The following is a 55862-nucleotide window of genomic DNA, read 5'->3' on the forward strand; positions in this document are numbered from 1 at the left end:
CCAATCCTCCAAGGATGGGATTGCGCAATTCTCGGCGCATCGCCCGACTGAGATCGTGATCAGAGGCCATTGAACCTCCTTCGCTGTTCTTCGCGCGCTCTAACAGCGCTGGATGACCGGGTGCAGAGAGCCACCTATAGTGAGGTAGCGTGCGCCGAGGCACTGGCCAGAGTTGTTCGCTTGAACAGCGGCGACGTGGAATACGGCGTCGTAAGCGCCGCACACCGCTCCGAGGGGGCGAATGCGGCCGTCATTGATCCGCACAGTAATCCTGCCGCTGCTGCGGTAGATTGCGACGCGGTTTTCGTCTCGGTTCTGTTGAGCATGATTGTACAGAATGCGATGTCACAGGCGAGGCTGGGGTCGGCGACCACGGGATAGGATGCGCCCGTGTGATGCACTCTCTGCACCAGCGTGCCGCCGTCGATCGAGAAACTGGTCCTGACAGGAGCGCCGGTGGAATCTGAGGCCCAGGCCGGATTTATGAAGTTGACGGTCCGTCCGTGTGAATCCTTCACCGCAACCGAGTGGTCGATGAACTCAAGGATGGCGGGTTCTCCATCCACGGTCACGTCGAATCTGTAATCAGATGGTGCTGCCTGGTCCTTGATGAGAGCAAAGCCCGCATTGAGAACATGGCCTGCCCCTGTGAACGCGTAATCGTAGGAGTCGCTCATGTTGTAGACGAGCGCGCCTGAAGGCCCGACGCTCGCCGATCGGACAGCGGTTCCTGGAGTGATGCCGACGCTGTGGTTCCTGTATTCGACCGTGAGGCCGGACTTCGTCGAGAGGGAGCCGCTCGGCTCCAGGTGCTCTGATTCGGAGCTTAGTCGAGCGGCGCGTTCACTGGAGGCGGCGATAGGCGTGAGCAAGCCGAAAGATTGCATTGTCGATTCTGCTGTTCGGGTCGCTGTGACGACTCCCGGATTGGCCGTCGCAGGTGTCGCGACCAATGAAGTGAAAGCAAGTACGGTGCCCATGAGCAGCGCTCGAACCGATCTTCTGGTGCCTGGCAAGAACATCTCCTTCTCTCAACGTCATCTTTGACACCAGTCACAATTGCAGGGTTATCGGAGGTCATCAATGATCGGGCGGGTTCCAGAAGTCCGATGGCGCGTTCGGAGGACCATTCGCCGAATGGTGTCCTTGGCGGGTCGCGCACGTCGAGTCCCGCGCGGCGGAGGACGCCCGGCTCAGTGCCGGTGGTCGTCCACCCAGCGCGGGAAGGGGTCCGCGTACTCCGCCCAGGCGGCGGGGCCGGCCAGCAGCTCCTCGGGGGTGAGCAGGCAGCTCTGCAGGACGGCGGTCAGCCTCCCGGTGTCCAGGCCCGTCCCGAAGAAGGCGAGCTCCTGGCCGAGAGGCGCGTCCTCGTCCCAGCTGAGCAGGCTGGTCGGGTCCAGCGTCAGCACGTCGCCGGCGACCGACCACGAGCCGACCCGGTCGGCGCGCGTCGCCAGGCGCACCAGGCCGCGGGAGCGGAGGATGCGGCCCACCTTCTCCGCCACCAGCTCCCCGTGGACCGCCGTGCTCAGGCGGCCGGGGTGGAAGGGCAGCGGATCGCGGAACACGAACTCCTCGACGGTCGTGCCCGAGGCGCGGCGCCGCGAGGTCCCGTTGAGGGCGCACTGCCAGCCCATCGAGGAGGCGATCGCGTGCGCGCGCCGGGGGTGGAGCCTCCGTGGCGCCGCCGGGAGCTCACCGGCGGGGAGGAGATCGGCGGTGGGGGCGAGTGCTCGCAGGAGGTCGCGGACGAGTGCGGTCCGCTCGGGGTCGCTCTCGGAGAGGGGCTCGGCGAGGGCGATGAGGCTCGAGAACTCCAGGCGGGCGGCGAGGCGCTCCGCCGAGTCGAAGGAGGGGCCCGCGCCGCCGCAGAGCACGCGCAGGATCTCCTCCGTCGACGTCACGGCGACCACGTCGAGGATCGCGATGCGGGTGTCGGCGGGATGCCGCTGCGCGCAGAGGTGCTCGAGCACGAGTCCGATCTCGAGCGGGTCGGCCTGGCCATCGAGGGCGACGACCGTGTGACCGCGGTGGCCGTCGTCGGCGTCGGCCGCGAGGCGCCGGTGGAGCTCCTCGGCGAGAGCGGGACCGTCGGCGCTGGGCGGATCGACCTTGAAGGCGATCCGGGACTCGGGCCTGCCGGCGAGGAGCGCGGCGGTCCGCCCGGCGTCCCGGGGGTCGGTCGCGCTGACGAGGGTGACGGCGAGGACGGGGGGTGCGGGGTGGTGGGGCTCCATGGACCGCTACTCTATCGATAACAGTTCTCATTAACGACAGGAGCATCCGTGAAGGTCCGCAACTCCCTCAGGTCGATGAAGGCGCAGCCCGGCTCGCAGGTGGTCCGCCGCCGGGGCCGCGTCTTCGTGATCAACAAGCTGAACCCGCGCTTCAAGGCCCGTCAGGGCTGAGCGCCGACGGGAGGGTGCGAGCCCTCCCGTCGCGCACGGCCTCAGTGCTCGTCGTAGTGGCCGGCGTGAGCGGCGTGCTTGTGGCCGTCGTGGACGAAGTCCACGTGGTCGTCGTGCTGCACGGTCTCGTGGCCGCAGGCGTCGCCGTGCTCGTGGTCGGCGGTCGAGTGCTCGGCCTCCGACTCGTGCTCGTCGTAGTGGTCGCCGTGCAGGGCGTGGTGGTGCGTGCCGTGGACGTAGTCGACGTGGTCCTCGTGCTGCACGGCCGGGTGGCCGCAGCCCTCGCCGTGCTCGTGCTCGGTGACGGGGTGCTCGGCGTGGAGATCGGTGGTGCTCATGGTGCTGCCTTTCCGGATGCGGGGGCCGCGGACGCGACGGGCTCCAGTCGACCAGATCCATAAACGCATTGCAATGGATGCGCCTAATCGAGAGCGATCATCGTTCCCGACAGGGACGGAGGTCACCCCTCCAGGGCGTGCCGGACAGCGTCGTCGACGATGTGCGTGACGTGGGTGTCGGCGACGGAGTAGTGCGCCTCGCGGCCCACGCGCTCGACCGCGACCAGCCCGGCGGTGCGGAGCATCCGCAGGTGCTGCGAGACCAGCGGCTGCGAGAGCCCGGTCACCTCGGCCAGCCGCCCGACCGTCGACGTCTCCTCGGCGAGGGCCCGGAGCAGGCGCAGCCGGGAGGAGGAGGACAGCACCTTGAAGAGCTCGGCGGCGGGTTCGAGGTCCTCGGTCATCTGCTCATGTAAGCAGAGGTGCATGCGCCGTGTCCGCGCGGCGCCCCGCGCGCCTCCGGCTACCCTCGGTGCGATGGACGAGGACAGGTACGGGCAGGACGTGCTCGCCGGCGACTGGCGCGCCCGCGGCAGGGTCGAGGTGGCGGTGGTCGAGGCCGAGCGCGATCTGGTGGTCGAGGAGGTCGCCTCCGGCTTCGTGGGCGCCGTGCTCGGCGTGGAGCTGCGGATGGTGCGGCTGGAGGACCGGTTCGGCAAGGTCCGCGTGTTCCCGCTGGGGCCCGGGTTCCTCCTCGAGGGGAAGCCCGTGTCGCTGAAGGCGCCCGGGCTGAAGCGCGACGCCGGCCTCGGTCGCGCGCGCTCCGCCTCCGGCTCCTTCCACGTCGCCGACGCGAAGGCGCGGGTCGCCCTGCCCAGCCGCATCTACGTCGAGGGCCGGCACGACGCCGAGCTGGTCGAGAAGGTCTGGGGCCACGACCTGCGGGTCGAGGGCGTCGTCGTCGAGTACATCGAGGGCGTCGACAACCTCGACGAGCTGGTGCGAGAGTTCCGGCCCGGTCCGGGGCGCCGCATCGGCGTGCTCGTCGACCACCTGGTGCGCGGCTCGAAGGAGTCGCGGATCGCCGAGCAAGTCGCCTCCGGTCCGCACGGCGCCCACGTCCTCGTCGTCGGCCACCCCTACATCGACGTCTGGCAGGCCGTGAAGCCCGGCCGGATCGGCCTGGAGCGCTGGCCCGAGATCCCTCGCGGAACCGAGTGGAAGCACGGGATCTGCGAGGCGCTCGGCTGGCCGCACGAGGAGCAGGCCGACATCGCGCGCGCCTGGCAGCGCATCCTCGGCCGGGTGCGGACCTTCCAGGACCTGGAGCCGGCGCTGCTGGGTCGGGTCGAGCAGCTCATCGACTTCGTGACGGAGCCCGCATGACCCGGCACGCGGGGCTCGGCCTCGCCCTCGACGCCGTGCTCGTCCTGGTCTTCGTGCTGATCGGCCGCGGGAGCCACGACGAGGGGTCGGCGCTGATCGGCCTGCTCACCACGCTCTGGCCGTTCCTGGCGGCGCTCCTGCTCGGCTGGGTCGTCACGCGCTCGTGGCGCTCCCCGGACCGGATCGTGCCCGCCGGGCTCGTCGTCTGGGCGGTGACCGTCGCGGGCGGGATGCTCCTGCGGATCGCCTCCGGGCAGGGCGTGCAGTGGAGCTTCGTGATCGTGACGGCCGTCGTGCTGGCCGTGTTCCTCCTCGGCCGCCGCGCTCTGACGCGGCTGATCGCCCGCCGGCGCTAGGCGGACCGCCGGCTCAGCCCACCCGCACCCCGAAGTGCTCCGCGAACAGCGGCAGCAGCAGGCTGAGCTGCAGCTCGGAGAGGGTGGCGCCGCGGAGGCCGTCCAGCCCGGTGAGCACGTGCAGCTCGGCGCCGCGCAGATCGAGGTGCTCGATCCGGGCCCGGGAGAGATCGAGGGAGCGGACGTCGCAGTCGACCAGGCGCAGCCGCGTGCCGGTCGCACCCGCCAGGTCGAGCTCGTCGATCGTGCAGCGCTCGAGCAGCACGTCGCGCACCGCGGCGCCGCGGAGGTTCAGGTAGCCGAGCTTGCAGTCGGCCACGCGCACCTGCTCCCAGGTGCTCTCGTAGAGCTCGGCCGAGCCCAGCCGCGAGGCGAGCAGCTCGACGGATCGGAGCCGGCTCCGCGGCGCCGAGAGCCCGGGGACGTCCAGCCGCTCGAGCCGCGACTCCGCGATCGACGCGGCCCGCAGCTGGGCGCCGTCCAGGACCACTCCCTCCAGCGCGCACTCGCTGAAGGAGGCCGCGGTGAGATCGGCGCCGGTGAGGTCGGTGCCGGCGAAGCGCAGTCCTTCGGCGTGCTCCCGGGCGCCCGTGTCCCCGGCGTACCCCTCGGCGAGGCCGTCGAGGAGGAGGGGGTCGAGCCGGGGAGGAGCGGTCGCGTCGCGCACGCGGCGAGCCTAGTGCTGGCACCATGGCGGCATGCCCCGCCTGCTCGCCGTGTGCCGCGTCGCCCGCCTCCTGCCCGACTCCGGCACGGTCGGCGTGACCGCGATCGACAAGCGGCCGGTCGAGGGTCCCGTCGGAGTGCGCGACCTGGGCCTCTACGGCGACGTGCAGGCCGATCGCGCGCACCACGGCGGCCTCGACAAGGCGCTCTACGCCTACTCCGACGAGGACGCGCTCTGGTGGGCGGAGCGCCTGGGGCGGCCGGTGGCCGCGGGGATGCTCGGCGAGAACCTGCGGATCGCGGGCCTCGACGTGAGCGGAGCCGTGATCGGCGAGCGCTGGCGGATCGGCGAGGCGGTCGAGGTCGAGGTGACGATGCCGCGGACGCCGTGCGCGACGTTCCAACGGGCCCTCGGAGAGCCCCAGTGGGTGAAGCGCTTCGCCGACGAGGGGCGCACCGGCGCGTACCTGCGGGTGCTGCACCGCGGATCGGTGGAGGCGGGCGACGCCGTCGAGGTCCTGAGCCGGCCCGGGCACGGCGTCCCGGTCGACCGCTGGTACCGCGAGCACAGCCTGGCGGACGCGCAGGCGCTCCTCGAGGCGGAGGAGGCGGGCGCGCTCCGGCCGGCTCCGGCGCTGCGGGCGTCGATCGAGCGGGCGCTCGCCTGACCCGGTCTACTCCCCGCGCGCCTCGCGCTTGAGGCGGCGCTTGACCGCTCGCTCCGTGAGCACCGTCAGGTAGTCCTGCACGGGCCGGTCCTGCAGGTCCGCGAGCTCCTCGCGCACGAGCGGCGCGACCTGCTCCTCGGAGTGGTCGGGGAACTTCTTGCGCACGTTCGCGGTCACGTCGCGCACCACCTGGTCGAGATCGAAGTCGGTCGTCATGCGGAGATCCTGGCCCCTCCAGGTGAACAGGAGGGGCGCGGAGCCCACGGCCCCGCGCCCCTCCTCCGTGCCGATGGTCAGCTCGCGGCGACGGCGATCTCGTTCGGCGTGACGTCGAGCTCGCCCGTGGCGACGACCTCTCCCGTGGTGAGGTCGACGGCGTGGATGCTGTCGGCGGCCGGGTCGGTCACGTAGGCGATGTCCCCGGCGACCGTGATCGCGGGGTGCGGGTCCTGCCACTCGACCGGGCTCTCCCAGGCGTCGACGACGGGGTAGGAGGCGGTCAGCTCGCCGGTCTCGGGGTCGAGGACGTGGATCGCGCCGTCCGAGGCGATCATGTACGCCAGGTCGTCGGGGCCGCGGGCGACGCCGCGGAAGGTGTACTCGACGCCCTCGGGCAGGTCGACGACGTCGAGGGACTTCGCCTCGGTGTCGATCAGCGCCACGCGGTGCAGGAGGTAGCCCTCGGCGTCGCGGTCGTCCTTGTAGTCGCCGACGATGATCGGGCTGGTCTCGCTGACCCAGGCGTTGCCCATGCGGCCGTACGGCTGGTCCGGAGCCTCGAGCTTCGTGATCTCGCCGCCGTCGTAGACCAGGGCGCCGTTCTCGCAGCCGAAGACGACGACCTCGTTCTCGGCCGTGCCCTCTCCGTGGACACCGGGGCACTGGTCGTTCGTGGCCGTCACGGCGCCGGAGGCGTCGCGCACCTCGATGCCGTTGCGCCCGTCGGCATCACCGACCGTGGTGAGGAAGGTGCCGTCCTCGAGGACGATCGAGACGCCGTGGTGCGCCTCGACTCCCGGGATGGTCTCGGTCTCGGGCATCCCGTCCGAGGACGCCAGGTCGGCGGTCTCGAGGACGGTCGTGTCGCTCGTGCCGTCGGCGTAGAGGACGGTCTTCCCGGCGTGCCGGACGACGTGGCCCGGGGTGTCCGCGGGGAAGACGATGTCCGTCAGCTCCGGCTCGCCGCCGGTGCCGGCGGCGGTGTCGAGGAGCTGGAACCCCTCGCTCATGGTGACCATGACGTGGCGGTCGTCGCCGGCGGGGTTGAGGCGGGTGAACTCCTCGGAGTCCATGTCCGCGACGGTCTCGAGGGTCTCGCCGTCGAGGACGAGGATGCCGCCCTCGTAGGCGACGGCGACGCGGGCGCCGGCGGCCGCCGCGGCCTCGGTGGCCGGCGCGGTGGACGCGGAGGACTCGGCGGCCGGGGTCGAGCTCGACGAGCAGGCGGCGAGGACCGTGATCGAGCAGGCGGCGATCAGGCCGAGGCCCGCCCGCCGGACGTGGGGATTCTGCATGGGTGCTTCTTCTTCCTGGTGGTGGATCGGAGGGCTCACGGGGAGAGCCCGGTGGCGATGCGCTGCGTGTTGACGCGCATCATGGCGAGGTAGTCGGGAGCGCCGCCCTCGGGCCCCGTCAGGGACTCCGTGAACAGCTCGACCACCTCCACGCGGATGTCGGCCTCGCTCGCCAGCGCCTGGACCAGGCGGTCGGGAGACGAGGACTCCGCGAAGATCGTGGGGACGCCGGTCTGCTCGACCGCGTCGACGAGATCGGCGAGGTCGGAGGCGGACGGCGCCGCGAGGGTCGTGCCTCCCGGGATGACGGCGCCGACGACGTCGAAGTCGAAGCGGTCGGCGAGGTACCCGAAGACGTGGTGGTTGGTGACGAGGGCGCGGCGCTCGGCGGGGATCGCGGCGAACGCCGCGGCCATCTCGGAGTCGAGCCGCTCGAGCTCGGCGCGGTAGCCGGCCGTCCGGTCCCGGACGGCGGCCGGATCGACGCCGTCGAGCGCGGCGAGCGCGGGCCCGAGGGAGTCGACGACGTCGATCATCCGGCCGGGGTCCGTCCAGAAGTGCGAGTCCGGGCTCCCCTCCGCGTCGCCCTCGCTGTAGTCGAGGACGTCGACGGCGTCGCCGGCGACGAACGCGGGGACGTCCTCAGCGGAGGCCTCGTCGAGGTGCTGCTGCAGGCCCTCCTCGAGTCCGAGCCCGTTCGAGACGACGAGGTCGGCGGAGCGCAGGCGCGCCGCCTCCTGCGCCGAGATCTCGAACGAGTGCGGGTCGGCGTCGGGCTTCATCAGCGTGACGACCTGCGCCTCGTCGCCGACGAGCTCGCCCACGACGTCGCCGAGGATGTTGGTGGAGACGATGACGAGGGGCCTCTCGTCCTCCTCCGCCAACGTGCAGCCCGACAGGAGCAGGACCGCCGCGGCGGACGCGAGGGCCCAGCGGCGCCTCATCGGCCCGTCTCCGCCGTGAAGGCCGGCTCGGTGGCGGTCTCGAAGGTGCGGGCGAGGCGCGCGCCGTCCGCGTAGTCGATCTCGTGCAGCTTCCGCTCGGCGGGCGCGCTGAGGTAGGCCCGCTGCTGGTCGGCGATCAGGACGGGCCGCGAGCCGTCCGCGGTCGTGTCCGCGACGAGGGGCGCGGTCTCGGCGAGGACCGCACCGTCGGAGCCGTCGAGAACCAGCACGCGGCCGTCGGCGGCGAGGGCGAGGACGGTCTCGTCCGCGTCGTCCACCGCGGTGACCTGCGCCAGCGGGGCGGGAGAGGGGAGGAGGCTCCAGGAGCGCTCCCGGGTGTCGAGGAGCCAGATGCCCGCGTCCCCGGCGAGGCCGGCGACCGTGGGGCGGCCCTCGCGGTTGTCGAAGGAGGCGGCGGGTGGCGCGGTGGTGCCGGCGGGGTAGGGGATCCGCTCGACGACGAGCTCCTCGTCCTCGATCGACGCCAGGAGTGCGCCGTCGGAGCAGCCGATGACGGCGCCGACGCGGGTGGTGATCGTCCCGGCGGGGTCGGGGCAGGCCTCGCGGAGGCCCGTCGGCTCGCCGTCCGAGTCGTAGCCGGCGACGGCCGCTCCGGATCCGGACCCCTCGGTCACCAGTGCGGACGAGCCGACGGGCACGACCATCCCGGGTCCGGGCTCGACGGCCTTCCGGAACCGCTCGACGATCGCGCCCTTCGACAGCGCCTCGGTGTCGAGGAGGACCGCCTCGCCGGAGTCGGGGAAGAAGAGTCCGGTTCCGCCGGTGGTCGAGAGGTTCGTCGTGGCGACGACGGCCGTCCCGGAGCCCTCGACCGTGCCGATCAGGCGGGTGTCCGCGCGGTAGTAGTGGAAGTGGTCCACGTGGTCCCAGGTCCACACGCCGCTGTCGACGATCTCGACGCCCGCATCGGTCTGGGCGAAGAGGTAGCGGCCGTCGGTCGTCATCGCGCTCGGTGCGCCGATGGTGCCGAGGCCGGTGACCGTCTCGTCGAGGAGGTCGAGGTGCGACACGGCGCCCGACGGGTCGATCGACGTCAGCCCCAGGCGCGGCTCGGCGAGCTCGGCGGCGTTCGCGACGGCGCCGTGGCCGGAGCCCGTGTCGTCCGCGGCCGGCGCGGAGGCATCGGTCGAGCAGGCGGCCAGGCCCAGCGCGAGAGCGCCCAGGAGGACGGTGGAGGCGGTGGTTCGGGAGTGCACGGAGTCCTTTCGAGGGTGAGCGGGGGAGGAGCGGTGCCGGCAGGGCCTCATGCGGCGACCGGCTGAGGGCCCGACCGGGACGCGAGGGCCGACGCGGCCGAGCGGACCGCCCAGGACACCGCGGCGACCGCGATGGCCGTGCCGGCGACCGAGGCGCCCGCGGCCGTGGCCGCGTGCCAGGAGACGAGCAGGCCGACGAGCACGGAGGCCGCGCCGAGGATCGACGCGAGCAGCATCCGGGTCGGGATGCGGGTGGTCCAGTGCCCGGCGGCCACCGCGGGAGCCAGAAGGAGCCCGACGACGAGGAGCGAGCCGACCGCCTGGTAGGAGGCGACGACGGCGAGGGTCACCAGGCCGACCAGCGCGGCCTGAGCCGAGCGCGGACCGAGGCCGAGCACCGCGGCGATGCGCGGATCCAGCGCCAGGGCGACGAGCGGGCGGTGGAAGGCCGCTGCGACGAGGAGGCCGACTCCGGCGGCGGCGGCGAGCAGCCCGATGTCGACGGGAGTGATCGCGAGGATGTCGCCGAAGAGGATCGAGGTCGCGTCCGTGGCGAAGCTGCCCGAGTGCGAGATCACGATGACCCCCAGCGCCAGCATGGCGACGAAGAGCAGGCCGATGCTGGTGTCGTAGGACAGTCGTCCGCGCCGCTGCAGGGCCGCGATGCCGAGGCTCATCAGCACCGCGCTGGCTGCGCCGCCCACGAGGACGGGCGCGCCGAGCACCGTCGCGAGGGCGACGCCGGGGAGCATCCCGTGGGCGAGCGCCTCGCCGAGGAAGGCCATCCCGCGGAGGACCACCCAGGTGCCGACGACGCCGCAGAGGACCGCGACGAGGACGCCGCCGAGGAGGGCGCGCTGGAGGAAGTCGAGAGCGAACGGCTCGAGGATTCCGGCGAGGAGGCTGGGCATGGTGCCCGACCGTACACGATAATGAGAACAGTTATCACTCCTGTACGCTCGTCGGGATGGACGTCTCACCCCTGCCCGAGCCCCCGGTCCGCCTCCGAGGCGCTCACGTCGACTTCGGCTCCCGCCGCGCTCTCGCGGGGGTCGATCTCGACGTCGCCGCGCGCTCGCTCACCGTGATCGCCGGGCCGAACGGCGCCGGCAAGTCGACGCTCCTGGAGGTGATCGCGGGAGTGCGTCCACTGACGTCCGGGTCGCGGGACGTCACCGGAGCGATCGCCTTCGTGCCGCAGCGGGCGTCGATCCCGGACCGCCTCCCGGTGACGGTGCGCGACGTGGTCGCGGTGGGCACCTGGGGCCGGCTCGGCCGCCTCCGCCGCAGCGACGCGCGCGCGGCGGACGCGATCGCCACCGCGCTCGAGCGGATGGAGATCGCCGCGCTCGCCCGGGAGCCCTTCGCGGTGCTCTCCGGCGGTCAGCGGCAGCGGGCGCTCCTCGCCCAGGGGCTCGCCCGCGGGGCCGGCCTGCTGCTCCTGGACGAGCCCACCACCGGCCTCGACTCGGCGAGCGCGGAGCGGATCCGGTCGGTCCTGCGTGCGGAGGCGGACCGCGGCGCGACCGTGGTCTGCGTCTCGCACGACCCCTCCGTGCTGGCCGATGCCGACCGCGTCGTCGGACTCGTCGACGGGGCCCTCGCTCCGGCGGACCGATCCGTCACCCGCGGCCCGTGAGGCGGGGGCGCACGGGCCGTCCGTGACGGATCGCACCTGAGCGACGGGCCGCGGGCTGGGAGGATGGGGGGATGACCTCGACGCTGCTCGACCGGATGCCGACGCCCGACGCGGACGGGCGCGTCGACGACGACGCGGTCTACCTGGCCTTCACCGAGTGGGCGGAGTCGAGCGGCCTCCCGCTCTACCCGGCGCAGGACGAGTCCATGCTCGAGATCGCCTCCGGCTCCAACCTGATCCTCTCGACGCCCACCGGCACCGGGAAGTCGCTCGTCGCGATCGGCGCGCACGCCGCGGCGCTCGCCTCCGGACGCCGCAGCTTCTACACGGCGCCGATCAAGGCGCTCGTCTCCGAGAAGTTCTTCGCGCTGGTCGACGTCTTCGGCGCCTCCAACGTCGGGATGGTCACCGGCGACTCCTCGGTGAACGCCGAAGCGCCGATCATCTGCTGCACGGCCGAGATCCTCGCGAACCTCGCGCTCCGGCACGGCGAGGACACCCCGGTCGACCAGGTCGTGATGGACGAGTTCCACTTCTACGCGGACCCGGCGCGCGGCTGGGCGTGGCAGGTGCCGCTGCTCACCCTCCCGCACGTGCAGTTCGTGCTGATGTCGGCCACCCTCGGCGACGTGACGGCGCTCGCCGCCGACCTCAGCCGCCGTACGGGCCGGGAGACCGCCCGGGTCACCGGCGTGGAGCGCCCGGTGCCGCTGCACTACTTCTACGAGATCGCGCCGATCCACGACTCCATCGAGGAGCTGCTCTCGACGAACCAGTCGCCGGTCTACGTCGTGCACTTCTCGCAGGCGGCCGCTCTCGAGCGTGCGCAGGCGCTCACCAGCGCGAACATCGCCACCCGCGAGCACCGCGACCGCATCGCCGAGGTGATCGGCGGCTTCCGCTTCACCACCGCGTTCGGCAAGACCCTCTCCCGGCTGCTCCGGCTGGGGATCGGCGTGCACCACGCGGGCATGCTGCCGAAGTACCGCCGCCTGGTCGAGCAGCTCGCCCAGCAGGGCATGCTGCGCGTGATCTGCGGCACGGACACCCTCGGCGTCGGCATCAACGTCCCCATCCGCACCGTGCTGCTCACCGCGCTGACCAAGTACGACGGCACCCGGACCCGCCAGCTCTCGGCCCGCGAGTTCCACCAGATCGCCGGCCGCGCCGGCCGCGCCGGGTACGACACCGCCGGGACCGTGGTCGTGCAGGCCCCCGAGCACGAGTCCGAGAACCGGAAGGCTCTCGACAAGATGGGCGACGACCCGAAGAAGCGGAGGAAGTGGGTCGCCAAGCGCGCGCCGCAGGGCTTCGTCAGCTGGGGGGAGCCGAGCTTCCGCAAGCTCGTCGACGCGGAGCCCGAGACGCTGACCTCGCACATGACGATCACCTCGGCGATGCTGCTGAACGTGATCGCCCGCGGCGGCGACGCCTACGCGAACGTGCACGCCCTGATCTTCGACAACCACGAGCCGTGGAAGCGGCAGCTGCAGCTGGCCCGCCGGGCGCTCGGCATCTACCGGACGCTGCGGGAGGCGGGAGTGGTCGAGCAGAGCGTCGGCGCCGACGGCGTGACCCGCATCCGCCTGACCGTCGACCTGCAGCCGAACTTCGCGCTCAACCAGCCGCTCTCGCCGTTCGCGCTGGCCGTGTTCGACGTTCTCGACCCGGAGTCGCCGAGCTTCGCGCTCGACGTGATCTCGGTGCTCGAGGCGACCCTCGACGACCCGCGCCCGATCCTGGGGGCCCAGCAGTTCCAGGCCCGCGGCGAGGCCGTCGCCGCGATGAAGGCCGAGGGGATCGAGTACGAGGAGCGGATGGAGCTGCTCGAGTCCGTCACGCACCCCAAGCCGCTCGAGGAGCTCCTCGAGGCGACCTTCGAGACCTACACCGCCGCGCAGCCGTGGGTGAAGGACTTCGAGCTCTCGCCGAAGTCGGTCGTGCGCGACATGTACGAGCGGGCGATGTCCTTCGGCGAGTACACCGCGTTCTACAAGCTCTCCCGCTCGGAGGGACTGGTGCTGCGCTACCTGTCCGACGCGTTCCGCGCGGCCCGGCAGACCATCCCCGACGAGCTGAAGAACGAGGAGCTGCACGACCTGATCGAGTGGCTGGGCGAGCTCGTGCGCCAGGTCGACTCCTCGCTGGTCGACGAGTGGGAGGAGCTGGTCAATCCGGCGCTCCACGCGGCGGACCAGGCGATCGTGCCGCCCGCTCCGCGCCGCCTCACCGCGAACCACCGCGCCTTCCGCGTGCTGGTGCGCAACGAGATGTTCCGCCGGGTGACCCTCGCCGCCCTCGACGACCACGAGGCGCTCGGCGAGCTCGACGCCGCCGCCGGCTTCGACGCCGACGCGTGGGGCGCCGCGCTGGACGACTACTACGACGAGCACGACAGCATCGGCATCGGGCCCGACGCCCGGGGGCCGAAGATGCTGCTCGTCACGGAGGAGCCGACGCAGTGGCTCGTGCGGCAGATCCTCGACGATCCGGCCGGCGACCACGACTGGGGGATCTCGGCGACCGTCGACCTCGCCGAGTCGGACGAGCAGGGTGCGGCCGTCGTCCGCGTCACCTCGGTCGGCCGCCTGGACTGATCAGCGGCCGCGCTTCTCCCGGCGCTGCATCTCGGCGGCGATGTCCGCCTCGGTGATCTCCTTGCGGGCGGGACCCCAGATCGACGCGGCCTGGCCGACGACGCCGATCCCGATCCCGATCATCGGCCAGATCGGCCAGAAGTAGCCGTCGGCCCCTGTGCCGACCCAGACGGCGGTCGTGATCGCCGAGACGCTCGCCCATCCGCCGACCGATCCCAGGAAGTCGCGGCGCCGCTTGACCTCGCGCACGGCGAGCGCGCGCTCGGCGTCCTCGACGCGGGCGGTCTCCACCTCCTCGCCGGAGGCGGCCGCCGGGACGACCTCCGCGGACCGGTCTCGCCGGGCGGACGGATCCGGAGTTCCCCACTCGTTCGTCATGCGGCCAGCCTACGCACGGGCCGTCGGCAGCGGTACGCGGGCTTCAGGCGGCGGTACGCGGGCTCAGGGGGCGGCCGCCTGCTCCGGCTGGCAGTGCGGGCACCACCAGGTGCGGCGCTGCTCGGGGTCGTCGCGGACCTCGTCGCGGACGAGCACCGTCGTGCCGCAGCGCAGGCACGGGCGCCCGGCGCGCCCCGCGACCCAGTGCCGCTCGCCGCGGCGGGTGTCACCGGTGGTTGTCTGGAACATCCCCGGGATCGTGACGGAGGCGCGGAGGCCTCTCGCCGCGGTCGCCACGAGGGCGCGGACGTCGAGGGAGCCGATCGGCCGCCAGGGCCAGACCCCGCGGAGGAAGCAGACCTCGTTGGCCCAGAGGTTGCCGAGACCCGCGAGGCAGCGCTGGTCGAGGAGTGCGGCGACGACGGGCCGGTCCGGGAGGCGGGAGAGGCGCCGGACGGCCTCGTCGGCGTCCCAGTCCGCGCGGAGCGGGTCGGGCCCGAGGTGCCCGACGGCGCGCGGCTCGTCGCGGGTGGCGAGGAGCTCGACGACCGGGAGGTCGATGCCCCACACGGTCGAGCCGTCGTCGAGGCGGAGGCGGACACGGACGTCCTTCTGCACCGAGCGGGGGACCGCTCGGCCTGGAGCGGTCACGCTCCAGGAGCCCTGCATCCGCAGGTGGGTGTGCAGGGTCGTTCCGCCGGAGAAGCGGGTGAGGAGGTGCTTGCCGTGGGTGTCGTGCTCGAGGATCCTCAGCCCGGCGAGGGAGTCGCCGGCCGCGTCCCCGGAGCGCAGCTCGCCCTCGAGGACGGTGCGGCCGTCCGCCGCCCGCCTGAGGCGGGCGGCGAGACGGTGCACACTGTCTCCCTCGGGCATCCCCGAACTCTAGGAGCCGGAGCTCGCCGAGATCAGGGGTCGCGCGGGATCAGGCGCCGCGGTACGCCTGCTTGTAGACGCGCTCGGTGCCGTCGGGCGCGGTGACCTCGATGGTCGCCGTGCCGGCCTTGATGGGCTTGAAGACGGTCACGGTCTTCACCGTGAACGACTGGCCGGGCTTGACCGTCTTCTTCGTCTTGCTGCCGTACGCCGTCGTGATCTCGATCGAGACCGTCTCGTCGCCGTTGTTCACCGCCGACACCGTCAGCGTCCGCACGACGGCGAGGCGCCTTGTGGAGGCGGTGGTCGCGACGTCGATGACCGTGACGGGCTCGGGCTCCGGGTCCGTCTGGGTCTCGGGCAGGTCGAGGCCGACGACGACCGGGTCGTGGTCGCTGGAGCGGTACGCCGAGGTGTCGTAGAAGATCGTCGCGTTGTAGTCGTAGCGGCTGTACTCCAGTGCCACGGACTCGCCGCTGTTGATGTTCCAGGTGTCGACCCCGGTGACCGTCCTGTCGGCCGCGGGCGAGGCGAAGACGTGGTCCAGCGAGCCGACCGCGCCGTCGAACGAGTACGAGTACTTGCCGTCCTTCGCACCCTGGTCGATGTAGCCGGCGTCGGTGATCACCTTCACCGGGTCCTCCTTCGAGTAGGCGTTGAAGTCGCCCAGCAGGTAGACGAGCTCGGTGGCCTTCTCGGTGCGGAGGCGGTCGGCGAAGGCGACGAGGGCGGTCGCCTGCTTCACGCGCGAGGCGTTCGAGGCGCCCTGGCCGTCGCCCTGGTCGGCGTCGGCGCCGGATCCGGAGCCCTTCGACTTGAAGTGGTTCACGATCGCGACGAACTCGCTGGCGCTGTCGCCGAGGAGGCGGAACTCCTGGGCGAGGGGCTTGCGGGCGTTCGAGAAGTTCACCGTGTCGTTGAGCACGACGGACTCGCCGACCGGCTCGATGACGGCCTTCTTGTAGATGAAGGCGGTGCGGATGACGTCCTCGTCCGCGAGCGCGGGGAGCGCTGCGGGGGAGGGTACGTAGGCCCAGACCTCGGAGCCGGCCGCCGTGTTCAGCGCGGCGGTCAGGGTGGCGAGGGCCTCGTCGCGCGGCTTGCCGAACTTGGCCGAGTTCTCGATCTCCTCGAGCGAGACGACGCCCGCGCCGAGGGTGTTGATCGCGGTCACGATCTTGGCCTGCTGGCGCTCGAGGTCATCGGCGTTCGCCGCTCCGCGGGCGTCGCAGCCGCTGTTGACCGTGACGGGGTCGCCGTCGCGGTCGGTGTAGAAGGTGCAGCCGGTGATCGAGTCGCCGGTGGTGGAGAAGTAGTTGAGCACGTTGAAGGACGCGATCGAGAGGTCGCCGCCGACGGCCTCGGGCTTCGCGGTCCGGGTGTTCGCGAAGGTCGCGGGCTGCACGTCGCCGGCGTTCTCGACGGTCAGCTGCGTGGTGGGCTGGAAGGCCCAGCCGCCGTTGCGGTAGTCGAGGACGACGGGGCGGGTGAAGGTCGCCGGAGCACCCACGCGGATCGGCGCGGTGGTGGTGAGGTAGGGCAGCGGGATCGCCTTGTTCGCGGCGGCGCCGAGGAAGTTGATCGAGGCGCCGTCGTCGAGGGTGATCGCGCGGGCGGCGTTGTCGGCGACGACGGCCGCGAGCTCCGGCGAGCCGGGGCGGGCGACCTCGGTCGGCGTGAGCAGCGGGGACGTGCCGGCGGCGAGGCCGACCGAGCCGAAGCTGTTCAGGTCGAAGGTGTCGGTGACCGTGTAGGCGCCCTGCGGAGCGATCAGCATGCTCTCGAGCACCTCGCGTTCGGCGGCGGTGCGGGGGAGCGCGACAGCGGCCGGGACCGGCGCTGCGGCGGCGCCGTCGAGCTTCACGACGGTCGCGGCCGAGGTCGGGGTGAGCTCGGTCAGGCCGTTGTACTCGCTCACCTCGCCGGTGATGCGCAGGTGGTCGCCGATCGCGACCGACCCGACGGAGGCGGAGGGGAAGACGAAGACGGCGTCGGAGGCCGTGCGCGAGCTCTCGCCGCCGGTGCCGGGGGTCTGGATGACGTAGCCGTTGTAGCCGCCGGACGGGTAGCGCGCGGTGACGACGCCGGAGGTGGTGACGGTGCTGCCGACGAGCGGCGACGCGTCGCCGGTGCCCTGGATCTCCGCGATGGAGACGGCCGGGATCTCGGCCGGAGGGGTCGTCGGGGGAGTGGTCGGCGGGGTCGTCGTCGGCGGCGTCGTGGGCTCGGGCTCGGATCCTCCGCCCGCGGCCTGCGGGGTCGGTGCGCCGAGCGCGAAGTCGGCCGAGTTGACGTCGGTGTCGCCGGTGGCGGTGTCCGCGCGGGCGATCGTCTGAGTGAGGGAGGGCACCGTGGCGACGGACGACTCGAAGGTGTTCGAGGTGCCGTAGCCGACGAGGTCGATCACCGCGTCCGGCTGGGCGGCGGCGCCGGTGGGCGGCGCCACGAGCGCCGAGGTCCCGTCGACGAGGAAGAGGGTGCCGCCCGCGGCGGCCATGTTGAGGCCGTTCGCGCTCTGGTCGGGCGTCGGCAGGGCCGCGCCGTTGGTGCCGTTGCTGGCGCCGGCGAGCAGGAAGTGGCCGCCGGCGGGCACCGAGCCGGTGAGCGGCACGGTCGTGGTGGGGTTCGCGGTGCCGGTCGCCGAGCGGTACTGGATCGAGAGGCCGCCGAGGGCGATCTCGGCGGCGGTGGGGTTGTAGAGCTCCACGTAGCGGTTGCTGAACGCGGCACCGGCGGAGCCTCCGCGGGCGAAGACCTCGCTGATGACGAGCTCGTCGCCCGAGGGCACGGCCGCGGCGGAGGTCGCGACCAGCGGAGCGGCCGCCAGGGCCAGTCCGGTCAGGGCCGCCAGGCCGAGCCCGCGCCTCCGGCGGCGGTCGGGCGGGGTGGGAGAGTCGGGCATGGTGGTCCTCTCGATCGCCGCTCGGAAGAGCGGTCGCAGCGTCGTCGCCGCGCGGCGCGGCCAGCGCACCCCCGGAAGGGGCACGCATGGTCACGCTATGCAGTGCGGGTGCCCGGCCTGTGAACCGGACGTTTCATGAACGTAAACTCATCCACCGACATCGGGGCGCGCGGGTGCCGCTCGCGGCGCGTTCGCGGCTTCGCGGGCCACACTCGTCGGATGATCTCCTTCGAGCTGGCCCGTGCCCTGCGCACGGCGGGCGTGCGCTGGACGCCCCGCACCGGTGACCGCTTCCGCATCGAGCGGGAGGGCTTCGACGGCGACGTCTTCACCGTCAGCGACATGACCATCGAGGCGCACGAGTACCCGAGCGGGACCGTCCTCGGCTTCAACGGCACCACGGAATGGGCGCTCGACTCCGTCTCCCTGGAGGACTCGCTCTGGCTGCCGCGGGAGGACCAGCTGCGCGAGCTCCTCCGCGGGACCTTCCGCTCCCTCCGTCGCCTCGCCGAGCCGGAGACGCGGTTCGCCGTCGAGGTCGAGCTCGGCGGCCGGGCGCGGACCTTCGAGGACGCGGCGGCCGAGAACGCCTACGCGGAGGCGCTGCTCGCGCTGGTCAGCTCGGTCGCGGTCGACCTCGACGACGTGGACGAGCTGGACGCGGCCGACGAGCCCGACCGGGCGGCCGAGCGGGCCTGAGGCTCCGTCCGACCCCGACCCGCCGCATCCGGCGGGGCTAGGACGCCGCCTTCTCCGCCGCCGCGGTCTTCTTCGGGGTCCGCTTCTTCGCAGGCGCGTCGGCGCCCTTCTCCGTGTCGGCCTTCTTCGCCGCGGGCTTCTTCTTCGCGGCGGTCGTCGCCGGAGCCTTCGCCGCCTTCTTCGGGGCGGGCTTCGTCGCGGCCTTCTTCTCGGCGGGAGCCTCCTCCGCCAGCGCGTCCTTCGCCCCGCGGCTGCGCTCGACCGAGCGCTTGAGCGCCTCCATCAGGTCGAGCACCTCGCCGCCGCCGCCCTCCTCCTCCGGCGCCTCGCCGAAGGTCGCGGCGGTGTCGAGGGCGTCGCCCTGCTCGATCTTGGCGTCGATCAGCGTGCGCAGCTCCTCCTGGTACGCGTCGTGGAACTTCGCGGCGTCGAAGTCCTCGGAGTAGGAGTCGACCAGGTGCGCCGACATCTCGAGCTCGCGCGCCGCGATCCGAGTGGTGCCCTCCAGCGACGGGAACTCGACCTCCCGCACCTCGTCCGCCCAGAGCAGGGTCTGCAGCATCAGGAGCTTGCCGCGCACGCGCAGCGCGGCGAGGCGGGTCTTCTGCCGCAGCGCGAACTCGACGATCGCGGTGCGGTCCGTCTGCTCGAGGGTGCGGCGCAGCAGGACGTAGGCCTTGGGGGAGGAGGAGTCGGGCTCCAGGATGTAGGCGCGGTCGAACATGATCGGGTCGACCTGCTCGCTGGGCACGAACTGCACGACGTCGATCTCACGGTCGCGCTCCTCCGGCAGCGCCTTGAGCTCGTCCTTGGACAGGACCACGGTGCGCTCGCCGTCGTCGTAGGCCTTGTCGATGTGGTCGAAGGTGACGACCTCGCCGCAGATCTCGCACTTGCGCTGATACCGGATCCGTCCGCCGTCCTTGTCGTGGACCTGGTGCAGCGGGATGTCGTGGTCCTCGGTCGCGCTGTAGATCTTCACCGGCACGTTGACCAGGCCGAAGGTGATCGCGCCCTTCCAGATGGCTCGCATGCGCCCAGTGAACACCGTGTCCCCCGGCCGCCGGAAGCCCTGTCGGGCGTGAGGGAGCCCCCGACCGTCGAAGGGACCCGCCGCAGCGGGCGGTCTCGACGGTCCGGGGTCCCCTCAGGGCGGAACGACGGAGCCGCCCGGTCGTCGCGCGGAGCGACGCCCGGACGGCTCCGGGGCGGTGGCTGCTAGCCGCGCTCGGCGCTCCGGCGGCGCAGCGCGGCGAGCAGGAGCCCGCCGACGCCGCCCGCGATCAGCAGTCCGCCGAGGCCCAGCGGCAGGCCGATGTCGGCTCCCGTCGAGGCCAGGGGCGGGCGGCCGCCGGGGTGCGGCGCCACGGCGGTCGGCGTGCTGCTCGGGGTGGGAGCGGCCGTCGGCGCGGTGGTGGGCGCGGTCGTTGGGGCGACGGTCGGCTGCGCGGTCGGAGCGACGGTCGGCTCGGCGGTCGGGGCCACGGTGGGCTCCGGCGTCGGGGTCGGCGTGGTCGGGTCCTTCTCGGCGTCGATCGCGGAGGTGTCCGCGGCGAACGAGGCGGTCACGAAGGCGATGGCCTTCGACGTGATGCCGAGCGCCTCCTGGTTGATGTTGTCGATGTCGTCGGCGGCGGAGTGGTAGTTCGGGTCGTGCGTGATGCCGGCGGTGCCGCCGAACAGCGCGACCTCCTCCTCCGTCTTGACGTCGTCGGCGCCGGTGAAGACGCCCGAGGACGGGATGCCGACCGAGATGAAGCCGTCGTAGTCGCTGCGGCCGTCGAACGCGGTGTCGATCCAGGGCTGGTCGATCGAGTCGAAGTAATCGGTGAACGCCTTCTCGGTCGCGATCGAGCCGGCGGGCACGTCCACGGGGGCCTCGTAGGTGGACTGGTCCGCGTCGTAGACGGAGATCACGTAGTTCGGCGAGGCGACCATGTCGAAGTTCATGTAGGTCGCGATCTTCGAGGCGTCCTCCTCCGTCAGGGAGTCGACGTAGGTGTAGGAGCCGACCAGGCCCACCTCCTCGGCGCCCCACCAGGCGAAGCGGACCGCGTTGGTCGTGTCGCCCGCGGCGGCCAGCTGCACGGCCGTCTCGAGCAGCGTCGCGGATCCGGAGCCGTTGTCGTTGATGCCGGGGCCGGCGGGCACGCTGTCGAGGTGCGCGCCGAGCATGACCACGTTGTCGTGGTCGCCGCCCGGGGTCTCCGTGACGATGTTGAAGGTCTCCACCTCGGTCGTCGTCTGGTCGATGAGGACCGAGACGCTCGCGGGGAATGACGCCAGCAGCGCCTGACCCTCGGCCTGCGTGACGCCGACGCCGGGGACGGCGGCCTCGTCCTGTCCGCCGAACGTCCCGTTGAGGGCGTCGCTCGGCGCGTTGTCGTAGATGATGATCGCGGCGGCGCCGGCGGCACCGGCGGCGACCGACTTCTCGAGGAAGCTGCAGGAGCCGCGGCTGACGAGCGCGACCTTCCCGGTGGCGTCGAGGCCGGTCCAGGCATCCGTGGTGCAGCCGAGCGGATCGACGGGGGCGATGAGCTCGCCTGTCACGCCGCCCTCGGGCGTCGACGGAGTGAACTCCATCGGGGTGCCGACGGCGCCGGTCCCGGTGGTCAGCGTGAACGCGTCGATCGTCTGCGTCGCGGTGGTGAACTCCTGGCGCTGCGTCGTGTAGCCGGCGTCCGCGAGGACCTTCTCGACGTACGCGCCGCTCAGCTCGTAGCCCGGGGTGCCGATCGCGCGGGTGCCGCCGTTGGCGTCCGCGATCGCCTGGAGCGCCTCCAGGTGGGTCATGATGCCGTCGACCGTGACGGTGTCGGCGAAGTCGACCGGCTCGACGGCGCTCGCCGTCGGCGCGAAGGCGAAGCCGGCGACGAGGGCGCCCGCTCCGATCATCGCGCTCGAGCCGATCAGCGAGCGGCGTCGGCGGCCGCTCGGGGTGTTCGTGGTGGTTCGCGCCACTGGGGCTCCCTCTCCTCGAGAACGGGCCGCCGCGTCGGCGGCCCCGACGCGCACCTCCCGAAGACTGGGAGGGGATCGCGTCCTCTGCGAGGTTATTCACAGGAAACGGTGCGGCCCAGTCCCCCCTGCCAGATTTCATCCGGACGAAACACGGACCGGGCCGGCGGGTCGGTCAGGCTGTCGCCGGGCTCTCGGCCCACTCGCGGAGCATCGCGAGCGTCTCCTCCGGACGGTCGCGGTGGGGGCTGTGACCTGCGCCGGCCACGACCGCGTACCGGATGCGCGGATTAGCGCGCAGCACCAGGGCGGCGAGGGAGGGAGGGAGCAGCGTCTCGACCTGCGGATCGCCGGCCAGCACGAGGACCGGCGGGCGGAGGCCCGGCAGGTCCGCCAGCAGGTCCCACGGGTCGTTGTCGTCGATCGTCGCGGCGACCGCGGCCGGATCGGCGGCCCGCACCGCGGCGAGCTTCTCGGCCCGGTCCCGCTCGTCCCAGAGCGGCTGCGCGACCGCGAGCTCCTCGGCCGAGACCGAGAGACCGGCGAGCTCGCCCGCGCGGACGGCGGCCCGCTGCTCCGGGGCGAGCCGGAGCACCGGGTCCAGCAGCGCCAGGCGCCCCGCCCAGCCGGAGTCGCGGGCGGCGGCGCGCACCGCGACCGCTCCGCCGAGCGAGTGCCCGACGACGAGGTCGAACGGTCCCCGCGCGAGGGCGTCGTCGGCGTAGGCGTCGTGGCGGGAGGAGCCGCCGCGCGGCCCGTCGCCGTGTCCGCGCAGGTCGGGAGCGGAGACGCTCCAGCCCGCCGCGGTCAGCTCGCGGCTCAGCCGCCACCAGGTGCGGCCCGAGCCACCCAGGCCGTGCAGGAGCAGGACCCTGCCCGCCGTCATCGCCGGAGCCTCAGTCGAAGCGCGGGTCGCGGCCGGTGCGCTCACCGGTAGCGAGCCCGGCGATCGCGGCGAGGTCCTCGTCGTCGAGGGCGAAGCCGAAGACGTCCAGGTTCTCGCGGATCCGCTCCGGCGTCACCGACTTCGGGATCACGACGACGCCGAGCTGCACGTGCCAGCGCAGCACCGCCTGCGCCGGCGAGACGCCGTGCTTCGCGGCGATGCGGGCCAGGGCCGGCTCGTCGAGGAGGCGCCCGCGGGCCAGCGGCGACCAGGCCTCGGTGACGATCCCGTGGGCGGCGTCGAAGGCGCGCAGCTCCTCCTGGGGCAGCCGCGGGTGCAGCTCGACCTGGTTGATCGCGGGCACCACTCCCGTCTCGTCGAGCAGGCGCTGCACGTGCTCCTCGGCGAAGTTCGAGACGCCGATCGAGCGGGCCCGCCCCTCGCTCTGCAGGCGCTCGAGGGCACGGTAGGTGTCGACGTAGCGGTCGCGCGAGGGGATCGGCCAGTGCACGAGGTAGAGGTCGACGTAGTCGGTGCCGAGCAGCTCGAGGCTCCGGTCGAAGGCGGCGAGGGTCTCGTCGAAGCCGTGGTCGTCGTTCCAGACCTTGGTCGTCACGAAGACCTGCTCGCGGGGGAGGCCGCTCGCGCGGATCCCCTCGCCGACTCCGCGCTCGTTGCCGTAGAGGGTGGCGGTGTCGACGTGCCGGTAGCCGGCCTCCAGGGCGACGGCGACCGTGCGGGCCGCCTCCTCGTCGCCGATCTTGTAGACGCCGAGCCCGAGCTGGGGGATCGCGCGGCCGTCGTTGAGGGGGATCAGGGGGACGCTCATGCCTCCCATGCTGGCATGCGCCTCAGACGCTCCAGTCGAGCTCGCCGTGCGGTCCCACGTGCACGTCGTCCTCGATCAGCGCCGCGAGACCGGCCACCCCGAAGAGGAGGCGCCGCTCGGCGCGCTCCGCGTCGCTGCGCTCGTCGATGCCGCGCACGGCGAAGTGCACGTCGTGGCCCGCCTGCAGGCCCTCGACGCCGAGCCGGCCGCGGAGCGCACGCACGGGGCGCCGGCCGATGCCGAGACCCCGCCAGAGGGAGCCCGTCTCGAGGACCACCGCCGTCTCGGAGGCGACGACCCCGTGCTGCTCGCGGTGCGCGGTGAGCTGCCACCCGTAGCCGAGGTGGTGCAGGCGGGTCGAGTGCGGGCCGCGCCAGGCGTGGGAGGACTCCTCGCGGCGGAAGTAGACGGGACTCGGGCGGAAGGACCCCTGCCAGAGCGCGGCGGCGAGCTCGGTGCACCACTCCGGGGTCTCCGGATCGGACCAGGGGTCGAGGAGGTCGGTCCGGGCGGCGGCGCGCCGGTGCTCGCGCACCAGCTCCTCCGCGTCCTCCCGCAGTCCCATGCCGCCCCCTCGCCGTCGTGGGCCTTCACCCTAGGGTGCCCGACAGGCGCCGGACAACCGGGGTGGCGGCCTAGGAGGGCAGCGTGACCGGCTCGGTGTCGGGAAGCGGGCTGGCGTCGCGCCCGCGGAGATCCGGGTGGTACCGGCGGCCGAGCAGGGGCACCAGGAAGCCGACCAGGGCGAAGGCCGCGGCGACGACGATGGCGGCGGTCGGCCCGGCCTGGTCGATCTGCACGCCGGCGATCGCGGAGCCCAGCGCCGCGCCGATCAGCTGACCAGTGCCGACCCAGCCGTAGGCCTCCGCCGTGTCCGAGAAGCGCACGCTCGAGGCGGTGATCGCGAACAGCGCCGCGAGAGCGGGGGCGATGCCGATGCCGGCGAGGAACAGCGTGACGCACAGCCACCAGAAGTCGGTCGAGACCGCCGCCAGGCCCATGCCGACCGTGACGATCAGCATCCGCCGCGCGGTCGCCCACCGGCTGATCGGGATGTGGCCGAGGGCGAGGCCGCCGACCAGGGACCCCGCCGCGAACACGGCGAGCACGACGCCCGACTCGACTCCGCCCTCGCCGAACACCGCGACCACGCCCGCCTCGACCGCCGAGCAGGCGCCGATCAGGAGGAAGCCGACGACCGTGGCCAGCAGCACCGGGGGCTTCGTGAGCACCACGCCGAGGCGGCGCTTCGAGCGCGGGATGCGGACGCGGCCCACCTCGGGCGAGGCGATGAACCAGATCCCGCCGCCGATCAGGAACGCGGCGGCGGTCAGGATGCCCGCGACCGTCGACACCTGGATCGACACGAGCGTCGCCAGCACCGGGCCGAGCACCCAGATGATCTCCTGCGCGGAGGCGTCGAGCGAGAAGAGCGGGGTCAGCTGCGAGCTGGTGACCATCTTGGGGTAGATGGTCCGCACGGCCGGCTGCACCGGCGGCATGCTCAGGCCGGCGATGAACCCGATCACGACGAACTGCCACACCTCGAGCGGGAGCACGGCCATCGCGATGATCGCGCCCGCGCAGACCACGAGGGTGATCGTCAGCACGCGGCGCATCCCGAGCCGCCCCATCAGGCGGCTGGTCAGCGGCCCGGCGATGGCCTGCCCGATCGACATCGAGCCGAGCACCAGGCCGGCGGCGGCGTAGGAGTGGTGCACCCGCTCCACGTGCAGGAGGAACGCCAGCGAGAGCATCCCGAACGGGAAGCGCGCGGTCAGCTGCGCGAGGATGATGCGCCCCACCCCGGGGGTCTTCAGGAGATCGGTGTAGCTGCCCACCGGACGACACTAGCGCTCCGGAGGGGACTGCGGTTCGTCGAGGGAGACCGCTGCCCGAGGGCCCCTCGACGGGTCGCGGTTCCCTCGGCGGAGGGGCGCGTCAGCCGGCCAGCACCTTGCGGATCCGCTGCAGCGACACGCTCTCGGCGGTGCCGAGCGACTGCGCGAAGAAGCTCACCCGCAGCTCCTCGATCATCCAGCGGGCGCGCGCGATCCGCTCCGGGGCGTGCGCGGGCAGCGGCACGACGCCGCCTGCCGAGCGGTAGAGCTCCTGGGCCGCCTGCACCTCGTTCAGCCAGACGCGGTCGCGCCCGACGTTCTCGGCGATCTTTCCGAAGCGCTCGGTGATCCCGCCGAGGTAGCGCGGGAGGTGCCGCAGCCGCTCCACTCCGGTCGCCGAGACGAAGCCCGGGTAGACCAGGCCGGAGAGCTGCTCCCGCGCATCCGTGAGGGCGGGCAGGAGCGCCATGCTCGTCGAGGCCTTGAGCGCCTTCTCGACGCCCCGGGCGGTGGTGAGGATCGTCGTGACCGTCTTCACGGTCTCGAACATCGCGTCCATGACGCTCGCGGAGACCCGGTCGCGCACGGCGTCGAACTCGGCGCGGAGGAAGAGCATCCCGTCGGGCTTCATCCGCCAGAGGACCGCGTCGACGCAGGCGAGCAGGCAGTCGGTGAAGAGCGCGGTCGTGTTCTGGTACGGGCTCTGCGCGAGCACGAGCTTCTCGTTCGAGGTGAGGTGCTGCTGCACGTAGGCGACGGGGCTCGGCGTCGCGAGCAGGAGGAGGCGGCGGACGCCTCGCGGGTGCTCGCGCGCCTGGTCCTCGGCCGTGGCGAGCAGGCGGATCGAGACCGAGTCGCCGTCGTCGATCAGGGCGGGGTAGGCGCGGATGGTGTTCCCGCCCTGCCGGGTGTCGGTGACGCGGGGCAGCTCCGGCATGTCCCAGGTCTTCAGGTCCCGGCGCTCGAGCGCGTCGGGGACCCGGGCCTCGACCACGCGGGCGACCTCGTCGCGGACCCGGCCGCGCAGGCGCTCGGCCAGCGGGGCGAGCTCCTTGCCGGCGGCGATCGTGCGCCCCCGCTCGTCGGCGACGGCGAAGGTGACCCGCAGGTGCGAGGGGATGCGCTCGAGGTCGAAGTCCTCGGGCTGCACCACCACGCCGGCCTCGCGGCGGATCGCTCCGGCCAGGGTCGCCGCGAACGACTCCGTCGGCGGGTTCGGCACGTCGTGCGGCAGGGCCGCGGTGAGCTTGCGCGCCCAGTCGTTCGCGGGCACCACGTTCCGGCGCAGGTGCTTGGGCAGCGCCTTGATCATCGCGGTGACCAGCTCGGCCCGGAGTCCCGGCACCAGCCAGTCGAAGCCGAGGGGCGTCACGCGGGGCAGGAGGGCGAGCGGCACGTGCACCGTCACTCCGTCCTCCTCCGTCCCCGGCTCGAACCGGTACGAGAGGCGGAAGCGCTGGTCGGCCTGGCGCCACTGCGTGGGGAACGCGGTCTCGTCGATCTGCTCCGCGTCCTCGGGGAGGAGCGTCTCCTGCGTCATCGTCAGCAGGTCGGGCTCGTCGTGCTGGGTCGTCCGCCACCAGGAGTCGAACGAGCGCACCGAGGTGATCTCGCGGGGGAGTCGGCGGTCGTAGAAGTCGAACACGGCCTCGTCGTCGACGAGCAGGTCGCGGCGGCGCGTGCGCTCCTCCAGCCGCTCGAGCTCGGCCCGCAGGGCCCGGTTCTTGCGGTCGAAGGCGTGGCGCGACTCCCACTCGCCCTCGACGAGGGCGTGCCGGATGAACAGCTCGCGGGCGTACGAGGCGTCGATCCGCGAGAACTGGACGCGGCGGCGGGCGATGATCGGCACGCCGTAGAGCGTGACCTTCTCGTAGGCGACGGCCGCGCCCTGCGACTTCTCCCAGTGCGGCTCGCTGAACTGCCGCTTCACGAGGTCGCCCGCGATCGCCTCGGCCCAGGCCGGATCGATCGCGGCGTTCGAGCGGGCGAAGAGGCGGCTGGTCTCGACCAGCTCGGCGCTCATCACCGCGTCGGGGAGCTTCTTGGCCAGGGCGCTGCCGGGGAAGATCGAGAACTTCGCGTTGCGGGCGCCGATGTACTGCACGTTCTGGCGCTCGCGGCTCTTCGCCGCGCGCTGCGCCTGCTGCGAGGTGGTGTCCTTGATGCCCAGGTGCGAGAGCAGGCCGGCCAGGAGGCTCCGGTGGATCCCGTCGGGGTCGACCTTCGGCTCGCCCAGCTCGAGCTTGAGGGGGCGCGCGAGCTGGCGCAGCTGGCGGAACACGTCCTGCCACTCGCGCACGCGCAGGTAGTTGAGGTACTCGGCCTTGCACAGGCGCCGGAAGGCGCTCGAGGAGAGCTCCTCCTGCTTCTCCTCCACGTAGTTCCAGAGGTTCAGCAGGGTGAGGAAGTCGCTGGTGGGGTCGACGAAGCGCGCGTGCTGCTGGTCGGCCTGCGCGCGGCGCTCGAGCGGGCGCTCGCGGACGTCCTGGATCGTGAGGCCCGCGACGATCGCCATCACCTCGCGGCTGACGCCGTGGCGGCGCGACTCGATCACCATCCGGCCGAAGCGCGGATCGATGGGGAGCCGCGCGAGGTCGCGCCCGATGCGCGTGAGCTGCGGTGCGGCCTCCGCCCCCTTGCGCGGGATGCCGCTCGAGTGCGCGCTCGGCGGCGTGCCGCGCACCGGAGCGGCATCCCGTGGAGCAGCGGAGGCGGCGGAGGGGGAGCCGGGGACGCGGAGGGCGCCGAGCTCCGTGAGCAGGTCGAGGCCGTCCTTGATGCCGCGGGAGTCGGGCGGAGTGAGGAACGGGAACGACGCGATGTCGCCCAGTCCGAGCGAGATCATCTGCAGGATCACCGCGGCCAGGCCCGTGCGCAGGATCTCGGGATCGGTGTACTCGGGGCGGCGGAGGTAGTCCTCCTCGGAGTAGAGGCGGATCGCGATGCCCGCGCTCGTGCGGCCCGAGCGGCCGGAGCGCTGATTCGCGGAGGCCTGCGACACCGCCTCGATCGGCAGCCGCTGCACCTTCGAGCGGGCGCTGTAGCGCGAGATGCGGGCCGTGCCGCCGTCGATCACGTAGCGGATCCCGGGGACGGTGAGGCTCGTCTCCGCCACGTTGGTCGCGAGCACGACGCGGCGGCGGACGCCGGGGGTGCGCCCCTTCTCGAAGACGCGGTGCTGATCGGCCGCCGACAGGCGCCCGTAGAGGGGGAGCACCTCGGTGCCCGGCAGGTTCCGACCGCGGATGGCGTCCTCGGCGTCGCGGATCTCGTTCTCGCCCGAGAGGAACACCAGGACGTCGCCCGGATCCTCGCGCGCCAGCTCGGCCAGGGCGTCGGCTATGCCGGTCATCAGGTCGCGGCTGCCGCTCGTCGCGTCGGGGACGTCGGTGTCGTCGTCCTCCTCCGGCTCCTCGGCGACCAGCGGGCGGTAGCGGATCTCGACCGGGTAGGTGCGGCCGGAGACCTCGATGATCGGCGCGGGCTCGCCGGCGGTGTCGGCGAAGTGGGCCGCGAAGCTCTGCGGGTCGATCGTCGCCGAGGTGATGATCACCTTCAGGTCGGGGCGCTGCGGCAGCAGGCGGTGCAGGTAGCCCAGGAGGAAGTCGATGTTGAGGCTGCGCTCGTGAGCCTCGTCGATGATGATCGTGTCGTACCGGCTGAGCATCCGGTCGTGGTTCATCTCGTTGAGCAGGATGCCGTCGGTCATCAGCTTGATCCGCGTCGAGGCGGACGCCTTGTCGGTGAACCGGACCTGGTAGCCGACCAGCCCGCCGACCTCGTCGTCGAGCTCCTCCGCGATGCGCTCGGCGATGGTGCGCGCGGCGATGCGCCGGGGCTGCGTGTGCGCGATGCTCTCGCGGCCGAGCTCCAGGCAGATCTTCGGCAGCTGGGTCGTCTTGCCCGATCCGGTCGCGCCGGCGACGATGACCACCTGGTGGTCGCGGATCGCGGCGGCGATGTCCTCGCGCCGCGCCGACACGGGGAGTTCGGGCGGGTAGCGGATGCTGAGCACGTCTGACATGAGCCCTCCATCCTACGCCGCGTGCGACAATGCCCTGTCTCGTGAAACATCGCGGGCCACCCTGCCCGGTCGGGCGCTCCGGCGCCGGTCGACCGCGGCGCACGATCCCGTGGAGCACCCCGATGAATCCGCAGTCCCTGCTGGTCGTGCTGAACATCGTGCTGCTGCTCTTCGCGATCCGGGGCGTGCTGTCCAACCCGAGGCTCTCGAAGGTCGCGAAGGTCTCCTGGGTGGCGTTCATCGTGATCGCGCCGTTCATCGGCAGCCTCGCCTACCTGGCGGTGGGCCGTCGCGGCGGGAGCGGCGGAGGCGGCACGGTCGTGCGCGGCACGGAGCGGCCGTCGGGCTGGTTCTTCGAGCGCTGAGCGGGCGGGCGTCCCGGCGGCGGGGGAGACCCGCGGACGTCGGCGCCCCGCGGACCTCCTGACCCTCCGTCCCGCGGCAACCCCCTGACCGCAGGCTCCGCCCGCGTCTAGCGTGGAGCGCATGGCCGATCGTCTGCGCTCCAGTGTCAGCCCCTACCTCCGCTCGCACGCGGACAATCCGGTCGACTGGTTCCCCTGGGGCGAGGAGGCGTTCGCCGAGGCGGTGCGCCGCGACGTCCCGGTGATGGTGTCGATCGGCTACTCCACCTGCCACTGGTGCCACGTGATGGCGCGGGAGTCGTTCTCGGATCCGGTGCTCGCCGCTCGGCTGAACGCGGACTTCGTCGCGGTGAAGGTCGACCGCGAGGAGCATCCGGACGTCGACACGGCCTACCTGACGGCCGCGAGCGCGTTCACCCGGCAGCTCGGCTGGCCGCTGACGGCCTTCGCCACCCCCGCCGGCGAGACCTTCTTCGCCGGCACCTACTTCCCGCCGCGCGCCGTCGGCGGCGTGCCCGCCTTCTCCGACGTCCTCGACGCGGTCTCGGAGGCGTGGCGGCTGCGGCGCGACGAGGTGCAGGCGACGGCGGGCGGCCTGGCCGCGGCTCTGCGCGAGGCGACCGCGGCGCTGCCCGCCGATTCCGCGCTGCCCGGCGACGCCGAGCTCGACGGCGCCGTCCGCGCACTCGCGGACGAGGAGGACCGGGTGCACGGCGGCTTCGGCGGCGCCCCGAAGTTCCCGGTCGCCCCCGTGCTCGGGTTCCTGGCTTCGCGGCCCTCGGGAGCGGCGCTCGCCGAGCGCACGCTGCTCGCGCTGGCCGCGTCCCCGCTCCGCGACCGCGACGGGGGCTTCTTCCGCTACGCGACGCAGGCCGACTGGAGCGATCCGCACTACGAGCGGATGCTGTACGACAACGCGCAGCTGCTCGACGTCGCTGCCGTCCTGCTCGGGCACGACGGCGCCCGGGTGGAGGAGCTGACCGGGATCGCGGAGGGCGTCGCCGCGTTCCTCCTGACCACTCTCGAGCGGCCGGGCGGCGGCTTCGCATCGGCGCAGGACTCGGAGAGCATCGTCGACGGTCAGCGCTCGGAGGGCGGCTACTACCTCGCCGAGGACCGGTCCCGCCTCGCGCCTCCCGCTCTCGATGAGAAGGTCGTCACCGGCTGGAACGGCCTGGCGATCCGCGCGCTCGCCCGCGCCGGACGCGTGCTCGGACGGGAGGAGTGGATCGACGCCGCCCGGCGCGCGGCGGACGCGGTGCTGCAGCGGCACCTCGTCGACGGCCGCGTCGCGGTGCGCGCCTCCCTCGACGGTGCCGTCTCCGCGGCCCGCCCGGCGCTGGAGGACCTCGGGATGCTGGCCGGCGGGCTCCTCGAGCTCGCCCTGGCGGAGGGACGTCCGCGCTACGCGGTCGCGGCGCGCACCCTGATCGACGGCGCGCTCGACGCGGCCGACGGCCCGCTGCCGTTCGCGCTGCCCGGGGGAGGGGACCCGGCGCTGACCGCGCGGGGACTCCTGCTCGCGGCCGATCCCTCCGAGGGCGCCTACCCCTCCGGCCTGTCGGCGACGGCGGACGCGGCGCACGAGCTGTACCTGCTCACCGGATCGCAGCGCTACCGGGAGGCGGCCGAGGCGGTCGTCGCCTCGATCGCTCCGGGCGCGGTCCGCCGGCCGATGGGCTTCGGCGCCGTGCTCGGGCTCGCTTCGCGGCTGGCTCGCCCGGTGCGGCAGCTGGTCGTCGTGGGCCCCGGCGCGGCGGAGGCGGTGCAGGGCGCGCGGTCCGCCGGGATCGGCGTGCTGGTCGGCGTGTCCGACGAGGGCGCCCGGGACTGGGCGGACGCGGGCTTCGAGCTGTTCGAGGGGCGGATCTCGCGGGAGGGGCTGCCGACCGCCTACTCCTGCGAGGCCTTCGTCTGCGCCCTGCCGACGACCCGCCTCCCGGAGGAGCTGCTCACGCGGCCGTGACCACCAGCGGCGCCGCGGGGTCGGCGGCCCACTCGTTGAGCGAGCCGTCGTAGACGACCGCCGTGTGGACTCCGAGCACCGCCAGTGCGAGTGCATCGGCCGTCGCGGCGATCCCGCCCCCGCAGTAGAGGACGATCCGCTCGGCCTGGAGAGCGTCTCCGAACAGCGACCGCAGCCGCTCCGGCGGCAGGAGCGTGTTGTCGGCGCGGTCGACGAGCCGCCCGGCGGGGACGCTCCGCGAGCCCGGCAGGTGTCCGAGGCGGGGGCGGCGCCCCTCCTCCCCGGTGAACTCCTTCGGCGGGACCGCGCAGACCAGCGCCCCGGGAGCCTCGCCGCGCACGACCCTCTCGACGCCGGCCTTGTCGATCCAGAGCGGCCGCTCCTCGCGCACGCTGATGCCTCCGCCCACGGCGGGCTCGACGTGCCCCGTCTCGATCGGGCGCTCCTCCCGCCGCCAGGCCGGGAGCCCGCCGTCGAGCACCGCGACGGCGTCGTGCCCGGCCGAGCGCAGCAGCCACCACACGCGCGAGGCCCACTGGCCGACCGCGGAGTCGTACACGACGACCACCGAGTCGTCGTCGATGCCGAGCGCGGCGGTCGCGGCGGCGAAGCGCTCCGGGTCGAGCCGGGTGAAGGGCAGGGGAGCCGCCGGATCCGACAGCTGCTCGAGCAGGTCGCCGAACACGGCGCCGGGGACATGCCCCTCGAGGAGGTACTGCTCGTCGCCGCTCAGGTAGCCGGGCCGCCCGTCGAAGCCGGGCACGAGCAGCACGCTGGCGTCGACGACGACGAGGTGCTCGCGGCCGAGCTGGTCGGCGAGCCACTGGGTCGAGACGATCGGCCGGGCGAGGTACGGGGCGGAGGAGGTGCTCACCCGCCCCACGGTAGGCGCGACCGCCGACAGGCGCGCCCCCGTGCGTCACGCACGGTCACGGACGCCGCCGGGCGCTCAGCACTCGATGACGTTGACCGCGAGGCCGCCCTCGCTCGTCTCCTTGTACTTCGACGACATGTCGATGCCGGTCTGGCGCATCGTCTCGATGACCGCGTCGAGCGACACGCGGTGGTCGCCGTCGCCGTGCAGCGCGAGGCGGGCCGCGCTCACGGCGGTGGAGGAGGCGATCGCGTTCCGCTCGATGCAGGGGATCTGCACGAGGCCGCCGACCGGGTCGCAGGTCAGTCCGAGGTGGTGCTCCATCGCGATCTCGGCCGCGTTCTCGACCTGGCGCGGAGTGCCGCCGAGCACCGCGCAGAGCGCTCCGGCGGCCATCGCGCAGGCCGAGCCGACCTCGCCCTGGCAGCCCGCCTCCGCACCGGAGATCGAGGCGTTCGTCTTGCAGAGCGAGCCGATCGCGGTGGCGGTGAGTAGGAAGCGGCGCAGCCCCGCGCGATCGGCCCCCGGGACGAAGCGGAGGTAGTAGTGCCCGACGGCGGGGATGATGCCCGCCGCTCCGTTCGTCGGAGCCGTCACGACGCGCCCGCCTGCGGCGTTCTCCTCGTTCACCGCGAGGGCGAAGGCGTGGAGCCACTCCACCGAGGTCGCGCGGGCGCGGTCGAGCGGATCCTCCTCGAAGGCCTCGAGGCGCTCGCGCAGCACCGAGGCGCGGCGGCGGACGCCCAGGCCGCCCGGCAGCACGCCGTCGGTCGCCAGGCCGTGCTCGACGCAGGCGGCCATGGCGTCCCAGATCGCGTCGAGGCGGGCGTCGATGTCGACCCCGGGGTGCAGAGCGCGCTCGTTCGCGGCGGCGATCTCGGCGATGCCGGAGCGGGTCCGGTCGCAGGTCGCCAGCAGGTCGAGCCCGGAGACGAAGGGGTAGGGGTGCGGGGCCAGCGCAGCCAGCTCGGCGCGCTCGCCCGCGCGCCGGATGAAGCCGCCGCCGATCGAGTAGTAGGTCTCCTCCCACACCGGCAGCGGGTCGTCTCCGACCCAGACGCTGAAGGTGAGGGCGTTCGGGTGCTCCGGCAGCCTCGTGCGCGGCTCGAAGACGACGTCGTCGCGCGTCATCGCGAGGCGCTGCTCGCCGGCCAGGAGGATCGTCCCCTCCGCGTCGAGGCGCTGCCAGGCCCCGCGCACCAGCGCCGGGTCGCACGTCTCGGGGTCCAGGCCGGCGAGACCGGCGACCACCGCGTCGGGGGTGCCGTGGCCGATCCCGGTGGAGCCGAGCGAGCCGTAGAGGGTGCAGCCCACCCGGCTCACACGGCCGAGGAGCCCGGCGTCGCGGATCTGCTCGGCGAGGGCGAGGGCGGCGCGCATCGGCCCGACGGTGTGCGAGCTGGACGGGCCGATCCCCACGCTGAACAGGTCGAGGACGGAGACGTAGGCGCTCATCCACCGAGACTACGCCGGGGCCGGCGGAGTGCGCCGCCCGAGCCGCGCCCGCGACGAAGAGTCACGGAGATCCGGCGTCGACGAGGGTCTGCGGCGGGTCAGCGCAGCGTCTTGCGCGCCGAGATCTGGCCGGTGTCGAAGCCGAGCAGGTGCAGGCCGCCGTGGAAGCGGGCGTGCTCGACCTTGATGCAGCGGTCCATCACGACGGTCAGGCCCTTCGACTCGCCGTACTCGGCCGCCTCCTGGTTCCAGATCCCCAGCTGCACCCAGACCGTGGGCGCGCCGACGGCGAGGACGTCGTCGATCACGGCGGGGATGTCGCTCGCCTTGCGGAACACGTCGACGATGTCGGGCACGACCGGGAGCTCGGCGAGACTGCGGTAGACCGGCTGCCCCAGGATCTCGGTGGCGTTCGGGTTCACGAAGTAGAGCTCGTAGTCGCTCGACTGCTGCAGGTAGGTGGCGACGAAGTAGGAGGAGCGGGCCGGGTTCGGCGAGGCGCCGACGATCGCCACGGTCTTCGCGCGGCGGAGGATGTCGAGTCGCCTGCGGGCGTCGGGGCCCACCCAGGTGCGCTGCGAGCGGAGCATCTTCGCCAGCGGCGAGTTCGCCGGGACCGAGCAGCTCAGCCCGTTGGACAGCTGGACGACCGTGTCGGCGGTGTCGGTGGTGCTCATGCTCAGACCTCCACGGCCGGGGTGTGCAGGGTGGTGGTCGTGTCCTCGGGGAGCTCGGTCGGAGCGTCGGGGGTGCCGTGCTCCTCGACCGCGCGGGCGAGCGCCTGGTCGAGATCGTAGATGATGTCGTCCGCGTCCTCGATGCCGACGGAGAGGCGGACGAGTCCGGGGAGGACGCCCGCGTGGAGGAGCTGGTCCTCGGTGAGCTGGGCGTGGGTGGTTGAGGCGGGGTGGATCACCAGCGTCTTCGCGTCGCCGATGTTGGCGAGGTGGCTGGCGAGGTCGACCGATTCGATGAAGGTCTGGCCGACGGCGCGGCCGCCCTTGACCACGAAGCTGAAGACCGAGCCCGGTCCCTTCGGCAGGTACTTCTGCGCGCGGTCGTGGTGCGGGTGCGCGGGGAGCCCGGCCCAGTAGACGGCCTCGATCCGGGGGTCGGCGTCGAGCCATTCGGCGACGCGACGCGCGTTGTCGACGTGCGCCTGGATCCGGTACGGCAGCGTCTCGACGCCCTGGGCGAGCAGGAACGCGGAGTGCGGAGCGAGGACCGGCCCGATGTCGCGCAGCTGCTCCGCGCGCAGGCGCGTGAGGAAGCCGTACTCCCCGAAGTTGCCGTCCCACGACAGGTCTCCGTAGGAGGCGACCGGGTCGTGCAGCAGCGGGAACTTCTCGGGGGAGTAGTGGAAGCGCCCCGACTCGACGACGACGCCGCCGAGCGTGGTGCCGTGCCCTCCGAGGAACTTCGTGGCCGAGTGGATGACGATGTCGGCGCCCCACTCGATCGGGCGGACGAGGTACGGCGTGGCGACCGTGGAGTCGATGATCAGCGGGATGCCGGCGGCGTGCGCGACCGCGGCGAGGCCCTCGATGTCGGCGATCTCGCCGGAGGGGTTCGCGATCGTCTCGGCGTAGAGCACCTTGGTCTTCTCGGTGATCGCCGCCGCGTAGTCGGCCGGGTCGCTCGAGCGGACGAAGGTGGTGTCCACTCCGAAGCGGCGGAGCGTGACGTCGAGCTGGGTGATCGATCCGCCGTAGAGGTTGGCGGAGGACACCACGTGGTCGCCCGCGCCGACGAGCGCCGCGAAGGTGATGAACTGCGCCGAGAGCCCGGAGGCCGTGGCGACGGCGCCGAGGCCGCCCTCGAGGCTCGCGACGCGCTCCTCGAAGGAGGCGACCGTGGGGTTCGACAGGCGCGAGTAGACGTTGCCGTACTTCTGCAGCGCGAAGCGGGCCGCGGCGTCGGAGGTGTCGTCGAAGACGAAGGCGCTGGTCTGGTAGATCGGCAGAGCGCGGGCGCCCGTCACCGCGTCGGGGATGTTGCCCGCGTGGATCGCACGCGTCTTGAAGCCGTACTCACGATCTGCCATGCGATCGACGCTAGCGGGAGCCGCCGACACCGCCGCGCCGGAGCGACGCATCGCGTAACAGAGCGGCCCCGCAGTGCAGAGCGACCGTGCGCGACAGAGCGGTCGAGCGGATCGGAGCGCCGATCAGAGCGCCAGCTGCACCGCGGCCAGTCCCATCGCCGCGATCGCCGCCCACGACACCAGGGCGACGAGCAGAGCACGCCACCCCGTCGTCACGAGCGCGCGCACCCGGACGGCACTGCCGAGCGCGAAGAGCGCCGCGGCGAGGAGCCAGGTCTGCGCGGTGTCGGCGGCGGCGAGCAGTCCCTCCGGCAGGGGGAGGAGCGTGCGCAGCAGCACCGCGGCGAGGAACCCGACCACGAACAGCGGCACGATCGCCGGGCGCGTCCCGCCGGTCCCGCCGCCGCGCCTCGTGACCGCCGCCGCCACCGCGACCATCGGCGCCAGCATGACCACGCGGGTCAGCTTCACCACGACCGCCACGGCCAGCGCCGACGCACCCGCCACCTGGGCCGTCGCCACCACCTGGCCCACGTCGTGGACCGAGGCGCCGACCCAGTGCCCGAACTGCACGTCGGAGAGCCCGAGCGGCTGCTGCAGGGCGGGGAGCACCGCGATCGCGAGCGTGCCGCAGAGCGTCACCAGCGCGACCGGCGTCGCCTGCTCCTGCTCCTTCGCCCGGGTCGCTCCGGCCATCGCGCCGATCGCCGAGGCCCCGCAGATCGAGAAGCCCGCCGCGAGCAGCAGCGGCTCCTGCCCGGGCAGCCGGAGCGCCCGGCCCAGCGCCCAGGTCAGGCCGAAGGTGACCAGGACGATCCCGACGACGACCAGGATCGCGCCCCAGCCCAGCGCAGCGATGTCGATCAGCGAGAGCTTCAGCCCGAGCAGGACGATGCCGGCGCGCATCAGCGAGCGGGACGAGAACTTCAGGCCCGGCGCCAGCGCCCCACTCAGCAGGGGGCGCGCCGCGGGCAGCTGCGCCACGAGGATCCCGAGCGCGACCGCCGCGGTCAGCATCGGCACTGCCGGCACCGTCGCGTGCAGCAGGGCCGCGATCACCGCCGCGACGGCGCAGGCCGCGACTCCCGGGCCCAGCCGCCGGATCAGACCCACGAGGGCAGCCACATGTGGGCCTGCCAGAAGGGGAAGGACGTCTGCGCGCCGATCCAGAGCGGCAGGAAGTAGGCCGTCAGCGCCGCCGCCGCCACCGCGAAGACGAGCACCACGAGGACGCCCCGGGTGCGCCGCCTCCGCTCGTCGCCCGGACTCCCGATCACGATCCCGGCCGTCAGCGCCAGCGCCAGCATCATGTAGGGCTCGAAGACGACGCAGTAGAACTGGAACACCGTGCGGTCGAGGTAGAGCAGCCACGGCAGGTAGCCCGCGACGATCCCCATCAGCACGAAGCCGGCGCGCCACTCCCGGTACCGCGCGAGCCGGTAGAGGAGGTACACCAGCGCCAGGACCCCGGCGTACCAGATGAGCGGATTGGCGACCGAGGTGATCGCCTCGTCGCAGCGTGCGGCGGTGCAGCCGTCGACGCCCGTCGCCTGGTCGACGAAGTACATGCTGGTCGGCCGGAGCATGAGGAGCCAGGTGAGCGGGTTCGCCTCGTAGGGGTGCGAGGCCCGCAGGTTGATCGAGTAGTCGTACATCTGCACGTGGTAGTGCCAGAGGCTCTGCGCCCAGTCCGGCACCCACGCCAGAGCCCCGGTCCAGGCGTTGCCGGGGGCCTCCGACGCCCACTGCCGGGCCCATCCGCCGGAGGTGCGCAGCCAGCCCGTCCAGGTGACGAGGTAGGCGATCAGGGCGATCGGCACGACCAGGAGGAAGGTGACCGGACCCTGCTTGAGGATCGCGCCGCTGCCCCAGAACGGCACGCCCGCGCGGCGCCGCATCAGCGCGTCGACGACCACCGCGTACACGCCGTACGCCGCGAGGAAGTAGACGCCCGTCCACTTCACGCCCGCGGCCAGGCCGAAGAGCACGCCGGCCGCGAGCAGCCAGGGCCGCCACCACAGGACCGGCCCCCAGCTCGGCAGCGCTCCCGCCGCCACCTTCCGCGCCAGCTGCAGTTCGGCCCAGCGCCGGTCCAGCAGCACCGCCGCGACCCCGCAGAGCGCGACGAACATCAGGATCCCGTCCAGGAGCGACACCCGCGACATCACGATCGCGTGGCCGTCGAGCGCGAGCATCAGCCCCGCGAAGGAGGAGAGGAGGGTGGAGCGGAACAGGAGGCGGCCGATCACGATCACCAGCGCGACGGCGAGGATCCCCACGACGGCGGTCGCGACGCGCCAGCCGACGCTGTCGTCCGCGCCGAACACGCCCATCCCGAGCCCGATGATCCACTTGCCCAGCGGCGGATGCACCACGAAGGACGGCGCCCCCGTGAAGGTGTCCACGTCGCCGGCCGCGAAGCCGGGGTCCGGGTTCTCGGGCCAGGCGCCCTCGAACCCGAGGTTCCAGAGGGTCCAGGCGTCCTTCACGTAGAAGGTCTCGTCGAACACGAGCGAGCGCGGGTGGCCGAGGTTCCACAGCCGCAGCACCGCGGCCAGTGCGACCACCAGCAGCGGCAGTCCGAGCTCGTACAGCCGGCGGCGCGCGGGGGAGGCGACGAGCCGGGTGTGCAGGTCGTCGAACCAGGAGCCCCGCGGCACGTCCGGGAGCGGGGTGCGCTCCCGCGGTGCGGACGCCTCGGCGGGCTCCACCGGGACCGAGCGCGCCGATCCCGCCGCGTCCAGGAGCAGGTCGTCGAAGTCGCGCTGCGGTCGGTCCGTCACCCGGCCATGCTAACGGGGCGCCTCCTCCCGGGACGGCGGCGATCCGCGGCGGGAGGCCCCGGACCCGGCCTGGGAGACTGGCGGCATGATCATCCTCGCCGGCACTCCCATCGGAAACCTCGGCGACGCCTCCCGCCGGCTCGTGGAGGCGCTGGGCTCCGCCCGCCACGTCGCCGCCGAGGACACGCGCGTGACCATCCAGCTGATGCGCGCCCTGGGCGTCGAGAACCGGCCCGCCCTCTACGCCCTGCACGACCACAACGAGCGCGAGCGCGCCGCCGAGCTGGTGGAGCTGGCCCGCGAGGAGGACCTGCTCGTGCTGAGCGATGCTGGCATGCCCACGGTCTCGGACCCGGGCTACCACCTGGTCGAGGCGGCGGTGGCGGCGGGAGTCGCGGTCACCGCGCTGCCCGGTCCCTCGGCGGTGCTCATGGCGCTCGCCGTGTCCGGGCTCCCGACGGACCGCTTCAGCTTCGAGGGGTTCCTGCCCCGCCGGCACGGCGAGCGGGTCTCGACCTTCCGGGCGCTCGTCGACGAGCGGCGCACCATGGTCTTCTTCGAGTCCCCGCACCGGATCGGCGACGCGCTCGCCGACCTGGTCGAGGCGATGGGCCCGGAGCGGCGCGTCGTCGTCTGCCGCGAGCTCACCAAGATGTTCGAGGAGGTCCGGCGCGGCACGGCGGCCGAGCTGGCCGAGTGGGCGGCCGACGGCCTGCGCGGCGAGATCTGCCTGGTCGTCGAGGGAGCCCCCGCGAGGGAGGCGTCGCTCGAGGACGCGCTGGCCGACGTGCTGGCCCGCGTCGAGGCCGGATCGCGGCTCAAGGAGGCGTCGGCCGAGGTCGCCGAGATCACGGGGCTCTCGCGCCGCGCTCTCTACGAGGCGGCGCTCGCCTCCCGCCGCGGCTGAGAGCTCCCTCCCAGACGGCGCCCGCGGCCGGTCGTCCACGGCCTCCGTCACACGCCGGGAGCGGTGCCCCGCGGTGAATAGGATGGTCGCCATGTCCGACGGCGCCTCCTTCTACCTCACGACCCCGATCTTCTACGTGAACGACGTCCCGCACATCGGGCACGCGTACACCGAGGTCGCCGCCGACGTGCTCACCCGCTGGCACCGCCAGGCGGGCGACGACACCTGGCTGCTGACCGGCACCGACGAGCACGGCCAGAAGATCCTCCGCACCGCCACCGCCAACGGCACGACCCCCCAGGAGTGGGCCGACCGCCTCGTGAGGACCGCCTGGCAGCCGCTGCTCGAGACCATCGACATCGCCAACGACGACTTCATCCGCACCACGGACGCGCGGCACGAGGTCAACGTCCAGAAGTTCCTGCAGAAGCTGTACGACGAGGACGCGATCTACACCGGCGAGTACGAGGGCTACTACTGCGTGGGCTGCGAGGAGTACAAGCAGCTGTCCGACCTCGAGGAGGGCACCGGCGACTACGCCGGCCAGTACGTCTGCAAGATCCACTCGAAGCCGGTCGAGCTGCTGAAGGAGAAGAACTACTTCTTCAAGATGAGCGAGTACACCGAGCGGCTGCTCGCGCTCTACGAGGAGCGTCCCGACTTCGTCCAGCCCGAGTCGGCGCGCAACGAGGTCGTCAGCTTCGTCCGCCAGGGCCTGGCCGATCTGTCGATCTCCCGCTCCAGCTTCGACTGGGGCGTGAAGGTCCCGTGGGACGACTCGCACGTGGTCTACGTCTGGTTCGACGCGCTGCTCAACTACATCACCGCGGTCGGCTACGGCCAGGACGAGGCGGAGTTCGAGCGCCGCTGGCCCGCGACCCACATCGTCGGCAAGGACATCCTGCGCTTCCACGCGGTGATCTGGCCCGCCATGCTCATGGCCGCGGGCCTCGAGGTCCCCCGGCAGGTGTTCGGCCACGGCTGGCTGCTGGTCGGCGGCGAGAAGATGTCGAAGTCGAAGCTCACCGGCATCGCGCCCGAGCAGATCACCGACACCTTCGGCTCCGACGCCTTCCGCTACTACTTCCTCCGGGCCATCACCTTCGGCCAGGACGGCTCGTTCTCGTGGGAGGACCTGTCGGCGCGCTACCAGTCCGAGCTCGCGAACGGCTTCGGCAACCTCGCCTCGAGGGTCGTCGCGATGCTGCACCGCTACTACGACGGCGTCGTGCCCGCGCCGGGGGAGCCGACCGAGGCGGAGGAGCGCGTGCAGCGCATCGTCGCCGAGGCCGCCGCGTCGGCCGACCGGTCGATCGACGCGCTCGCGATCCACGACGCGATCACCGCCGTGTGGAGCATCGTCGAGGAGCTCAACGGCTACATCACCGAGCAGGAGCCGTGGGCACTCGCCAAGCGCGAGGAGCGCGAGCGCCTCGGCACGGTGCTCTACACCGCGACGGAGGGGCTCCGCGCCCTGGCCGTGCTGCTCTCGCCGGTCGTGCCGCGCGCGACGGCGTCCCTCTGGGAGGCGCTCGGCGTGACGGAGTCGCTCGGCGCCCTCACCGCGCAGCCGATCCGCGAGGCGGGCCGGTGGGGGGTCCTCCCCGTCGGCACGACCGTCGGGACGCTCGCCGCGCTCTTCCCGCGCATCGAGGCTCCCGCGTCCTGACGGCCGCGCCTCGACCCGTGGACGGAGCAGTCGCGCGGCCTGGAGTCGCCGACGGAGGATCCGCAGGAGAGTGCCCGATGACCGTGATCCGAACGCGAGGGGCCGGGTGCGAGCGGTCCTCCGCTCCGTGGACGGCGGTGCGCTGATGACGCGCGAGGTCTTGGACGCTCTCGAGCAGGCGGCCGAGCTCACCCGGCGCCACGTCGGGCACCCCGAGCGTGCCGCCGCGCTCGCCCTGCGCCTGCACCGGGTGACCGCTCCGACCGAGCTCGTCTACACCCGGTTCCCGCCGACCCTCAGCCTGGTTCTGGCCGGCCGGAAGCGCTCGGTGGTCGGCGACTCCGACGAGCGGTGGGGCGCCGGCCGCTTCCTGATCACCCCCGTCGACCTGCCGGTGGTCGCGGCCGTCGTGGAGACCGGCGACCGCGGCGACTTCCTGTCGGCCAACTGGCATCTCGACCCGCTCGTGGTGGCCGAGATCGCGGCGCTCGCCCCCCGGACGGCCCCGCGGGCTCCCGCCCCGCGGATCGGCACGGTCACGGAGGAGATGGCCGACTCGCTGCGCCGACTCTTCCGTCTGCTCGACGCCCCCGCCGACATCCCGGTGCTCGCCCCCGCGATCACGCGCGAGCTCGTGCTGCGGCTGCTGCAGACGGACCAGGCGCCCCGGCTGCTGGCCGCGTCCAGCACCGTCCGCTCGGAGGCCGTCTCCCGTGCGGTCGAGGCGATGAGCGCGTCGCTCTCGCGCGGCTGGACCCTCGGCGCGCTCGCCGCGGAGGCGGGCACCAGCGTGCCCACGCTCACCCGCCGCTTCCGCGAGCTGACCGGGATGTCGCCGCTGGGCTACCTGCGGCGGCTCCGCCTGGGGGAGGCCAGGAGGCTGCTCCTGGTCCGGGGCGACACCGCCGCGCAGGCCGCGGCCGCGGTCGGCTACGCGAGCGCGTCGCACTTCGGGCGCGACTACCGCCGCGCCTACGAGACGACCCCCGCGGCCGACGCTGCGCTCCACCCCGGGCCGCTCGTCCAGATCCACTGAGCGGCGGGCGCTGTCGCGGGGACTCCGAGCGGCGCGTACCGCGGCGTCAGACGCGGGCGCCGACGATGCCTCCGTCGACGTCGAGCGTCGTGCCGTGGACGTACGAGGCCTCGTCCGAGACGAGCCAGCGCACGGCCAGGGCGATCTCGTCCGGACGTCCGGGCCGGCCGGCGGGGGCGGACGCGGTCATCTGCTCCAGGATCGCGGCGGCGTGCTCATTGCCGGGCGTGAGAGTCGCGCCGGGCGCGACGGCGACCACGCGCACGCCGCTCGGGCCGTACTCGGCCGCCCACGCCCGCGTGAGGTGCTCCAGCGCCGCCTTGGTCGCGGGGTAGAGCGCGGTCCCGGGCGTTCCCACCCGTCCCATCCACGAGGTGATGTTGACGACCACTCCGCTCCCGCGCTCGGCCATGGCCGGGGCGATCGCCGCGACGAGCTGGTGCGGCACGCGGATGTTCGTGGTGAGGAGGGACTCGACGTCGGCGTCGCTGAGGTCGGCGGTCGGCCCCACCGGGAACACTCCGGCGTTGTTGACGAGGACGTCGATCCGCCCGTCGAGGAGGGTCAGCGCCCGGGCGGCGACGGTGCGGGTCTCCTCCGGCGTGCCCGCGAGGTCGGCGACGAGCGCGGAGGCGGTGCCCCCGTCGGCGCGGATGCCGCGGACGACGGACCCGACCCGCTCGGGGTCGCGTCCGTGCACGAGGACGTGAGCGCCGGCCCCGGCGAGCCGGCGGGCGATGGCCGCGCCGATCCCGCTCGAGGATCCGGTGACGAGGGCATGGCGCCCGGCGAGGGAGCCGGGTGCGGAGTGGGCGAGGAGCTCGGTGTCTGTCATGGCTCCAGCCTCCCTGCGGCGCGGGAGGCGGGCTGTCCCGATCCGATCGGGTGCTGACCCGATCCGCTCAGGGCGCCTCGGCGGCCGCCTCTCGGCCCGCGTCCGCCCGGGACTCCGGCCCCCGCGAGCCCTCCCGGTAGCCTGGAGCGCATGACCGACAGCCAGCACGTCCGCTCCCGCGAGGCCTCGTCCGGCCGCGACCTGACGTACCCGCCGCTGCCCGAGGCGCTCGTCGTCCCCGTCTACGACAACCACACGCACCTCGAGATCGCCGACGGCCTCGAGCCGCTCGACCACCGCGAGCAGCTCGACCGGGCCTCCACCGTCGGCGTCCGCGGCGTCGTCCAGGTCGGCACGGACGTCGAGACGAGCCGCTGGTCGGCCGAGCAGGCGGCGAGCGAGCCGCGCATGCTGGCCGCCGTCGCGATCCACCCCAACGAGGCGCCCGAGCTGGAGCAGCGCGGCGAGCTCGACGCCGCCCTCGCCGTGATCGCCGAGCTGGCGGAGCAGCCGCGGGTGCGCGCCATCGGCGAGACCGGGCTCGACTTCTTCCGCACCGGCGAGAGCGGCCGCGCCGCGCAGTTCCGCTCCTTCGAGGAGCACATCCGCATCGCGAAGGAGCACGACCTCGCGCTGCAGATCCACGACCGCGACGCGCACCGCGAGGTCATCGAGACCCTGCGCCGCGTCGGCGCCCCCGAGCGCACCGTCTTCCACTGCTTCTCCGGGGACGCGGAGATGGCGCGGATGTGCACGGACGAGGGCTGGTACCTCTCCTTCGCCGGCACCGTGACGTTCAAGAACGCCGAGCCGCTGCGGGAGGCGCTCGTCGCGACTCCTCGGCACCTCATCCTGGTCGAGACCGACGCGCCGTACCTCACTCCGTCGCCCTTCCGCGGCCGCCCGAACGCGCCCTACCTCCTCCCGCACACCCTGCGCTCGATGGCCGCGACCCTCGAGACCGACGTCGGCCACCTGGCCGCGACGATCGCCTCGAACACGGAGGCCGTGTACGGCGAGTGGGGCGGCGAGGTCGGCTCCGAGCCGACGGAGCCGGTCGGACCCCTCGCATGAGCGGCCGCCACGCCGCCGAGCCGACGGCCGCCGCGATCCCGCGCCTGCTGGGCCCGGCCGAGATCCGCGACCTCGCCGGCCTCCTCGACGTCACGCCGACCAAGAAGCTCGGCCAGAACTTCGTGCACGACGCCAACACGGTCCGCCGCATCGTCAAGCTCGCTCGGGTGCGCCCGGGGGAGACCGTCGTCGAGATCGGCCCCGGCCTCGGATCGCTGACCCTCGGCCTGCTCGAGGCGGGCGCGCAGGTCGTGGCCGTCGAGATCGACGGGCGCCTCGCCGAGCAGCTGCCGCGCACCGTCGAGCTGATGGCGCCGGGCGCCGATCTCGCGGTCGTGCACGCCGACGCGATGAAGGTGCTCGACCTGCCGGGGGAGCCGGTCCGGCTCGTCGCCAACCTCCCGTACAACATCTCGGTGCCGGTGCTCCTGCACTTCCTCGAGCACTTCGCCAGCATCCGGTCCGGAGTGGTGATGGTGCAGTCCGAGGTCGGGCACCGGCTCGCCGCCGGTCCCGGCTCCAAGGTCTACGGCGGCCCGAGCGTCAAGGCGGCGTGGTTCGGCTCCTGGACGACGGGCGGCGCGGTCTCGCGTCAGATCTTCTGGCCGGTGCCGAACGTCGACAGCGTGCTCGTCGCGTTCGACCGCGGCGAGGAGCCGGGCGACGAGACCCTGCGCCGCGCCGTCTTCGCGGTCGTCGACGCGGCGTTCGCGCAGCGGAGGAAGATGCTCCGCCAGTCGCTCGCGACCCTCTTCGGCGACAGCGCCGCGGCGATCGTCGCGCTCGAGCGCGCCGGCGTCCCGCAGACCGCGCGCGGCGAGGAGCTGGACGTCGCCGCCTTCGTCCGCCTGGGCCGCGAGCTCGATCCGGCGCGGGTCCCCGTGCGCGGCGCGGCGGTGCCCGACGGGTCGCTGGCGGAGACCGACGGGGACGACGCGGACGGCGACGGGGAGCCCGCCCCGGGTGCGGACGAGGGCGCCTCCGCCACCCTGTAGCGTGGATGCATGGCCCACCGCGCGACGTCGAACCGGGTCCACGCGCGGGCGCCCGGCAAGATCAACGTGTTCCTCAAGGTCGGCGCCGTGCGCGACGACGGGTACCACGAGCTGGCCACCGCGTTCCAGTCGCTCTCCCTCTACGAGGACGTGTTCGCGGAGGAGGCGGCCGACTTCTCGGTCTCCTTCTCGGGCGCGATCGACACCTCCCGCCTGGCCGTCGACGGCTCCAACCTCGCGATCAAGGCGGCTCGGGCGCTCGCCCGGGCGACCGGCTACCGCGGCGGCGTGCACCTCGAGATCGAGAAGAACGTCCCCATCGCCGGCGGCATGGGCGGCGGCTCGGCCGACGCTGCCGCGACCCTCCTCGCCTGCGACGCGCTCTGGGGCACGGCCTGCACGAGGGAGCAGCTGCTCGGCATCGCCGCGAGCCTCGGCGCCGACGTCCCCTTCTCCTTCACCGGCGGCACCGCGATCGGGGTCGGCCGCGGCGATGAGCTGAGCCCGGCGCTCGCCAAGGGCCGCTTCGAGTGGGTGCTGGTCCTCTCGGAGGAGGGCCTGTCGACCCCCGAGGTCTACAGCGAGCTCGACCGGCACCGCGAGCGCCACCTGCACGACTTCCGCCCGATCTCGGCGACCCCCGCCGTCGATCCCAACGTGCTGCAGGCCCTCCGCGCCGGCGATGCCGCCATGCTCGCCGACGCGATGCACAACGACCTGCAGGCGCCGGCGCTGCACCTGCAGCCCGGGCTCGCCCGCATCCTCGAGCTCGGCGAGGGCCGCGGAGCGCTCGGCGGCCTCGTCTCGGGGTCCGGCCCGACCGTCGCGTTCCTCGCTCCGGACGCCGATGCGGCGGCCGACCTGCAGCGCGAGCTGAGCTCCGCGCGGCTGAGCGCCGTGCGGGTGTCCGGCCCGGTCCACGGGGCTCGCCTGCTCTCGACCTAGTCGCGGAGGCGGTGCCTCCGGAGCGGGGCGCGCGAGCCCCGCGCCCGGCGCCCTCCACAGACGGTCCGCAGAGAAGTTCCGACCTCGTGGCTTAGAGTGCCGCTCATGTCCCGCCGAGCCACCCTCTTCGCGATCCTCTCCGGGATCGTGGCCGCCGTCGTCGCCCTCGCGGCCGCCGAGGTCGTCGCGGTCTTCACCGGAGCGGGCGGCAGTCCGCTGGTCGCGGTCGGCGGCTTCGTCATCGACATCGTGCCCCCGGGCGTGAAGGACACGGTCATCGCGCTCTTCGGCACCGGCGACAAGCTCGTGCTGCTGGTCTCGATCGGCCTCGCGATCGCGCTGCTGGCCGTCGGCGCCGGGGTCCTCGAGTACCGCCGCCCGCCGTTCGGCGTGCTGCTGCTGGCCGTCGTCGCGGGCGCCGGTGCGCTCGCCGCCGTCAGCCGCGAGGGCGCGTCCGGGATCGACGCGGCGCCGAGCGTCGTGGGCATGGTGGCCGGTGCCGCGGTGCTCCGCTCGGCCTCCGTCCGCCTCCGCGGATGGCAGGAGGAGCGCGAGAGCGACTCCCCGGACCGCCGGTCGTTCCTCCGCCTGGTCGGGATCGCCGGAGTCGCCGCGGTCGCCGCCGGCATCGGCGCCCGCTTCCTCACGTCCGCCTCCGCCGCCGTCACCGCCGTGCGCGAGGCCGTGTCCCTGCCGGCTCCCGCCTCGGCCGCCGCGCCCGTCCCGGCGGGCGCCGTGCTCGACGACATCGACGGCATCAGCTCCTACGTCACTCCCAACTCCTCGTTCTACCGGATCGACACCGCGCTCTCGGTGCCGTCGGTCGAGCCCGCCGACTGGTCGCTGAAGATCACCGGCATGGTGGAGGAGGAGATCGAGATCACCTGGGACGAGCTGCTCGCACTGCCGCTCGAGGAGCACCTGGTCACCCTGTCCTGCGTGTCCAACGAGGTCGGCGGCGACCTGATCGGCACCGCCCTCTGGCTGGGCTACCCGATCCGCGAGCTGCTGGCCCGGGCCCGGCCGACCGCCGGCGCCGACATGGTGCTCTCGCGGAGCATCGACGGCTTCACCGCCTCCAGCCCGCTCGACGTGCTGCAGGACGAGGACCGCGCGAGCCTGCTCGCCGTCGGGATGAACGGCGAGCCGCTCCCGGTCGAGCACGGCTTCCCCGTCCGGATGGTCGTCCCCGGCCTCTACGGCTACGTCTCGGCGACGAAGTGGGTCGTCGAGCTGAAGGTCACGACCTTCGCGGAGGACCTGGCCTACTGGTCGACGCGCGGCTGGACCGAGCGCGGGCCGATCAAGATCGAGTCGCGGATCGATGTGCCGCGCCAGGGCCAGCCCGTCGAGGCGGGGACGGTCGCCGTGGCGGGAGTCGCCTGGGCGCCGCACACCGGCATCGCGAAGGTGGAGGTGCAGATCGACGGCGGCGCCTGGCAGGAGGCGCGCCTCGCCGAGCAGGTCACCGCGGACACGTGGATCCAGTGGGTCCTCGAGTGGGACGCGACGGTCGGCGACCACGTCGTGACCGTGCGCGCCACCGACGCGGACGGCACGGTGCAGACCACGGTCGAGCGCCCGCCCGCCCCCGACGGCGCCACGGGACTGCACCGCCGCTCGGTGTCCGTCTCGGAGCCTGCACCCGCGGGCTGAGGTCCGGGGGCCGCGACCCGGCCGCACTGTGATCGACCCGCGGCGGACCGCTCAGGCGGCACCGCCTAGGCTGGATCCCTATGGCACATCTGCTGGGCGCCGAGGCGCTGCGACTCGAGTACCCCACACGCGTGATCTTCGACGACGTCTCCCTGGGGATCGAGGAGGGCGACCGCATCGGGATCGTCGGACGCAACGGCGACGGCAAGTCGACCCTCCTGCGCCTGCTCGCGCAGCGCATCGAGCCGGACAGCGGCCGCGTCACGCACCGCCGCGGCGTCACGCTCGGGATGCTCGACCAGGCCGACACGGTCGACGAGGACCTCACCGTCGCCCAGGCCGTCGTCGGCGGGCTCCAGGAGCACGAATGGGCGGGCGATGCGCGCACCCGAGACGTGATCGCGGGCCTGCTGCGCGACGTCCCCTGGGACGGAGTGGTCGGCTCCCTCTCGGGCGGCCAGCGGCGCCGGGTAGCCCTCGCGAAGCTGCTCGTCGGCGACTGGGACGTCGTCTTCCTCGACGAGCCCACCAACCACCTCGACGTCGAGGGCATCGCCTGGCTCGCCGAGCACCTCAAGCGCCGCTGGGCGGCGTCGTCGGGCGGGCTCGCGGTCGTCACCCACGACCGGTGGTTCCTCGACGAGATCTGCACCGCCACCTGGGAGGTGCACGACCGCCTCGTCGAGCCGTTCGAGGGCGGGTACGCGGCGTACATCCTGCAGCGCGTCGAGCGCGACCGGATGGCGTCGACCATGGAGGCCAAGCGCCAGAACCTGATGAAGAAGGAGCTCGCCTGGCTCCGGCGCGGCGCCCCCGCCCGCACGGCCAAGCCCAAGTTCCGGATCGACGCCGCGAACCAGCTGATCGAGGACGAGCCCCCGGTGCGCGACTCGGTCTCGCTCTCGCAGCTCGCCGTCTCCCGCCTGGGCAAGGACGTCGTCGACCTGCTCGACGTCACCGTCCGCTACGGCGAGCGGACCGTCCTCAACCGCATCGAGTGGCGGATCGCGCCCGGCGAGCGCACCGGCATCCTGGGCGTGAACGGCGCCGGCAAATCGACCCTCCTCGGCCTGGTCGCGGGCAGCGTGCAGCCGACGAGCGGCCGGGTGAAGCGCGGCACCACCGTGCGCGTCGCGATCCTCGACCAGCAGCTGCGCGAGCTGAGCGGTGTCCAGCACCGGCCCGTCCGCGAGATCATCGCGGAGCAGCGCACCAGCTACTCCATCGGCGGCAAGGAGATGACTCCGGGCCAGCTGCTCGAGCGGCTCGGCTTCTCGAGCGCGCAGCTCTCGACGCCGGTGAAGGACCTCTCGGGCGGTCAGCGCCGGAGGCTCCAGCTCCTGCTCATCCTGCTCAGCGAGCCCAACGTGCTGATCCTCGACGAGCCGACCAACGACCTCGACACCGACATGCTCGCCGCGATCGAGGACCTGCTCGACTCCTGGCCGGGCACCCTCCTCGTCGTCTCGCACGACCGGTACCTGCTCGAGCGCGTCACCGACCAGCAGTACGCCGTGATGGACGGCGCGTTCCGCCACCTGCCCGGCGGTGTCGAGCAGTACCTCGACCTGCGCCGCGCGCTCGAGAAGGGTGCGCCCGCGGCGGCGTCGTCGGGCTCCTCCTCCGCCGCGCCGGCGTCGAGCGGACTCGCGGGGGCCGAGCGCCGCACCGCCGAGAAGGAGGTGTCGGCGATCGACCGGCGCCTGCACAAGCTCACGCAGCTGACGAAGACCGTGCACGAGAAGATGGCGACGCACGACCAGGACGACTACGACGGCATCCTGGCGCTCAACGCCTCGCTCCGAGCCTACGAGGACGAGACGGCCGAGCTCGAGCTGCGCTGGCTGGAGCTCTCGGAGCAGCTCGAGGGCTGACGCCGCTCTCCTCCGCGGCACCGGCAGCTGTCCCGTACCGCGAGGGCGGGACGCTGTCGCGGGCCCGGGCCGACCGGCTCAGCCGAAGTCGAGGGAGAGCTTGCGGAGGAGCTGCGCCAGCCGCTCCTGCTGCGCGTGCGTGAGCGCACCGAGCAGCTCCTGCTCCGCGTCGACCAGGCGGGTGATCGCCGCGTCGACCCGCGCGAGCCCGGACGGCGTCATCTGCACCAGCACGCCGCGCCCGTCGTTCGGGTCGTCGAGGCGCTCGACCAGGTCGCGCTCGACCAGGCGGTCGATGCGGTTCGTCATGGTGCCGCTGGTGACCATGGTGGCCTGGAGGAGCTGCTTGGGGCTCATCCGGTAGGGCGCGCCCGCGCGCCGCAGCGCGGAGAGCACGTCGAACTCCCACGTCTCGAGCTCCGAGCGGCCGAAGGCGCTCCCGCGCGCCCGCTCGAGCTGCTTGGCCAGCCGGCGCATCCGCGAGAAGACCTGGAGCGGCGTGAAGTCGAGATCGGGCCGCTCCCGGACCCAGGCGTCGACGATCCCGTCGACCTCGTCATTCGCACTCACCCGTCCATTGTGGCGGCTGGGCGGCTCGGGGGACGCCGGGAGGCGGACGGGCCGGGAGGCGGGGACCTCCCGGGCCGCCGTCGTCCGCCCGAGCGACGGCCGCCCGCGCCCGAGGCGGGGCCGGGGGCGCGGGGGTGGCAGGATGGACGGCGCGCGATCGCGCGGTCCGCCATGGTGTAACGGCAGCACGGCAGCCTTTGGAGCTGTCCGGTCCAGGTTCGAATCCTGGTGGCGGAGCGGCACCAGGACGGTGCGCTCACGGAGGAGAACGCGAAGAACATGGCAGACAGCACGCTCGCCGTCGTGATCCTGGCGGCAGGCCAGGGCACCCGCATGAAGTCCCGCACCCCGAAGGTCCTGCACCGCCTCGCCGGGAGGCCGCTGCTCGGGCACGTGCTCGACACGGCCGCCTCGCTCGACGCGGCGCACGTCGTCACCGTGGTGCGCCACGAGCGCGACCGGGTCGCCGAGGCCGTCCTCGAGCACACCCCCTCCGCGCTGGTGGTGGATCAGGACGAGACGCCCGGCACCGGCCGCGCGGTCGAGCAGGGCCTCGCGGCGCTCCCGGAGTCCTTCGCCGGCACGGTCGTCGTGCTGAGCGCCGACGTCCCGCTGCTGGACGCGCCGACCCTCCGCCGCCTGGTCGACGAGCACCTCGCCGCGGCGAACGCGCTCACCATGCTCTCCTGCGTGCTTGAGGACCCGACCGGCTTCGGCCGGATCGTCCGCGGCGGCGACGGCGCCTTCGCCTCCATCGTGGAGCAGAAGGACGCCAGCCCCGACGAGCTCGACCTCACCGAGATCAACGCCGGCGTCTACGCCTTCGACGCCGCCGCGCTCCGCTCGGTCATCGGCGCGATCGGCACCGAGAACGCCCAGCGGGAGAAGTACCTCACCGACGCCGCCGCCGCGCTCAAGGCCGCCGGCCGCGCGATCGAGGCCGTCCCCGTGCAGGACCGCTGGCTCGTGGCCGGGATCAACGACCGCGCCCAGCTCGCCGCCGCGGCGCTCGAGCTCAACGCGCGCATCGTGCGCCGCTGGCAGCTCGAGGGCGTCACGATCCAGGACCCGGCGACGACCTGGATCGACGTGGACGCGGTCCTCGCCCCGGACGTCGAGATCCTCCCGGGCACGCAGATCAAGGGGCCGACCGTCATCGCCACCGGTGCGGTCATCGGCCCGGACACCACGCTCGACTCCTGCGAGGTCGGCGAGGACGCGGTCGTGAAGCGCTCCGACGCCACGCTCGCCGTGATCGGCGCGAAGGCCCAGGTCGGCCCGTTCTCGTTCCTCCGCCCCGGCACCGTGCTCGGCGCCCGCGGCAAGATCGGCACCTACGTCGAGACCAAGAACGCCGTCATCGGCGAGGGATCGAAGGTCCCGCACCTCTCCTACGTCGGCGACGCGGTCATCGGCGAGGAGTCGAACATCGGCGCCGGCTCGATCTTCGCCAACTACGACGGGGTGAGCAAGGCGTCCTCCGTGGTGGGCTCGCACGTGCGTGCGGGGTCGCACAACGTCTTCGTCGCCCCCGTTAGAATCGGTGACGGAGCGTACACGGGCGCCGGCACGGTCATCCGCAAGGACATCCCCGCCGGAGCCCTCGGGATCACCGTCGCTCCGCAGCGCAACATGGCCGGGTGGGTGCAGACCCACCGTCCGGGCACCGCAGCGGCCGACGCCGCCGAGGCGGCCCTGGCGTCGGATCCCACCGGATCCGACCAGGCGCCCACCGGAGGAAGCGGAGCACAGTGACCGGCATCACCGCCAGCAACAAGAAGAGCCTGGTCCTCGTCTCGGGGAGGGCGCATCCGGCACTGGCGGAGGCGGTCGCCGCCGAGCTCGGGACCGAGCTCGTCACGACCGAGGGGCGCACCTTCGCCAACGGCGAGCTCTACGTCCGCTACGGCGAGTCGGTCCGCGGAGGCGACGTGTTCGTCCTCCAGTCGCACACGTCCCCGATCAACGAGTGGCTGATGGAGCAGCTGATCATGGTCGACGCGCTCAAGCGCGCCTCCGCCAAGCGGATCACCGTGGTCGCCCCCTTCTACCCCTACGCGCGCCAGGACAAGAAGGGCCGCGGCCGCGAGCCGATCTCGGCCCGCCTCGTCGCGGACCTCTTCAAGGCGGCGGGAGCCGACCGGATCATGTCGGTCGACCTGCACGCGGCGCAGATCCAGGGCTTCTTCGACGGCCCCGTCGACCACCTCTTCGCGATGCCGGTGCTGCTCGAGCACTTCCGCGAGAAGCTCGACCCCTCGACCCTCACCATCGTCTCGCCCGACATGGGCCGCGTCCGCGTCGCCGACATCTGGAGCGACAAGCTCGGCGTCCCGCTGGCGATCATCCACAAGCGCCGCGACCCGAAGGTCGCCAACCAGGTCTCCGTCCACGAGATCGTCGGCGAGGTGAAGGGCCGCGTCTGCCTCCTCGTCGACGACCTCATCGACACCGGGCGCACCATCGCGAAGGCGGCCGAGGCGCTGAAGAAGGCGGGCGCGATCGGCGTGGTCGTCGCGGCCACCCACGCCGTCTTCTCGGACCCGGCGGTCGAGCTCCTGAGCTCCGAGTTCATCGACTCGGTCGTCGTCACCGACACCCTGCCGCTGCCGGCGGAGAAGACGTGGGACCGCCTGACGATCCTGCCCATCGCTCCGCTGCTGGCCCGCGCCATCCACGAGGTCTTCGACGACGGCTCCGTGACGTCGATGTTCGACGGCGACGCGTAGGACCCCGCGCCCCGGGTGCGCCCTGCACAGCGCACCCGGGTCCCGCCCCGGCTCCACCGCCTAGGGTGAGGCCGTGCCCCAGCGTTCGGATGCGACCCTCGCCCTGGCGGCGGTCTTCCTGGTCTGGTCGCCGGCCGCCGCGGCGGCGGGCTGGTGGCTGCTCCTCGGGCTCGCCGTCGCGGCGGCCGCCGCGGCTCTGAGCGCCGTCGCCGACGCCGGGCGCACCGTCCACGACGGCCCCTCCTCCGAGTGGCTCGGGATCGTCGGGCGCGCCTTCGCCTCGGCCGCGCTGGCACTGACCGCGGCCCAGTCGGTCCTCGGGGGAGCGGCCCGGCCCCTGGCCGTCCTGCTGCTCGTGGCCGTCGCGCTCTTCGGTCTGCGCGGCGGGCGCCTCCCCGCCCGCCCGGTCCTGCTCCTCGTCGGTGCGGTCGTCGTCCTGCTGGCCGCCGCCGCCGTGCTCGTGCTGGTATCCCCTCCCGACCCCGCGCCGCTCGACCCGCTGCGCGACGGAGGGCCGCTGGGAGCCGGCACCGCCGCGGCGCTGCTCCTGATCCTCCTGCCGACGTCCCGCTCCGGCGCGGTGACGGCTCTCCGCCCCGCCCTGCTGCGCATCGGGATCGCCACGGCGGCCGCCGCCGCGCTCGGCACCGGTCTGCTCCTGGCGGCCGGTCCCGAGGTCCTCGCGTCCTCGGAGACCCCCCTGAGCGCTGTCACCCGGGGCACGCCCGCGTCCGGGCTCGTCGGGGCCGCCGCGGTGATCGCGGTCCTGCTCGCGCTCCTCGACCTCGGGAGGAGGGATGCGCGCGCCCTCGTCCGTCTCGCCGACGCGGGGGAGATCCCGGCGGTGCTCGCCGCCAGGAACCGCAGGACCGGCGTGCCCGCGGCGGCCCAGCTGGTCCTCTGCCTGGTCGCCGTGCTCGCGGTCGTGATCCTCGACGCCGACGCGCTGCTCGCCTTCGCCGTGGCCGCCCTGCTGGTGGCGACCATCGTGCGGCGCCTCGACCACGGAGCTGCCGGGGCGAGCGGCCCGGCCCTCGCGTCGGCCGCGGTCTCGCTGCTGCTCCTGCTCGCCCTCCCGGCTGCCACGGCGGCCGCCGCAGCGGTGCTCCTGGCGGCGCTCCTGATCGCGCGGGCGTTCCGGACCTGAGGGGTCAGCCGGCCCGGGCGTCGAGCGCCCGCTCGGGGAGCCGGACGCCACCGCCCGGCTCCGCGGACGACAGGGGAGCTCCCTCCCCAACGCGGAAGGCGCCCCCGCCCGAGGATCCGAGGATCCTGCAGGCGGGGGCGCCTTCCCGTGCGACGCGGGTCAGTGCGTGGAGGGGTCCTGCTCGACCTCGGTGCGGTCGCCCGACCACAGCGTGTGGAAGGTGCCCTCCTTGTCGACGCGCTTGTAGGTGTGCGCTCCGAAGAAGTCGCGCTGGCCCTGCACGAGAGCGGCCGGGAGGCGCTTGGAGGCGAGCGAGTCGTAGTACGACAGCGCGGCGCCGAAGCCGGGGATCGGCACGCCCGAGAGCGCGGCGGTCGAGACGATGCGGCGCCAGGCGGCCTCGCCGTTCGCGACGGCCTCGGCGAAGTACGGGTCCTCGAGGAGGGTCGTGATGCCGGCGTTCTCGTCGTAGGCGTCGACGATGCGGTTGAGGAACTGGGCGCGGATGATGCAGCCCGCGCGCCAGATCTTGGCGACCGCGCCCTTGTCGATCTCCCAGCCGTACTTCTCGGCCCCGGCGATGATCGCGTCGAAGCCCTGCGAGTAGGCGACGACCTTGGAGGCGTAGAGCGCGGCGCGCACGTCGTCCTCGAAGCCCTCGTACTTCTCGACCGGGGTCGGGCGCGAGGTGACGCGGGCCTGCACGGCCTCGCGCTGCTCGGGGTGGGAGGACACGGCACGGGCGAAGACGGCCTCGGCGATGCCGCCGACGGGGACGCCGAGGTCGAGCGCGTTCTGCACGGTCCAGACGCCGGTGCCCTTCGAGCCGGCCTGGTCGAGGACGACGTCGATGAAGGGGTTGCCGGTGTCGGCGTCGACCTGGCGGAGCACCTCGGCGGTGATCTCGATGAGGTACGACTCGAGGTCGCCCTTGTTCCAGGCGTCGAAGACCTCGGCGATGGCGGCGGGCTCGTGTCCGCCGACGGTGCGGAGCAGGTCGTACGCCTCGGCGATGAGCTGCATGTCGGCGTACTCGATGCCGTTGTGGATCATCTTGACGAAGTGGCCGGCGCCGTCCGTGCCGATGTGGGTGACGCAGGGCTCGCCCTCGGCGACCGCGGCGATCGACGAGAGGATCGGGCCGAGGGTCCTGTAGGACTCGACCGAGCCGCCGGGCATGATCGACGGGCCCTTGAGCGCGCCCTCCTCGCCGCCGGAGATGCCGGTGCCGACGAAGTGGATGCCGGTCTCGCGGACGGCCTTCTCGCGGCGGATGGTGTCGGTGAAGAGCGCGTTGCCGCCGTCGACGATGATGTCGCCGGGCTCGAAGACCTTCGTCAGCTGCTCGATCACGGCGTCGGTGCCGCGGCCGGCCTGGACCATGATGATCGCGGTGCGCGGGGTGGCGAGCGAGGCGGCGAAGTCCTCGATGGTCTCGGACGCGACGAAGCCCGCCTCCGGGTGCTCCGTGATGAGGGTCTCGGTGCGGCCGTAGGAGCGGTTGAACACCGCGACCGTGTTGCCCTCGCGGCTGGCGAGGTTGCGGGCGAGGTTCGAGCCCATCACCGCCAGACCGACGACTCCGATGTTGGCTGTGGCGGTGGGCTTGTCAGACACGGTTCTCCTCGACGTTCGCGTTCAGGGGCGAGCCCAGGCTAGCCCCGGGTCGCTCCGGGGAGCCCGGGTCCGAGCCGTCTCCCGGCTGCACATCGGTCGTGCGGCGCGCGCACGGTCTTGCGCGCGCCGCGACGACCGCGACCGGAACCGGTCAGGCGCCGTGGCCGAGGGGGACGCGCTCCGACGGGATCGGCGGCGGCGGGGGAGTGCCGTCGCCGAACGGGCGGCCGCCGAGCTCCTCGCGGCGCGAGGGGA

Annotated in this window: 51 protein-coding genes and 1 tRNA gene (2 of these 52 running past the window's edge); 21 read left to right on the top strand and 31 right to left on the bottom strand. The window is 73.1% G+C overall.

Translation table 11 applies throughout. The annotated features are described in order from the left end of the window. From C5C39_RS17180 to C5C39_RS06300, 3 genes are all read right to left on the bottom strand, one after another. On the bottom strand, positions 1-70 hold the beginning of the coding sequence (locus C5C39_RS17180) for a hypothetical protein (RefSeq protein WP_146078468.1). The gene continues 176 nt to the left of window position 1, outside the view; only the first 70 of its 246 coding nucleotides appear in the window; it begins with the start codon at positions 68-70; its stop codon lies beyond the left edge, outside the window. A gap of 64 nt (positions 71-134) precedes the next feature. After that, positions 135-887 (bottom strand): hypothetical protein, encoded by a 753-nt coding sequence (locus tag C5C39_RS17185; RefSeq protein ID WP_181136334.1) that lies wholly within the window; start codon positions 885-887, stop codon positions 135-137. 306 nt (positions 888-1193) lie between these two features. Then, positions 1194-2237, bottom strand: a complete 1044-nt coding sequence (locus C5C39_RS06300) for a GTP-binding protein (protein ID WP_104352917.1) — start codon at positions 2235-2237, stop codon at positions 1194-1196. A gap of 48 nt (positions 2238-2285) precedes the next feature. Here C5C39_RS06300 and ykgO point away from each other — a divergent pair, with 48 nt between their 5' ends. Next, positions 2286-2408 carry a type B 50S ribosomal protein L36 gene (gene ykgO / locus C5C39_RS06305; protein ID WP_104226896.1) on the top strand — a complete coding sequence of 41 codons (123 nt, stop codon included), beginning with the start codon at positions 2286-2288 and terminating at the stop codon, positions 2406-2408. Positions 2409-2449: 41 nt separating this feature from the next. Here the strand turns inward: ykgO and C5C39_RS17825 are convergent, their stop codons facing one another. Together C5C39_RS17825 and C5C39_RS06315 are read right to left on the bottom strand one after the other, a co-directional pair. Next, positions 2450-2746: a hypothetical protein gene (locus C5C39_RS17825; protein ID WP_104222233.1), complete on the bottom strand. Its 297-nt coding sequence runs from the start codon at positions 2744-2746 to the stop codon at positions 2450-2452. A 122-nt stretch (positions 2747-2868) separates the two neighbouring features. Further along, positions 2869-3150, bottom strand: a complete 282-nt coding sequence (locus C5C39_RS06315; RefSeq protein WP_104222235.1) for a helix-turn-helix transcriptional regulator — start codon at positions 3148-3150, stop codon at positions 2869-2871. A gap of 73 nt (positions 3151-3223) precedes the next feature. On the opposite strand from C5C39_RS06315, the gene C5C39_RS06320 reads away from it, so the two are divergent. Both C5C39_RS06320 and C5C39_RS06325 read left to right on the top strand, forming a co-directional pair. Then, positions 3224-4072, top strand: a complete 849-nt coding sequence (locus C5C39_RS06320) for a DUF3097 domain-containing protein (protein WP_104352918.1) — start codon at positions 3224-3226, stop codon at positions 4070-4072. Then, positions 4069-4428 carry a DUF3054 domain-containing protein gene (locus C5C39_RS06325; protein WP_104233715.1) on the top strand — a complete coding sequence of 120 codons (360 nt, stop codon included), beginning with the start codon at positions 4069-4071 and terminating at the stop codon, positions 4426-4428. The genes C5C39_RS06320 and C5C39_RS06325 overlap by 4 nt, the downstream gene beginning before the upstream one ends. A 13-nt stretch (positions 4429-4441) precedes the next feature. Here the strand turns inward: C5C39_RS06325 and C5C39_RS06330 are convergent, their stop codons facing one another. Further along, a complete protein-coding gene (locus C5C39_RS06330; RefSeq protein ID WP_104237705.1) occupies positions 4442-5095 on the bottom strand; it encodes a pentapeptide repeat-containing protein in 654 nt (217 codons plus the stop codon). A 31-nt stretch (positions 5096-5126) separates the two neighbouring features. Here C5C39_RS06330 and C5C39_RS06335 point away from each other — a divergent pair, with 31 nt between their 5' ends. Beyond that, the gene (locus C5C39_RS06335) at positions 5127-5762 is read left to right on the top strand and encodes an MOSC domain-containing protein (protein ID WP_104352919.1); all 636 of its coding nucleotides are present in this window, start codon (positions 5127-5129) and stop codon (positions 5760-5762) included. 6 nt (positions 5763-5768) lie between these two features. On the opposite strand, the gene C5C39_RS06340 is transcribed toward C5C39_RS06335, so the two are convergent. The 5 genes from C5C39_RS06340 to aztB all read right to left on the bottom strand — a co-directional run bounded on the left by C5C39_RS06340 (position 5769) and on the right by aztB (position 10348). Next, positions 5769-5978: a three-helix bundle dimerization domain-containing protein gene (locus C5C39_RS06340; RefSeq protein ID WP_104262881.1), complete on the bottom strand. Its 210-nt coding sequence runs from the start codon at positions 5976-5978 to the stop codon at positions 5769-5771. Between the two features lie 77 nt (positions 5979-6055). Then, positions 6056-7276, bottom strand: a complete 1221-nt coding sequence (aztD, locus tag C5C39_RS06345; protein ID WP_104352920.1) for a zinc metallochaperone AztD — start codon at positions 7274-7276, stop codon at positions 6056-6058. A gap of 35 nt (positions 7277-7311) precedes the next feature. After that, a complete protein-coding gene (gene aztC / locus C5C39_RS06350) occupies positions 7312-8220 on the bottom strand; it encodes a zinc ABC transporter substrate-binding protein AztC (protein ID WP_104352921.1) in 909 nt (302 codons plus the stop codon). Beyond that, positions 8217-9437 (bottom strand): ABC transporter, encoded by a 1221-nt coding sequence (locus C5C39_RS06355; RefSeq protein WP_104352922.1) that lies wholly within the window; start codon positions 9435-9437, stop codon positions 8217-8219. The genes aztC and C5C39_RS06355 overlap by 4 nt, the downstream gene beginning before the upstream one ends. Before the next feature lie 47 nt (positions 9438-9484). Further along, entirely contained in the window at positions 9485-10348 is an 864-nt protein-coding gene (gene aztB, locus C5C39_RS06360; RefSeq protein ID WP_104283876.1) for a zinc ABC transporter permease AztB, read from the bottom strand. Positions 10349-10404: 56 nt separating this feature from the next. Between aztB and aztA the strand changes: the two genes are divergently transcribed. Both aztA and C5C39_RS06370 read left to right on the top strand, forming a co-directional pair. Then, the gene (gene aztA / locus C5C39_RS06365) at positions 10405-11076 is read left to right on the top strand and encodes a zinc ABC transporter ATP-binding protein AztA (RefSeq protein ID WP_104352923.1); all 672 of its coding nucleotides are present in this window, start codon (positions 10405-10407) and stop codon (positions 11074-11076) included. 71 nt (positions 11077-11147) lie between these two features. Then, positions 11148-13673 carry an RNA helicase gene (locus C5C39_RS06370; RefSeq protein WP_104352924.1) on the top strand — a complete coding sequence of 842 codons (2526 nt, stop codon included), beginning with the start codon at positions 11148-11150 and terminating at the stop codon, positions 13671-13673. On the opposite strand, the gene C5C39_RS06375 is transcribed toward C5C39_RS06370, so the two are convergent. From C5C39_RS06375 to C5C39_RS06385, 3 genes are all read right to left on the bottom strand, one after another. Beyond that, entirely contained in the window at positions 13674-14051 is a 378-nt protein-coding gene (locus C5C39_RS06375) for a 2TM domain-containing protein (RefSeq protein WP_104222259.1), read from the bottom strand. A gap of 63 nt (positions 14052-14114) precedes the next feature. After that, on the bottom strand, positions 14115-14924 hold the full coding sequence (locus C5C39_RS06380; protein WP_104352925.1) for a DNA-formamidopyrimidine glycosylase family protein: 810 nt from the start codon (positions 14922-14924) through the stop codon (positions 14115-14117). Positions 14925-14973: 49 nt separating this feature from the next. Beyond that, positions 14974-17826: an ExeM/NucH family extracellular endonuclease gene (locus tag C5C39_RS06385; RefSeq protein ID WP_104352926.1), complete on the bottom strand. Its 2853-nt coding sequence runs from the start codon at positions 17824-17826 to the stop codon at positions 14974-14976. A 219-nt stretch (positions 17827-18045) separates the two neighbouring features. Here C5C39_RS06385 and C5C39_RS06390 point away from each other — a divergent pair, with 219 nt between their 5' ends. Beyond that, entirely contained in the window at positions 18046-18525 is a 480-nt protein-coding gene (locus C5C39_RS06390) for a pilus assembly protein CpaE (protein ID WP_244229602.1), read from the top strand. A 37-nt stretch (positions 18526-18562) separates the two neighbouring features. Here the strand turns inward: C5C39_RS06390 and C5C39_RS06395 are convergent, their stop codons facing one another. From C5C39_RS06395 to hrpA, 7 genes are all read right to left on the bottom strand, one after another. Next, positions 18563-19558, bottom strand: coding sequence for a Ku protein (locus C5C39_RS06395; RefSeq protein ID WP_104352927.1), 996 nt, complete (start codon positions 19556-19558; stop codon positions 18563-18565). Between the two features lie 185 nt (positions 19559-19743). Next, a complete protein-coding gene (locus C5C39_RS06400; RefSeq protein WP_104352928.1) occupies positions 19744-21489 on the bottom strand; it encodes a M28 family peptidase in 1746 nt (581 codons plus the stop codon). Positions 21490-21661: 172 nt separating this feature from the next. Next, the gene (locus C5C39_RS06405; RefSeq protein WP_146083882.1) at positions 21662-22372 is read right to left on the bottom strand and encodes an alpha/beta fold hydrolase; all 711 of its coding nucleotides are present in this window, start codon (positions 22370-22372) and stop codon (positions 21662-21664) included. Between the two features lie 10 nt (positions 22373-22382). Further along, entirely contained in the window at positions 22383-23201 is an 819-nt protein-coding gene (locus tag C5C39_RS06410; RefSeq protein WP_104274316.1) for an aldo/keto reductase, read from the bottom strand. Between the two features lie 22 nt (positions 23202-23223). Further along, the gene (locus C5C39_RS06415) at positions 23224-23766 is read right to left on the bottom strand and encodes a hypothetical protein (RefSeq protein WP_104226914.1); all 543 of its coding nucleotides are present in this window, start codon (positions 23764-23766) and stop codon (positions 23224-23226) included. A gap of 70 nt (positions 23767-23836) precedes the next feature. Further along, on the bottom strand, positions 23837-25042 hold the full coding sequence (locus C5C39_RS06420; protein WP_104226915.1) for an MFS transporter: 1206 nt from the start codon (positions 25040-25042) through the stop codon (positions 23837-23839). Between the two features lie 100 nt (positions 25043-25142). Next, positions 25143-29066, bottom strand: coding sequence for an ATP-dependent RNA helicase HrpA (hrpA, locus tag C5C39_RS06425; RefSeq protein ID WP_104352929.1), 3924 nt, complete (start codon positions 29064-29066; stop codon positions 25143-25145). Positions 29067-29188: 122 nt separating this feature from the next. On the opposite strand from hrpA, the gene C5C39_RS06430 reads away from it, so the two are divergent. Both C5C39_RS06430 and C5C39_RS06435 read left to right on the top strand, forming a co-directional pair. Continuing rightward, the gene (locus C5C39_RS06430) at positions 29189-29431 is read left to right on the top strand and encodes a PLDc N-terminal domain-containing protein (protein WP_160033960.1); all 243 of its coding nucleotides are present in this window, start codon (positions 29189-29191) and stop codon (positions 29429-29431) included. A gap of 121 nt (positions 29432-29552) precedes the next feature. Then, entirely contained in the window at positions 29553-31397 is a 1845-nt protein-coding gene (locus tag C5C39_RS06435) for a thioredoxin domain-containing protein (protein WP_104352930.1), read from the top strand. Here C5C39_RS06435 and C5C39_RS06440 read toward each other — a convergent pair. The 6 genes from C5C39_RS06440 to C5C39_RS06465 all read right to left on the bottom strand — a co-directional run bounded on the left by C5C39_RS06440 (position 31384) and on the right by C5C39_RS06465 (position 38553). Further along, positions 31384-32271, bottom strand: coding sequence for a sulfurtransferase (locus tag C5C39_RS06440; protein WP_146083883.1), 888 nt, complete (start codon positions 32269-32271; stop codon positions 31384-31386). The two genes, C5C39_RS06435 and C5C39_RS06440, sit on opposite strands and share 14 nt — an antisense overlap. A gap of 75 nt (positions 32272-32346) precedes the next feature. After that, positions 32347-33726, bottom strand: coding sequence for an L-serine ammonia-lyase (locus C5C39_RS06445; protein ID WP_104352932.1), 1380 nt, complete (start codon positions 33724-33726; stop codon positions 32347-32349). A 98-nt stretch (positions 33727-33824) separates the two neighbouring features. Further along, positions 33825-34403, bottom strand: a complete 579-nt coding sequence (locus C5C39_RS06450) for a CoA-binding protein (RefSeq protein ID WP_104237688.1) — start codon at positions 34401-34403, stop codon at positions 33825-33827. Positions 34404-34405: 2 nt separating this feature from the next. Next, positions 34406-35770, bottom strand: coding sequence for an O-acetylhomoserine aminocarboxypropyltransferase/cysteine synthase family protein (locus tag C5C39_RS06455; RefSeq protein ID WP_104226921.1), 1365 nt, complete (start codon positions 35768-35770; stop codon positions 34406-34408). A 123-nt stretch (positions 35771-35893) separates the two neighbouring features. Beyond that, the gene (locus C5C39_RS06460; protein WP_258075785.1) at positions 35894-36883 is read right to left on the bottom strand and encodes a YeiH family protein; all 990 of its coding nucleotides are present in this window, start codon (positions 36881-36883) and stop codon (positions 35894-35896) included. After that, entirely contained in the window at positions 36874-38553 is a 1680-nt protein-coding gene (locus tag C5C39_RS06465) for a dolichyl-phosphate-mannose--protein mannosyltransferase (protein WP_258075786.1), read from the bottom strand. The genes C5C39_RS06460 and C5C39_RS06465 overlap by 10 nt, the downstream gene beginning before the upstream one ends. An 85-nt stretch (positions 38554-38638) precedes the next feature. Here C5C39_RS06465 and rsmI point away from each other — a divergent pair, with 85 nt between their 5' ends. From rsmI to C5C39_RS06480, 3 genes are all read left to right on the top strand, one after another. After that, complete coding sequence (rsmI, locus tag C5C39_RS06470) at positions 38639-39460, top strand: 16S rRNA (cytidine(1402)-2'-O)-methyltransferase (protein WP_104226923.1); 822 nt, start codon at positions 38639-38641, stop codon at positions 39458-39460. Between the two features lie 91 nt (positions 39461-39551). Beyond that, positions 39552-41129 carry a methionine--tRNA ligase gene (gene metG / locus C5C39_RS06475; protein ID WP_104226924.1) on the top strand — a complete coding sequence of 526 codons (1578 nt, stop codon included), beginning with the start codon at positions 39552-39554 and terminating at the stop codon, positions 41127-41129. 70 nt (positions 41130-41199) lie between these two features. Further along, complete coding sequence (locus C5C39_RS06480; RefSeq protein WP_258075787.1) at positions 41200-42165, top strand: AraC family transcriptional regulator; 966 nt, start codon at positions 41200-41202, stop codon at positions 42163-42165. Positions 42166-42211: 46 nt separating this feature from the next. Here the strand turns inward: C5C39_RS06480 and C5C39_RS06485 are convergent, their stop codons facing one another. Continuing rightward, positions 42212-43000, bottom strand: a complete 789-nt coding sequence (locus C5C39_RS06485) for an SDR family NAD(P)-dependent oxidoreductase (RefSeq protein ID WP_104352934.1) — start codon at positions 42998-43000, stop codon at positions 42212-42214. Positions 43001-43150: 150 nt separating this feature from the next. Here C5C39_RS06485 and C5C39_RS06490 point away from each other — a divergent pair, with 150 nt between their 5' ends. The 5 genes from C5C39_RS06490 to C5C39_RS06510 all read left to right on the top strand — a co-directional run bounded on the left by C5C39_RS06490 (position 43151) and on the right by C5C39_RS06510 (position 49544). Further along, positions 43151-44074 carry a TatD family hydrolase gene (locus C5C39_RS06490; protein ID WP_104222332.1) on the top strand — a complete coding sequence of 308 codons (924 nt, stop codon included), beginning with the start codon at positions 43151-43153 and terminating at the stop codon, positions 44072-44074. Continuing rightward, positions 44071-45069, top strand: coding sequence for a 16S rRNA (adenine(1518)-N(6)/adenine(1519)-N(6))-dimethyltransferase RsmA (gene rsmA / locus C5C39_RS06495; RefSeq protein ID WP_181073461.1), 999 nt, complete (start codon positions 44071-44073; stop codon positions 45067-45069). The genes C5C39_RS06490 and rsmA overlap by 4 nt, the downstream gene beginning before the upstream one ends. 9 nt (positions 45070-45078) lie before the next feature. Continuing rightward, positions 45079-46014, top strand: coding sequence for a 4-(cytidine 5'-diphospho)-2-C-methyl-D-erythritol kinase (locus C5C39_RS06500; RefSeq protein ID WP_104352935.1), 936 nt, complete (start codon positions 45079-45081; stop codon positions 46012-46014). 105 nt (positions 46015-46119) lie between these two features. Then, positions 46120-47670 (top strand): molybdopterin-dependent oxidoreductase, encoded by a 1551-nt coding sequence (locus C5C39_RS06505; protein WP_104247360.1) that lies wholly within the window; start codon positions 46120-46122, stop codon positions 47668-47670. A gap of 80 nt (positions 47671-47750) precedes the next feature. Further along, the gene (locus C5C39_RS06510) at positions 47751-49544 is read left to right on the top strand and encodes an ABC-F family ATP-binding cassette domain-containing protein (RefSeq protein ID WP_104352936.1); all 1794 of its coding nucleotides are present in this window, start codon (positions 47751-47753) and stop codon (positions 49542-49544) included. Positions 49545-49622: 78 nt separating this feature from the next. Here C5C39_RS06510 and C5C39_RS06515 read toward each other — a convergent pair whose 3' ends face one another. Next, the gene (locus tag C5C39_RS06515) at positions 49623-50114 is read right to left on the bottom strand and encodes a MarR family winged helix-turn-helix transcriptional regulator (protein ID WP_104222340.1); all 492 of its coding nucleotides are present in this window, start codon (positions 50112-50114) and stop codon (positions 49623-49625) included. 165 nt (positions 50115-50279) lie between these two features. Here C5C39_RS06515 and C5C39_RS06520 point away from each other — a divergent pair. The 4 genes from C5C39_RS06520 to C5C39_RS06535 all read left to right on the top strand — a co-directional run bounded on the left by C5C39_RS06520 (position 50280) and on the right by C5C39_RS06535 (position 53990). After that, a tRNA-Gln gene (locus C5C39_RS06520) sits at positions 50280-50351 on the top strand. A 42-nt stretch (positions 50352-50393) separates the two neighbouring features. Further along, on the top strand, positions 50394-51869 hold the full coding sequence (glmU, locus tag C5C39_RS06525) for a bifunctional UDP-N-acetylglucosamine diphosphorylase/glucosamine-1-phosphate N-acetyltransferase GlmU (protein WP_104352945.1): 1476 nt from the start codon (positions 50394-50396) through the stop codon (positions 51867-51869). Continuing rightward, entirely contained in the window at positions 51866-52843 is a 978-nt protein-coding gene (locus C5C39_RS06530) for a ribose-phosphate diphosphokinase (protein ID WP_104250639.1), read from the top strand. Before glmU ends, C5C39_RS06530 begins: the two co-directional genes overlap by 4 nt. A gap of 73 nt (positions 52844-52916) precedes the next feature. Continuing rightward, the gene (locus C5C39_RS06535; protein ID WP_104352937.1) at positions 52917-53990 is read left to right on the top strand and encodes a hypothetical protein; all 1074 of its coding nucleotides are present in this window, start codon (positions 52917-52919) and stop codon (positions 53988-53990) included. 159 nt (positions 53991-54149) lie between these two features. Here the strand turns inward: C5C39_RS06535 and gndA are convergent, their stop codons facing one another. Together gndA and C5C39_RS06545 are read right to left on the bottom strand one after the other, a co-directional pair. Next, positions 54150-55607, bottom strand: a complete 1458-nt coding sequence (gndA, locus tag C5C39_RS06540) for an NADP-dependent phosphogluconate dehydrogenase (protein ID WP_104233684.1) — start codon at positions 55605-55607, stop codon at positions 54150-54152. Between the two features lie 151 nt (positions 55608-55758). After that, positions 55759-55862: the 3' end of a glutathione S-transferase family protein gene (locus C5C39_RS06545; protein ID WP_104226929.1), read on the bottom strand. Its footprint extends 913 nt past the window's final position; 104 of the gene's 1017 nt are visible here — the last part of the coding sequence; its start codon lies beyond the right edge, outside the window; its stop codon occupies positions 55759-55761.

This window comes from Rathayibacter sp. AY1F3, assembly GCF_002931975.1.
In the GTDB taxonomy this organism is placed as follows: Bacteria; Actinomycetota; Actinomycetes; order Actinomycetales; family Microbacteriaceae; genus Rathayibacter.

Bases quoted from the DNA above. Each gene is read 5' to 3' on its own strand.
- C5C39_RS06435 (WP_104352930.1), top strand. From the start codon at position 29,553: ATGGCCGATCGTCTGCGCTCCAGTGTCAGCCCCTACCTCCGCTCGCAC.
- C5C39_RS06510 (WP_104352936.1), top strand. From the start codon at position 47,751: ATGGCACATCTGCTGGGCGCCGAGGCGCTGCGACTCGAGTACCCCACA.
- C5C39_RS06335 (WP_104352919.1), top strand. From the start codon at position 5,127: ATGCCCCGCCTGCTCGCCGTGTGCCGCGTCGCCCGCCTCCTGCCCGAC.
- C5C39_RS06405 (WP_146083882.1), bottom strand. From the start codon at position 22,372: ATGACGGCGGGCAGGGTCCTGCTCCTGCACGGCCTGGGTGGCTCGGGC.
- C5C39_RS17185 (WP_181136334.1), bottom strand. From the start codon at position 887: ATGCAATCTTTCGGCTTGCTCACGCCTATCGCCGCCTCCAGTGAACGC.
- C5C39_RS06320 (WP_104352918.1), top strand. From the start codon at position 3,224: ATGGACGAGGACAGGTACGGGCAGGACGTGCTCGCCGGCGACTGGCGC.
- C5C39_RS06415 (WP_104226914.1), bottom strand. From the start codon at position 23,766: ATGGGACTGCGGGAGGACGCGGAGGAGCTGGTGCGCGAGCACCGGCGC.
- C5C39_RS06450 (WP_104237688.1), bottom strand. From the start codon at position 34,403: ATGAGCACCACCGACACCGCCGACACGGTCGTCCAGCTGTCCAACGGG.
- C5C39_RS06455 (WP_104226921.1), bottom strand. From the start codon at position 35,770: ATGGCAGATCGTGAGTACGGCTTCAAGACGCGTGCGATCCACGCGGGC.
- C5C39_RS06395 (WP_104352927.1), bottom strand. From the start codon at position 19,558: ATGCGAGCCATCTGGAAGGGCGCGATCACCTTCGGCCTGGTCAACGTG.
- aztD (WP_104352920.1), bottom strand. From the start codon at position 7,276: ATGCAGAATCCCCACGTCCGGCGGGCGGGCCTCGGCCTGATCGCCGCC.
- hrpA (WP_104352929.1), bottom strand. From the start codon at position 29,066: ATGTCAGACGTGCTCAGCATCCGCTACCCGCCCGAACTCCCCGTGTCG.
- aztA (WP_104352923.1), top strand. From the start codon at position 10,405: ATGGACGTCTCACCCCTGCCCGAGCCCCCGGTCCGCCTCCGAGGCGCT.
- C5C39_RS06500 (WP_104352935.1), top strand. From the start codon at position 45,079: ATGGCCCACCGCGCGACGTCGAACCGGGTCCACGCGCGGGCGCCCGGC.
- C5C39_RS06430 (WP_160033960.1), top strand. From the start codon at position 29,189: ATGAATCCGCAGTCCCTGCTGGTCGTGCTGAACATCGTGCTGCTGCTC.
- C5C39_RS06375 (WP_104222259.1), bottom strand. From the start codon at position 14,051: ATGACGAACGAGTGGGGAACTCCGGATCCGTCCGCCCGGCGAGACCGG.
- C5C39_RS06505 (WP_104247360.1), top strand. From the start codon at position 46,120: ATGTCCCGCCGAGCCACCCTCTTCGCGATCCTCTCCGGGATCGTGGCC.
- C5C39_RS06380 (WP_104352925.1), bottom strand. From the start codon at position 14,924: ATGCCCGAGGGAGACAGTGTGCACCGTCTCGCCGCCCGCCTCAGGCGG.
- C5C39_RS06385 (WP_104352926.1), bottom strand. From the start codon at position 17,826: ATGCCCGACTCTCCCACCCCGCCCGACCGCCGCCGGAGGCGCGGGCTC.
- C5C39_RS06370 (WP_104352924.1), top strand. From the start codon at position 11,148: ATGACCTCGACGCTGCTCGACCGGATGCCGACGCCCGACGCGGACGGG.
- aztB (WP_104283876.1), bottom strand. From the start codon at position 10,348: ATGCCCAGCCTCCTCGCCGGAATCCTCGAGCCGTTCGCTCTCGACTTC.
- metG (WP_104226924.1), top strand. From the start codon at position 39,552: ATGTCCGACGGCGCCTCCTTCTACCTCACGACCCCGATCTTCTACGTG.
- C5C39_RS06410 (WP_104274316.1), bottom strand. From the start codon at position 23,201: ATGAGCGTCCCCCTGATCCCCCTCAACGACGGCCGCGCGATCCCCCAG.
- C5C39_RS06390 (WP_244229602.1), top strand. From the start codon at position 18,046: ATGATCTCCTTCGAGCTGGCCCGTGCCCTGCGCACGGCGGGCGTGCGC.
- glmU (WP_104352945.1), top strand. From the start codon at position 50,394: ATGGCAGACAGCACGCTCGCCGTCGTGATCCTGGCGGCAGGCCAGGGC.
- C5C39_RS06325 (WP_104233715.1), top strand. From the start codon at position 4,069: ATGACCCGGCACGCGGGGCTCGGCCTCGCCCTCGACGCCGTGCTCGTC.
- C5C39_RS06445 (WP_104352932.1), bottom strand. From the start codon at position 33,726: ATGAGCGCCTACGTCTCCGTCCTCGACCTGTTCAGCGTGGGGATCGGC.
- aztC (WP_104352921.1), bottom strand. From the start codon at position 8,220: ATGAGGCGCCGCTGGGCCCTCGCGTCCGCCGCGGCGGTCCTGCTCCTG.
- rsmA (WP_181073461.1), top strand. From the start codon at position 44,071: ATGAGCGGCCGCCACGCCGCCGAGCCGACGGCCGCCGCGATCCCGCGC.
- C5C39_RS06315 (WP_104222235.1), bottom strand. From the start codon at position 3,150: ATGACCGAGGACCTCGAACCCGCCGCCGAGCTCTTCAAGGTGCTGTCC.
- C5C39_RS17825 (WP_104222233.1), bottom strand. From the start codon at position 2,746: ATGAGCACCACCGATCTCCACGCCGAGCACCCCGTCACCGAGCACGAG.
- C5C39_RS06340 (WP_104262881.1), bottom strand. From the start codon at position 5,978: ATGACGACCGACTTCGATCTCGACCAGGTGGTGCGCGACGTGACCGCG.
- C5C39_RS06490 (WP_104222332.1), top strand. From the start codon at position 43,151: ATGACCGACAGCCAGCACGTCCGCTCCCGCGAGGCCTCGTCCGGCCGC.
- C5C39_RS06485 (WP_104352934.1), bottom strand. From the start codon at position 43,000: ATGACAGACACCGAGCTCCTCGCCCACTCCGCACCCGGCTCCCTCGCC.
- C5C39_RS06300 (WP_104352917.1), bottom strand. From the start codon at position 2,237: ATGGAGCCCCACCACCCCGCACCCCCCGTCCTCGCCGTCACCCTCGTC.
- rsmI (WP_104226923.1), top strand. From the start codon at position 38,639: ATGATCATCCTCGCCGGCACTCCCATCGGAAACCTCGGCGACGCCTCC.